Origin of the sequence: uncultured Methanobrevibacter sp. (assembly GCF_946184425.1) — an archaeon.
GTDB lineage: Archaea > Methanobacteriota > Methanobacteria > Methanobacteriales > Methanobacteriaceae > Methanocatella.
Genome location: NZ_CAMHFP010000008.1, coordinates 1 through 57671 on the forward strand (window position 1 = coordinate 1; position 57671 = coordinate 57671).

A 57671-nucleotide genomic window follows, 5' to 3' on the forward strand; every position below is an offset into this window, starting at 1 on the left:
TGAAATTATAGAATGCACCCATAGCATTACTTCCGCCACCAACACATGCAATGACCGCATTTGGAAGTCTACCTTCCTTTTCAAGGAATTGTTCACGAGCTTCCGCACTAATTACAGATTGAAAATCTCTTACAATCATTGGAAATGGATGCGGCCCCATAGTAGAACCGATAACATAATTTGTATTGTGAACATTGGCAATCCAATCTCTAAACGCATCATTTACTGCATCCTTTAAAGTTTTTGTTCCGGATTTTACTGAATGAACCTTTGCCCCCAATAATTCCATACGATAAACGTTCAATGCCTGTCTTTGAGTATCTACTTCACCCATAAACACTTCACATTCCATGTCTAAAAGTGCAGCCGCTGTTGCAGTAGCTACACCATGCTGTCCCGCGCCAGTTTCTGCAATCACTCTTGTCTTACCCATTTTTTTAGCAAGCAATACCTGACCTAAAACATTATTGATTTTATGCGCCCCAGTGTGATTCAAATCTTCCCGTTTTAAGTAAATTTTTGCGCCACCAAGGTCTTCAGTCATTCTTTCAGCATAATATAACAAGGAAGGTCTCCCTGCATATTCCTTCAATAATGTGTTAAGCTCTTCTACAAACTCAGGATTATTAATATAATAGTTATACTGTTCTTCCAAGTAAAGTAACTCATTCATTAATGTTTCAGATATGTATTGGCCACCATACTCACCATATCTTCCTTTACTCAATGTATTACCTCCATAATTTCTTTTATCTTCAAATCATCCTTAAAACCGTCAGTTTCAACACCCGAACTTAAATCAATTGCAAAAGGATTGAATTCTTCAATAGCTTTAGAAATGTTTGAAATGTTAATTCCTCCAGCTAAAAAGAATTTTTTATTAAAATCTTTTCTTATCAAACTCCAATCAAAAGTTTTGCCACTGCCTTTTCCACTATCCAACAGCAAATAATCAGAAATTGATTTATCAAATTCCAACAAATCTTTTTCATCGGACATTTCAATAGCATTAATAATTTTTAGTTCATAATTAGTTTTTTCTTTTAAATTCCTAATATACTCTTCATTTTCATTACCATGGAGTTGAGCAATTTCAATTACCCCTTTTTCAAACAGTTCAACAATTTCACCAATATCTGCATCAACAAAAACTCCTACAGAAAGTATGTCTGAATTTAAATTGCTTTTCATTTTTAAAGCCAAATCATGAGAAACTTTTCTTTTGGAATCTGCGAACACAAAACCTATGTAATCCGGTTCATACTTATTAACTATTTCAATATCCTCCAATCTTTTAAGTCCACAGATTTTAATTTTAACCATTCTTCAGTTCCTCAATTAAAGATTTTTTATCATCACTTTTCATTAAAGTTTCGCCAATTAAAACTGCATCGACATTATTTTCTTTTAATTTGGTGACATCTTCCTTTGTTTTAATGCCACTTTCTGAAATAAATATGATATTATCACTAACACATCTACGTAAGTTAATACTATTATCAATATCTACAGAAAAATCCTCAAGATTCCTATTGTTGACACCAATAATTTCAGCACCGACATTCATCGCAGTTCTGATTTCATTACCGTCATGAGTTTCAACAATAGCAGAAAGACCCAAATCATGAGCCAAATCCAAAAATTTCTTCAACTGAACAATATCCAATATAGAAACAATTAAAAGAACCGCAGAAGCTCCAAGCAATTTAGCTTCCCAAATCATATACTCATCTATGATGAAATCTTTCCTTAAAATAGGAATTGAAACATTTTCAGAAATTTCTTTTAGATAATCATTTGATCCCTGAAAAAAATACGGCTCTGTTAAAACTGAAATTGCAGAAGCCCCCGCATCTTCATATTCCTTTGCAATCCCAACATGATCAAAATCTTCACAAATTACACCTTTTGATGGAGAAGCTTTCTTAACTTCAGATATTATCGCTATTTGAGGGTCGTTTAAAGCCTCTTTGAACGGAAAATCATTACTGATTTCCATTTGAGAAACTTCGCGTTTGATTTCTTCTAGAGATTTGATTTCCTTAGCTTGTTTTAATCTTTCCTGAGTTTTTCCAACAATTTTTTCCAACATAATAATCAGCAATTTGTACATTCAATAAATCTTTCAAGCTGTTTTAAAGCTTTACCCGAATCAATAATTTCAGCTGCAAGTTCAACTCCCTCCCTTAGAGATTGAACTTTGCCTGCAACATACAGTCCTGCTGCTGAATTAAGTAAAACAGCATTTCTTCTAGGTCCTTTTTCACCATTCAAAACTGCAAGAGTAATCCTTGCATTTTCTTTGGCATCTCCTCCTACAATGTCTTCTTTTGAAGAAAATTCCATATCAAAGTATTCTGGAGATATTTCATAAGACATTGTTTTACCATCTTTAAGTTCACATACAAAAGTTTTATCACTAACAGATATTTCATCCATCACATCCAAACCATAAACAACAACCGCAGACTTTACACCAAGATTTTTTATAACTTCAGTAATAGGTTCCACCAATTCTTTTTCATATACTCCCAGCACTTGCATTGTAGCACCTGCAGGGTTTGTTAAAGGTCCCAGTATATTGAATATTGTTCGAATAGACAATTCTTTGCGAACACCTGCAACATATTTCATAGACAAATGATAATTCTGAGCAAATAAAAAACATAAATTAATTTCTTTTAAGCACTTTAAACTTTTTTCTGGAGGAACATGAATATTAACACCCAACTCTTCCAGCACATCTGCAGCACCACATTTACTGGACGCAGACCTGTTTCCATGCTTTGCAACAGGGACACCCGCCGCAGAAATAACAATTGAAGAAGTTGTTGAAATATTAAATGTATTAGAACCATCACCACCAGTTCCAACAATTTCTAAAACTTCCCTATCATTCAATAATCTTACACAATGCGCCCTCATCGCCTCAGCAGATGCAGTGATTTCATCGATTGTTTCTCCTTTCATTGACATGGCTGTTAAGTAAGCACTCATTTGAACTTCACTTGCTTCTCCACTCATGATTTCATCCATAGTTTGGTATGCTTCATCATAAGTTAGGTTTTGATGTTGATATACTTTTAAAATTGCTTCTTTAATCACTTAAATCACCCCTATTTTTTCTGCAAAATTTTTAAGAATAGCTGATCCATCAGGAGTTAAAATAGATTCGGGATGGAACTGCAAACCATATACATCATACTTTTTATGTTTAATTGCCATGACCTCACCGTCATCATTTGATATTGAAATAATATTTAAATCATCCGGAATGCTCTCTACAACCAAACTTAACGAATGGTATCTTCCAACTGTAATCTGTGAGCCTAAATTTTTAAAAATTTCATCATTATTGATTGAAATTTCAGAGGATTTTCCATGCATTAATCTTCCGGCATATGAAACTTTGCCTCCAAATGCGGTGCAGATGGACTGATGGCCCAAACAAACTCCCAAAATTGGAATTTTATCATAAAATTCCTTAACTAAATCAATACATATTCCAGCATTTTCCGGTTTTCCAGGTCCTGGAGATAAAATTATTGCATCAGGATTTAGATTTTTAATTTCATTCAATGTAATTTTATCATTTCTGTAAACTAAAATGTCAGAATTAATTTCACCAATCAACTGGAACAGATTATAAGAAAAACTGTCGTAATTATCAATTAAAAGAATCATTCTAAACCACCATCTGCGATTTTTAAAGCATTAATAACAGCTGCCGCTTTGTTCAAACATTCATCAAATTCATTATTCGGTACACTATCTGCAACAATTCCCGCACCGGAACGGATGAATACTTTATTATTGCGTGAAAAAGCAATTCTAATTGAAATACATGTATCAATATTACCGCTTAAATCCAAATATCCAATAGCTCCACCATAGATTCCTCTTTTATTATTTTCCAACTCGTTAATAATTTCACATGCCCTTATTTTTGGAGCGCCCGATAAAGTTCCTGCCGGCAAAATTGAGTCAATAGCTGCTAAAGAATCCAGATTTTGCCTTAATGTCCCAATTACAGTAGAGCCAATGTGCATAACATGGGAAAATCTTTCAACTGACATGTATTTATCAACCTTTACAGAACCTATCTCAGATATTCTGCCGATATCATTACGTCCCAAATCAACCAACATATTATGTTCAGCCAATTCCTTTTCATCAGCAAGCAGTTCTTCTTCAAGTTTTAAATCCTCCTCAGGTGTTTTTCCACGAGGCCGGGTTCCGGCTAGAGGAAATGTATATAATTTTCCATTATCCAATTTAACCAATGTTTCAGGAGACGCACCAACTATTTCTATATCGTTACTTGAGAAATAAAACATGTAAGGGGAAGGATTGGTTGTTCTTAAAACCCTATATGTATCAAATAAACTTCCCGAAATTTCTGCCTCTATCCTATTTGATAAAACGACTTGAAATATATCGCCTTCACGAATATAATCTTTAGCCTTATTCACCATATTGCAATATTTTTCACGTGAAAATGATGGCTTGAATTCAGATTTTAATTTTAAAGGTTCTATTTCTGTTTTTATGCCATTTTTTATTAAATTTGCAATGTCTTTTAAATCTTCACAAGCTTTCTTATAATTGTTTTCCAAATCGTCAGTTTTGATATTGGAAATAATAATTATTTTTTGCTTGAAATTATCAAAAGCGATTACCTTATCGAATAACATTATATCAATGTCCTTAAACTGGTCCTGATTTTCAGCATCCAGATTAAGAGAGGGTTCAGAATATTTAATATAGTCATATGCAAAATATCCGACAAAACCTCCAGTAAATGGAGGCAGATAATCTAATTTTGGAGATTTGTTTTTTAAAATCAAATCCCTTATTATTTCACCGGGATCATCAGTGTCAACAATGATTAAATTATCATTAAATTCATTAAAATCTGCATCACCCTTAATTTGAACGACACTGTTTTGACATGTGAATTCCAAAAGAGGATCAAATCCTAAAAAACTGTATCTTCCCCAATTTTCTACATCCTCAATACTTTCCAACATATAACAGTGGTTACTAATTCCTTTTAAAATTCGTAAAACTTCTATAGGAGTAGCAATATCTGAAAAAAGTTCATAAGATATTGGAATACGTTTATACTCCTTATTTTCTGCTAATTTTTTAACTTCATCAATATTTGGGGAAAACATTTTATCACTAATATAAAATTGTATAATGTACTATTTAAAACCTTGTTGTAACTTTTTGTACATTGTAAAATATTGGCAAAAAAATTTAATTCATCTTATCTTGTTCCTTGCTGAACTCAATAACAATCTTTTTTATTTCCCGACTTTCCAAATAAGGTAAATTTTCAGTTATTTCCCTTTCTAAATTCTTATTCAGTTCCAATCTTTTTTGAACATATTCATCGCCATCAAATTCACTGCGATACTGTTTATTCAAATTTGAATATTTGGTAATTAACGGTTGGAGAATCTTGCCAATATCTTCATCAAGCCTGTCATTAATAATTTTTCTTTTTCTAATTTCAGTTACAAAACCAACAACAGTTATGAAAAATCCTAAAACAGTAACAGTTAATGCAGGGACAAAAATTTTATCATTTCCTAAAAATGCAATAGCTGCTATAATTCCAATGAAAATTAGAATAACACCAATTTTTCTTAAATCCATGTGAACACCTTTAAAAATATTCTTTATTTTTGAATATTTAAATATTATTCCAATTTGAATTAATGAACTTTAAAAGCAAAATAAAAGAGATTATTGCAAATAAAGACATTACTCCAACAACAAATGGATTAGTGAACAGTATCTGTGAACTGTCAAGATGATAAACACTTTCACCAATCAGATTATTTAAAAAATGTCCAAAAATAGGAACTAAAATATTTTCACTTTTCAAATATAAAATTGCCACACATATTGCAAAAATAAAAGCTGAAAACATGCTTCCAAAACTATGAAGCGAAGCAAACAGCAATGAAGATATTAAAATTGCAAAAGTGGTAGGGACAATTAACTTTAGTTTATTTAAAAAAATACCTCTGAATATTAATTCCTCAACAATCGGAGAAAGTAAAACAACAGATAAAAATCCTAAGACTCCAAACAATCCTACATTCAAACTCATTGCAGGAAAAAATCTAAAATTATTAATGTTAATAATGTCCAGAAGAAAATTTGAAAAATACAGCATCCCATAAGAAAAGAAAATATTTAACACAACAATAGCAGCAATACTCTTAAATGAAATCTTGGAAAATATATTGGAAACTTCAATTTTAAATTGATCTGATGAATTCCTTAATTTGAATATGAAATAAACCAGAATAATCAGATATAAGTAAGATGAATGAATAGCAATGTTTAAAAAATTAAAACTAAACAATACCACCAATAAAATAATGAACAATATCAAAAATTCTACAAGCGGAATATTTTTAAGTTTTTCATTTAACACAGACATATTATCAAAAAAAAAATAATAAATGGAAACAATCCACAAATTTTAAATTTGAATAATTTATAATGTTGCTTTTAAAAATAAAAACAAATATCCTTTAAATAATCAAATACCTATTCACTTATTTTTACATCATCATAAATCGACATACGCATAGCTAATATCTAATGTAACTTATCACCTATGCATAATAACATTTTCCTCATTTTTTAGTATTACTGTATTTGAAAAAGTAATATTTGTTTTAATCGTCATCGAAGATAAAAACATCTTCTATATATTTTTTTCCCAACATTTTAGTAATATTATAGGCTAATAATAAGGAAGGGTTATAGCGAGCATTCTCTAAAGCGTTTACTGTTTGACGAGTTACACCAACTGAATCTGCGAGCTCTTGTTGAGTCATTCCTAATTTTTGGCGAAACTGTCTGATTTTAGTTTCCATATAATCCACCTATTTATATTTAAATATAAATGGTGATATTATTTCTTTTATTAAATTATATATAAATGTGTTGTATTAAACCAAAATATAATAACATCATTGAACAAAATATATAATATAATATTTTATGAGATGATATAAAATGGCTATACACCCTATTGAATTTAGATATGGTACTCCTGAAATGAAAAAAATTTGGGAGGAAGAAAATAAGTTACAAAGAATGTTGGATGTCGAATCCGCATTGGCACAGGCGGAAGGCAAACTTGGAATTATTCCCCAAGAAGTTGCAGATGAAATTGCCGCAAAAGCTACTACTGAATTTGTAAAACTAGACCGTGTAAAAGCAATTGAAGCTGAAACCAATCACGACATTGCTGCACTTTCAAAAGGAATTACAGAAGTTTGTGAAAATGGTGCTGGAGAATACGTGCACTTCGGTGCTACATCAAATGATATTGTAGACAGTTCAAATTCATTACTCATTAGAGACTCAATTGATGTTTTAAAAGAAAAATTAGAAAGATTAACTAAAATAATGCTTAAATTAGCTGAAGAAAATAAAATGAAAGTGTGTATAGGACGTACACACGGTCAACATGCACTTCCAACCACATATGGAATGAAATTCGGTATTTGGGCTGATGAACTTCACAGACAATATGTGAGATTAGAAAATGCAGAATCAAATGTTTGTATTGCAATGATGGATGGTGCTGTCGGAACTACTGCAGCATTAGGAGAACAAGGTTGGGAAATCCATAAAACCGTTGCTGAAATATTAGGTCTTCCAGCAGCTACAATAACAAACCAAGTTGTTCAAAGGGACAACCATGTTGAATTCATTAGTGTTTTAGCAAATATTGCAAGTACATTAGATAAAATAGGATTGGAAATTAGAAGTTTGCAAAGAACTGAACTTATGGAAGTTGGCGAATACTTCGATCCTGAAAAACAAGTTGGAAGCAGTACCATGCCACATAAAATGAATCCTATTACTGCTGAAAGAATCTGTGGTGTTGCAAGAATAATTAAATCATATGTAAATGCTGCTTTAGACAACAACCCTCTTTGGCATGAAAGAGACTTGACAAACTCTTCCTGTGAAAGAATAATGTTTCCGGAAAGTTGTATTTTGACTGATTACATCTTAAATCTAACCATAAAATTAATGACCAATTTAGTATTCTATGATGAAAATATAGAAAGAAACTTGAATCTAACCAATGGATTGATTATGGCAGAAAGATTGATGGCTGAACTTACCCGTGCAGGAATGGGAAAACAAACTGCATACGGAATTGTAAGAAAAAATGCAATTAAAGCAAATAAAGAAAAATTATTGCTTGGCGAATTAATCTTGGAAGATGAAGATGTTCAAAAGTACCTGACTGAAGCAGATGTTGAAAAAATTATGGATCCACACACATACATCGGGTCTGTGCCAATAATCATTGATGAATTACTTGAAAAATCTAAAGAATGGTTTTAGGTGAAACCATGATTAGTGTAAAACAATTAAAATCAATTGACCTGAGTTCCTTCACAACCATATTAACTGGTATTAATGTATTAATCGGAATATTCATTGCAATAGTAGCAACAATAGCAATCGGTGTGACTTCTCCAGGAAACCTTGGAATTGCAATTTATGTCATACCAACCATCATTGTCATTTCATTTATTTCAGGAATTTATCAAAATTTTTCAAACGGATTATTCTACAATTTCCTTTCAACAAAATTAAGAAATATTAATTTGGCATTTGATGAAAACAAACTTATTAAAATATCCACTACCGGAACTGCAACAATAATTGCAGTCATTACATTAATTCAAGTTCTATTGCTTTATTTAGTTTCTGTTTTGATACTTCCATTAGTTATTAATGCAACCATTCAAACTTTATTGTTTGGAGGCCAGCAAGTATTAGCTTATAATCTATATCAAATATTAATGCTTTTAAGCCAACCGATGACAATTATAATGATAATTTTCGGATCTTTTATAATTACATTCGTATTTGTTTTGATTGGAACTTACATATACAATTTTATTGCATCCAAAGGCAGAGCTGTGAATTTAGAATTATCTGAAGAAAATAATTTAACTGCAATTGAATCAATAGACATATTATCCTTTTCAATAGCTATCGCAATCATTTATGCAATATTAAATTTAATTATTGGAGCAATAATGTTAATTAGTGGTGGAAGTTTTATTAGTCTCATTACTAATGTATTAAGTGGATTGATTCTTGGATTTATTATTGCAGCAATATTTGCAGCAGGATATAATTTATTAGCTCCAAAAATTGGAAAATTAAAAATAGAATTAATTGATTTAAAAATCAATTAATTTTTACTTCTTTTTATTTCTGGCACATATCTCTTGAGCATTAATGAGAGAGATATGACAGTTACTGAACTTAATGCCATTGCAAGACCTGCCAGTGCAGGTTCAAATGTAATGCCAAATGCAGGATATAAAACACCAGCCGCAATTGGAATTAATATTGTATTATACGCAAATGCCCAGAAAATATTTTCTTTAATTCTTCTCATGACCTTTTTGGAAAATTGTACTGCAGCAACAACATTTTCCAAATCGCCTTCCATAACAACAATGTCTCCGCTTTCCATTGCAATATCCGTACCATTACCCATAGCAACACCAATATCTGCCTGAGTTAAAGCAGGGGCATCGTTAATACCGTCCCCAACAAATAAAACCTTTTTAGTATTATTAGCTTGAGTTTCTTTTACGATATCCAATTTATTTTCAGGAAGAATTCCCGCACGGACATTATCGATACCAACTTCACGGGCAACGGTGAGTGCTGTAGACTCGTTGTCACCAGTAAGCATATAAGTTTCAACACCCATCTTGTGCAATTCTTCAATAGTTCGTTTAGAATTAGCTTTAATTTTATCAGATAAACTTAAAAGACCTTTTACAGTTTTATCCTGAGCCAAAAAGATTATTGTTTTGCTTAATTTCTCAAGATTGTGATATTTTTCTATCAGCTGTGAAGATACTTCAACATTTTCTGCCTCCATCAAAGCCAGGTTTCCGGCTAAAATTTCAACATCGTTAATCTTAGCCTTTAAACCTTTTCCAGTTACATTTTCAAAATCAGTTGTTGAATCTAAACCTATATTAAGTTCCTTAGATTTATTTACAATAGCTTTAGCAATAGGATGTGTTGAATTTTGTTCCACACTAGCCGCCAATTTTATCAAATCCTCATCACTAATGCCATATCCGATTACATCATCGACTTCAGGTTTTCCTTCGGTTATTGTACCTGTCTTATCAAAAGCCGCAACATCGATCTGGCCAGCATTTTCTAAAGTATCCCCATTCTTAATTAGAATACCGAATTCAGCTGCTCTTCCAACACCAACAGTAACTGCAGTTGGAGTGGCCAAACCCAATGCACATGGACATGCAACGACCAATATTGAAATCAAGCATGTGAGTGAGAACAGTAACGGAGCCCCCAGGACAAAATACCATATTAAAAATACGATAATGGCTATGGACAAAATAACTGGAATGAAGTAAGTAACGATAGTGTTTGCAAATTTTTGAACAGGAGGTCTTGAACTTTGAGCCTTTTCGACTAATCGAATTATATTGGACAATACAGTTTCCTTTCCTATTTTTTGAGCTTTAATGTATAACACACCATCCTGATTAATGGTTCCAGCAAAGACCTCTTCATCATCTTTTTTAACTTTTGGAATAGGTTCTCCATTAATCATGGACTCATCAACATAAGACTCCCCACCAACAACATCACCATCAACAGGAATTTTTTCACCAGGTTTTACAAGCAGCAAATCATCTATGACAATATCAGCTATGGAAACTTCTTTTTGAGAGACAATTTCCCCATTTTCATCAAGTTCAATTGCAGTTGCAACAGTTGGCTGCAAACCAATTAATTCACGAATTGAATCAGAAGTTCTTTTTTTAGCTCTCGCTTCAAGATATCTTCCAATCATCAAAAATGAAGGAAGCATTACTGCTGAATCATAAAACATGAATGAATGATCAAGGACTATATGGAATGTTCCTAAAATACTTGAAACATAAGCGACTAGAATACCCATTGAGTACATTACATCCATATTGAGGTTTTTATGCATTAATCCGTTGATTCCAGCTTTTAAAATTGGTAAAGACACATATAAAAACGGTGCAATACTTACAATTAAAGAAAGCAATCCCATTGAAGATATATTGATGCCAGCGAAGTGTTTAATAGATTCTGTGATGCCCATTAAGGGATCCCATCCACTGAACATTAAAATCATTAAAATTGCTGAAAAAATTAAACCTACAATAATCCTGTTACGTTTTTCTTTTAAATCCTGTTGATATATCTCTTCCTCATCGATTTCAGTTTGTCCTTCAATACCTAAAAGCTCGAAACCTAATGATTCTATGACTTTTTCAATCTCTGCTATATCGACCTTTGATGAATCATACCTTATTTTTGCTGATTGAGAAGTCAAATCCGCTTTTACATCAAAAATACCGTCAAGCCTTATCAAAAAATTTTCAACATTCATTGTACATGAGGCACAATGCATGCCCTGAATTCTTAAAGTCATTTCATCGGAATGCAGCTCAAAACCTAAGTTTTTAACTAACCTTTCCATTTCCTCATAAGATATCTTTTTAGTGTTAACAGTCAAATGTAGTTTATTGGCTGCCAAATCCGCATCAACCTCTTCCACACCCTCAATTTTTTCAAAAGTTTTATTAACACTTAATACGCAAGAAGCACAGTGCATGCCTTCAATCGGTAAATCCATATGTTTATGCTTTACCACACTATCACAACCTTCACTATTATGAAAATAAATATTTATTTTACATATTATAAAAGTTTAGGTAACACTAAAATTACCAAAAAATAAAAAAAGAAGTTAATAATAATTAACTTTAATGTCTTTGTGAGGTATTGTTCTTCTAAATCTCTTTTTAGGATATCCTATAATAAACGTAGAATACATATGTTTATTGTTATCGATTTCTGGGAAAAATTTCATTAGTTTATCGTGATCAATTTCATCAGCTTTCAGTATAAACAGTGAATAGAAACCTCCAAGACCTAATGAATAAGCTAACAATTCCAAACGAGTATTGGCTATAACTGCACTGGTTTTATCTGTGGAAAATGTTAAAATAAGCTGATTACCTTCCCAAAGAAGCGGATGGAAATTTTTTGTGGAATTATCCCTTAAATAATCGCCGAATTCCTTAATTCTAAAGAATTCATTTTCTTCAACTTTAATAATATCATAAACAAGTTCCATGAATTCATCCAATTTTTCATCAATGACAACAAATTCAACATCCTGTTCGTTTTGAGCAGACGGAGAGTAATAAGCTCCTTCAAATAATTTAGAAAAAATTTCTTTATCAATTTTTTTGTTTTTAAACCATCGAATTGATCTTCTCTGTTTTAAAAATTGCAGCAAATCGTCGTATCCAATTGGAATTTCACGAGGATTATAATCAACTATTCTGTCTTCATGACCAGCGTAAGATTTAAGAGTAATGGCATTTTGTCTGCAGATTGCCATGCAATGACCGCATTCAAAGCAATTACTTCCGGTTTCAACAGCAAAATCTTCTACAACAATATTGTCCCGAATACAAACTTGCATACACTGTTTACATGCAGTACATAACCCCACATCAATAATTAATTTCATTTTATTAAAACACCATCCTGAAATACATTTAAAATATTATCAGTATCACCTAAAACAGAAACATCATCCAAAGGATTGGAATTGACTAAAATCAAGTCTGCAACATAGTTTTCTTTTACAAGACCTAAATTATCCTGACCTAAAAATTCAGCTGCCTTAACAGTGCCACTAGCTATTGCTTCATCACTGGACATTCCGATTTCAACCAAATTAATCAGTTCCTCCAAGTTATGCCCATGAGGAATAACACCGCTGTCAGTCCCCATTAAAATATTTACTCCCTCTTCATATGCAGTGGAAATATTCTCCTTGTGAACCTTAACAATTTCTTTTAATTTTTCTGTTTTTTCCTCAGCATAATTATCCCATGCAGGAAAACCATTTTCATATAAAAATTGATGGACCAGCATGGTCGGAACCAAACTAACATCCTTTTCAACCATTCTCTTAGATGTTTTTTTATCAATGAAAGTTCCGTGCTCAATAGATGAAAAACCTGCACTAATACAGTTATTCATTCCTTTTAAACTATGACAGTGTGCTGAAACTTTCATATCATTCACTTTAGCCTCATTAACAATAGTTTTAAGTTCTTTTTTATTAAATTGGGGAAATTCGGGTGAAGAATTAGTTGTTAAAACACCACCACTGCACATTACCTTAATAAAATCAGCGCCGGCACGTTTTACTTCCCGAGTCTTTTTTAGAACCTCCTCAACACCATCGCATCTTCCCTTCGGAAGACCAGGATACATTATCTCCAAATCAAATCCTGAAGGCAACAACAGATCAAAATGACCACCAGTCATAACCAATGGAACAACAGACAAATAAATTTTAGGCGCAGGGAATAATTTTCTTTGTTGGGCCAATTTAAAACTCAAATCAGCAGACCCGCAATCTCTAATTGAAGTAACGCCTGCATTAATTGTCTGACTTGCATGAGGAACTGCATTATAAAAATGAATCCCTAACGGATTTGCCATATTTTCCTCTTTGTGAAATCCTTTTGCAAAAATGTGAGTATGACAATCAATAAATCCACTAAGCAGATAGTTATCCTCACCATCTATTAGTTGAACATTATTTTTAACAGATATTTTACCTGAAAAAATCTCCCTAATAAGACCATCTTCAATCAAAACATTCTGATTAGATTTCACTTCATCAAATGGATTGACAACATTAATATTTTCAATTAGAGTTTGCATAACAATCCCCTATAAAATTTCTATGGTTCCATTATCCCCATCAACTTCCACCAAAGTTCCATTTACCAAATCCTTAGTTTCAGCCGGTGAGTCGACCATTGGAATGTCTGACATTATAGCACCTGTGGCTATAATCGGTTCCGCATTAAGGCAAATGATTGCTTTTGGAGCAGTATTATTTTTCATCATCTGAAAAATAACATATGAACCAACAGTAGAACCTTTCCCACCAGGAATAAACAATACTTTATCTTTAATTATTTCTCCTTTCAATTCATGATTTGGATCTATAATTTGACCATTTTCAGGATTTACTCCTCCAAGAAAACTAATAGGTTCTGTGGAAACAATCAATTCCCCTTTTGCTTTTCCTTTTGCTATATTTCTACATTCAATCATAAAAATCACTTATTTTAGAATAATTTATCTTCAACATATTCTCCATCGTTGAGTGCATTAGTTGATTGGATTGTGTCAACCAATGCCCAAATCCACACTACTAAAACTAATAAAAATCCAATCAATAACAAAATCAAAACAGCTGAGATTATATATGCTATTAAGAATAATACTCCCTTGTGGTTAAGCCCTAAATAAAATTGGCCTAAACCTGGGAAAATAACACTTAAAAGAATAGCTAGAACAATATTTTTTTCACTTTGAACAACTGGAACAGTAGTTTTTGCAGTATTTACTTTTTTAGACAAATCAAAACCACATTCAGGGCAGAATTTAAACTCACCATTAAGTTCATAACCGCAATTAGTACAGAATTTAAATTTTTTTGATTCCACCGGAATGACATCAATAGTCTCCTGTTCAATACTTTCAGAAGATTCATCCAAGGTAGAATCAATTTCTTCAACATCTGGAATAGGCTCAGCTTCACTTTTAGTAAGTAAAGCTCCACAGTTAGAACAAAATTTAGCATCTTTTACATCTTTTCCACAATCAGGACAAATTACCATAATTTCACCTAAATAACATCTTTTTTCATAACTTCTCTTAAAACTGCAGTTGCATAAGATCCCTTATCTATCGAAAATTCGCATAAAACACCATCATCAGTCGCAATAGCTGATGCATCCCACACCTTGAATCTCATAGAACGTCTTAAACCGTGACTTCCTAAGCGAGGCATTTTTGGAACTTCGAAGTCCTGTTTTGTAATATTGTAATTTTTTAGAATATTCTCTTCCATTTCCCCAACTTTTCCACCAGCGAATGGAACTTTTGTACCATATAGTGGACAAGTAGGACTTGCCTGAAATGTTTCAATTAATTCCTGGAATTCTTCAGGAGTTTTATCATGAACTATATGCTCTTCATTATCAATGACAATATCTCCTTCAACATATGTATTGATTCCCATTTCTACCCTATTACTTACTGCTTCATTAAATAGATAAGACTGATAAGCATGAACAAACATTCTTTGAAGAGGTTTAGGAAGAGCATGCAATGCATTCATATATGATTTATCAGTCAACTCCCCTCTTTTAGAATCTCTTATCAATTCCTTAATCATCATCTTTTCATATCTCATTCCTTTACCCATTAAATTAAGAGATTCTTCGAGATTTCCATCATCAAATGCCTGTCTTGCTTTTTGATTTTCCTCAGATTCATCATCCTGAGGATTTCCAATATATCTTGCAACGGCTTTTTCAAGGTCATTTTCAACTAATGCTTCGCCGACAAGATGAGTAATTGTTCTTGGTTTACCGAATCTTTGCCAGCCAAAATAATTCGGAACACCTGTAGACTCCAATTCTTTTAAAACCTCATTAGCTATATCAGCACTATTATCAATATCATCCAAATCTTTAATGAGTATTTTAAACTTGTTTCCTTTAAGCTGACCCATTCTGAGTTTTTTACGGCCACGAACAATCTTTAAAAAATCAGTTTTGTAAATATTTCCATCCAATGCCTTTACCTGATTGAGTTGCTCTTCTGAATCCATATTTGCAATGCAAATCCATTGTTTAGTAATAGCTTTTTTATCTTTCATTCCGGCAAAGCCCATTCTTTTTCTGGAAATATGTAAATCACGAGCAATATCCAAAACAACGTCCAAAGTAGTTCTTCCCAATTTTTCAATCCAAATATAAACATTTGGCCCCTCACCTTCAGGAATTATCTCCGGAATTTCTTCAACATAAAAGTCTTCATATTGGTTTCTGATTGTTCCACCAATACCTTCTTGAGCTGTAACATAAGTATTAGCATTTAACATAGTAATCACGGAAAATAATAATGCCCTGGCCGGGATTTGAACCCGGGGAATGGGATCCGCAGTCCCATGTGTTATCCAAACTACACCACCAGGGCAAACAAAATAAGATAACAATTAATTATATAATTCTTATAGTATTTAAATTATTACCATACCGATAATGTATAAGAATACTCATAACATGTTCTTATAGCCACTGAAACATTATTTGCATTTGAATAATCTCCAGAACTAGACAATACCTTATTATTTAATACATTAGTTTCACTGAATTGATAATTTTTAATATTTAAACTCGAAAATTTATTTTTACACATCTGTGAAACCTCTTCAATAGACTCTTTTGAATTTTTACCATTCTTCATAATTAACGTAATGTCTTCCACAAAAGTTCCATCTGTGAAATTAATTTTTCCACTTAAAATCTCCATTATATCCTGAGCATTATTAGAATCTTTTATTACAGTCGAATAATCAGAATTTTCAGTGAAAATAACATGATTAAAAATTACAAATACAAATAAAAGTAAACTAATTGCTAAAATAGCTTCAATAATAAAAAAATTTCCTTTTTCATCCAACATGAATGATAATAGGATTTTAAAATTAATAAAAAAAGTTGAAGTGTGAAAAAATTAATTTTCACGAATGTGTTTTATCACTTTATCTTTTTTAGCAATTGCAGCATCGGAAGCTTCCTGAACTTTTCTTTTCATTTCCTCAAAGTCTTCAGGAGTTGTTTCACCAACTAACTTTTTGATTTTAGTATATGCCGCTTCCCTAAATAGTGGAACCAATTTCTCATCAGAACCATCTTCTTTCATTAGAATTGGTTCTCCGGAATTGTTTACCTCACCAATCTCTGAAATTGCAACATCATATTTAGCAACTGCCTTTTTAATGTCTCCAACTATCTCCGGAGGTGCAATCAACATCAATGAATCGGTTGAAACACCTAACGGATCTATGTTTAAAGTTTCAAGCATTTTTAAAACATTTGGAGCAACCATTTGTCGGATTTCCTTTTCATAGAATTCCAAACCGACACCAGTGGTGTTTGAAATTTCATGAGCATCACCTCTAAGTCCCCCATTTGTCACATCAGTCATTGCATGAATATCTTTAACAAGACCAGCTTCAAATAATGCATGTGATGCCTGAACAAAATTAACATTCATTGTATCCCATACAACATCGAAAAATCCGTTGTATAATGCAGTTGTGGTTATTGTTCCTCCACCAGAGCCTTCAGTTAAAAGAATAATGTCTCCTTCAGTTGCTCCTTTTCTTGCAGTTGGCGGATAATTAGATACACCAACACTTCCCACAGCTGAAACAAATCGGTCGCCTAAAACCATGTCCCCTCCGACACGCAGTGTGCTTCCTGCAACTATCGGGACATCTACAAGTTCTGAGACTGCAGCAACACCGGCAGTAAAGTCAAATATTTTTGCAACATCCCCATCATCTGCAAGATGAACATCACTTAATATTGCAACAGGGTCCGCCCCCATTACACAAACATCCCTGAGTGTTGCTCTTGTTACATGAAAACCACCCAGGAAAGGATATTCACTTAAACGAGAATGTATCCCATCTACAGCGGTGGTTATATAAACTTCATCATTATTAGCCGGAGCTTTGACAACTCCCCCATCATCCTGTTCTGACGGATTTACCAATGAGGCAGTGTTAGTGGATGAAACTATTTCCGCTATTTTTCTGTGAACAAAGAAGTCACCCGCTCCACGGGAACCAACTCCCATTTCGCCCATTAAAACATCTGCCTTATTAACATTAGCGATTTCTTTTAAAAATTCATCATCACTTTCCTGTAGTTTTAAAGTTGTAGAAACCTCATCAATTACCGCTTTCGCCATTTCTTTTGAATTATCTTCTGAAATATTTTTATATTCCCTTATTCTTACTGCTAAAATATCTGCTAAATCTTCGTATGAGTAATCATCTATTCTAGCTCTTACAAATCCCTCAATATCCATAGTTATATCTCCAAATTAGTGAAATTTTTTAAAATTTTAAGTCCTGCAATACCGCTTTTTTCTGGATGGAATTGTGTTGAAAACAGATTATTTCGGTTTAGTGATGCAACAACATCCCCTCCATAATCACAAGTTCCTGCAATGATATTTTCATCATCCGGAACAACATGATAAGAATGAACAAAATAGAAAAATTCTTTATCAATTCCCTCTAAAATAGGTGAATCATTACATACCTTCAATTGATTCCAACCCATATGGGGAATTTTTACACCTTCCCACAATAACTCAACATGTCCCTTAAATAAATCCAAACCTTTAACGCCAGGTGATTCTTCACTTGAACTCATCAATACCTGCTGGCCCAGACAAATTCCCAAAAAGGGTTTATCATCGTTAACATGTTCATGAATAATATCTTCAAATGGTTTTAAATTTTCCATGGCACTTCCAAATGCACCAACACCCGGCAAAACCAAATAATCACTATCAGCAATTAAATCTTTATCATCTGTGATTTGAAAATCGGCGCCAATTTTTTTAAATCCGTTTGAAATGCTTTTTAAGTTTCCGCTTTTATAATCAATAATTGTTATCATTCGTCCAACCACCCAATAGCTGACCTAATCATTCCACCAAAGTCTGAAAATACAATTTTATCAGTTCCAAGAGTTTTAGAATGTGCATCAAGTTCTGCAACAACATGAGTATATCCCAAGTCTTTTAAAGGTTCCACCAAACGAGGCCCGTCTGTAATTGCAACAGATTCAACATCGAAATTTTCTATTGGAAATGCATGAGGAACTCCAAATACAATAATTAAATCTAAATCTTTATCATTTAAGTAATCCGCAGCAGCATCAGCAGTTATTGGATATTCATCAAGTCCACCAGTAATATAATCAATACCCATCGGCAATTCTTCACGTATATTTTTTGCATGATTCCTGATTCTTTCAAGCCCAATATTTTCATCCAAATTTGCAACAATAATAGGCTTATTGTCTTTGTTAATGTCTTCATAGTTGAAGTTAATAATATCTGCAAACAAGTAAGCAGTCTCTTTTTTAGCATTATGAACAAACGCTACTTTTTTTCCATCTTTAATAGCTTGAACAACGACTTTTGCAACAGATTCCTTTGAATCTCCGAAATTAGGTTTAATATATTTACCCTGCGCCATTCCGCGAGTTTTTTCAACTTGTGTTGCTTTTTCAAGCATTTCAATTTGTCTGTCTGCTTCTTGGCGAGGAATTACACCACATTCAACTGCAGCATCAAGAACCATTATGGCACCAACCGTATTATCGCCTTCACCAGATCCCCCATGTGATTCAACCGGAATTACAGTACATGGCAAATCAGCATTAGCCACAGCTTCCTTTAAATCTTCACCTATAATCATACTTGCACATGTTCCTACAACCCCCATCAGATTGGGTTCAAACATCTCATAAGCTTTAATTAAAGTCTCCTCCAGTTTTTCACCGGCGCCTAAAATAAAATCATTTTCAGCCATCGCAGTTGTTAAGACTCTTACTCCGTCACTTTCTAAAAGCCTGCCTGTTCTAAAACAACAACCGTTTGGCCCATGCATAATAATAACATCAACATTCATGTCCCTTAATGTATAAAGAGACGCAGCAATTGGACTTGGTCTTGGATGCATATTTTTTTCACCTATTAAAATTTTTTATAATAAATAAATATTTTAAATTCGTAGTTAATATAATTATATAATTGAACGAATGGAGAGACTGGCATGAAACTTGATAAAAAAATTTTAGAAGAAAAAATTAGAGAGTACAGGACTTTTAAAAGTTGCTCCGAATCAACATTAATGGGACTTTGTGAAACCGCTGACTACCCTATAAGCCAAGCAGAAATGTGCAAATTAGCTTGCGGATTTGCAGGAGGTATGGGAGGAACATTCGATGAAGGAACATGTGGTGCCGTAACCGGAGCGCTAATAGCAAATGGTTTACTTAATGACGACACATCCATAATCAAAGCTAATGCCAAAGAGATTTTCAACTCATTTAAAGAAGAATATGGAACCGTCCGTTGCGATAAAATCAGTAAAAACGGTGAAGACAAATCTCCATGCGTGGACTGTTGTGTTTTTATTGCAAATAAAGTAGCTGACATAATGAAAGAATAATTTATTAATAACAAAAAATAAAACATTCAACATCTATGAAGGAAACAGAGATTTTTTTAAAGGATAAAGAGAATTGTAATGAAAATTTTACACATATTGAGGATGGAATAACTGACCCAATACTAAAAGAAATTGATGAATTATATGGGGCTGCTGATGTTTTGAGCATGGAACATGCAAAAACACACCACTGGAACCTTTGGTTTTTGTCAGTTTTTGGAGCTGCAACAGCATTTTTATTCCTTCTTTATGATGAAGCTGAATTACACTTACTTGTTTTCGGATGTATAGTCTGCATTATTCTCATATACATCAGTTTAGAATACACTGAAAGGAAAGAATCTCACAGAAAATATACACAATACAGATTACTTGCGGAATGTCTTCGGGTCCAGTATTTTCTTTCGATAGCCGGCATTAAGAAGAACGTAAGCGATATTTTACCATGGTTTGTGAAGGCAGGTGTGCCATGGATCAATGAAGTATTATCTGAATTGCCCCAAACAAATACAAATGAAAAAAAACCAATTATAAATTGTTGGATTAGAAATCAGCGCGATTACCATTACAAAGCTCGCGTAAGATTAACCAGACAACACGAAAAGGAAAGCAGAACCGGACGAAGAGTAATTTATATTACAATTGCTACTTACCTTATTGCCGCATTATTCGAAATCTACATGATGATATCCCCAACAGGAGAAATAAACATCGATATTCTCAATGGAATTTTAACAGCACTTCAACAGTGGAACATAATGGTCGGATATGACCAGGTTGATATGATTCGTGCAGTTTTAAAAATAGTGCTTGGAACAATGTCTGTAATAACATTATTTGTTGGAAGTTATTACGGAAAGATGGCATTATCAAATACAATCGATGATCACAGAAGAATGGAAATGTTGTACGAACAGTGCATAAATAAAATATTGCAAAACAATGAAGAAGAAAGTGAAGAGCTAATCTTAAAATTAGCACAAGAATTCCTGATTGAAAACAGTACATGGTACGCTTATCAAAAAAACAACCAACCAGACCTCACCTTTGAATAATTAATATCAGGAATTTAATGTATTTTTTAGTTTTCTAATTGTATATCTTGCATAAGTAAAGTTCAGAACAGATGCAATTATCCTACCTACAGCCAGACCTACCCAAATACCTGTTAATCCCCAACCAAATACAATACCAAATAAATAAGTAAAGCTAACGGTTAAAATCAACTCACGTATAATTGTCCAGCAAAGACTTGTAGTTCCTCTTCCGATTCCCTGATAGAAAAAGCTTGAAGGCATACCAATACCAACCAAAAGCAATCCGAATGACGCAATCCTTAAGAAATTTGTAATTTCAGGAATTAACGGAGCTGTTTCGGGAGTATATGCAAAAATTAATGACAATTGCGGTGCAAATATTACAAGAGCAAGCATTATTGCAACTGAAAACATCATTGCAAATTTAGTTCCATAAATATGAGTTCTTGAAAGATAATCCCAGTTACGGGCACCGAAAGCAGACCCGCTGACTGCAGCAACAGCACTAGCAATAGCTGTTAATGGCATTATTCCAAATAAATACAATCTTTGACCGGATGTAAATGCAGCTATACCATATTCACCGCCAATTGATGCAACAAACATCAAATAAAAACTCATTGCAAGTGACATCATGAACATGTCCAGAGAGGCAGGAATACCAACTTTTAAAATATCCTTTACAACGCCAAAATCGAATTCAAATCCTTTAAAGGTGACATCAACATAAGTATCTTTTTTAATTAAAATCCAGTACATTATTACGATAGCTGAACCTAAAGAACTGATAATTGTTGCAAGGGAAGCTCCTGCAGATCCTAAGCCCAAAACATAAATGAAAAGAGGATCCAACACAAAATTTAAAACTACTGATACTATCATTGCATACATGGCCCTTTTCATATCACCTTCACCACGAAGAATCCCACTTCCACCATTTGCAAACATGAATGCAAATAAACCGGCAAACAAGGGAGTACCATATTTAATTCCTTCAATTAATGATTGGCCACTTGCACCAAAAGATTTAAGCAGAGGTTCCTGAATAAAAAGCAAAACTAAAGTCAGTAAAACTGATGCCATTAAAAATATTAAAATTGAATGAATAGCCGATTTGCTGGCACCGTCATGATTTTTTGCACCCACTGCACGACTGATACTGCTTGTTGCACCATTTCCAAGCCCTACACTAACTCCATTTAAAATCATGAAAATCGGTGTTACAAAACCAATTCCTGCAATAGCCGCCTGACCCAGTCCTGCAACCCAAATACCGTCAACAATATTATATGAAGCTGTTAAAAGCATGGATATCATGATTGGAATAGCTAACTTTTTAACAGCAATTTCCGGTTCTCCCCTCATTAATTCAACATTTTTATTGGCCATATTATCAGTCACAATTTAAATTAATCCCAAAATTTAATAGAATATGGATTTAATTTTAGAATTACTATTATATATTTGTTTTAAAAATTGATTATTTTACCCTATATTAAAAATCCAATTGTTCTGCAATGCACATTTTACAAACTGCATTAGGAGATTCAAGATTTGCATCCTTTACAGGGCAATAATAAATACCATCTTTTTCTTCAACATATAAAGATCCCGGAAAAGGAGTGCCTACAGGATGAATCGGTTCTTCCAAAATAAAAGTAGTATAAATTGAAATAATTCCGTAAATTAACGGAAATTTGGTTTTTGAGGTTACAGATTCATTAATGTGATATGATTTTAAAGTTGCGACAGCATCAATAAACTCTTCCTTGTCAATATCATGGTCATAACTATTATTATCGCTATGAACATCTTTAATGCGCCCTAAAAAATATTTTGCATATACGGCATGACTTTTATGTTTGTAACTATCCTGCACATATTTACTTTCTTCAATCATTTCTGCATTAACAGCCATCAAATCGAAAACGGAAATAGTGGCGGAATATTCCTTTAAAATATCTAAAACAGATTCTGTAGAAATACTCTCTTCATTTGAAACAACATTTGAAAAATCATCATACATCTTTAACGAATCATTCATGGCAAAAATCTCCTAAATAGATATTACATTTTTTGCAATATAACCTTTAAGTAAGAAAATGAACACCCAATAAAATTACCAACAATACAATATTCAGTGCCGTAAATTCTAACAAATATCTAACTTTAAATTCATCACGTTCACGAATGAGAATTTTAAATGAGATTAAATTAGCCATAGATGCTATGAGACTTCCAAAACCGCCAATATTTATTCCAACAATTATTGCCTCATAATTACTACTAAAACCGCTTAACAACATTGCAGCCGGAACATTTGAAATTATCTGCGATGAAACAACACCACAAATTACCTCATTTCCAACAACCCACTCCCTAAAAAACAATGCGAAAGATTCAATATTTTGAAGATTGCCAATTAAAATAAATAATGCTATGAAAGTTAAAAGCAAATAATAATCCACACCTGAAAAAACTCTTTTAAAGAAATCTTTTTTAACAAACTCCACTTTATTCATTTTTGGCAAAATGATTGGATTATTTGGAATTAAAAATGACATTATAACTAAAAATATTAAAGAAATAATAATATAAGGTAAAAGAAGCATGAAAAATGACTCAAACGGAATTTTAGATATGGTGTACATGACAATATTGTGAGGAGCACCAATCGGAAGAACCATACATCCAACATTAGCAGCAATAGTCTGCATGGAAACTGTAAAAATTAACAAATCAGTTCTACCGACTTTTTTTAAAGCCAATATAGAAAATGGAACGAATATGATTAAAGAAACATCATTAGTTATGAATATTGAACTAAAAAAACAAGTGAAAACCAAAAGGAAAACCAGTTCACGGGCAGTACCTATTTTTAACAATAACTTACTAACAATAATTTCAAAAATGGACAGGTTTTTAAGAACTTCAACAAGAGTCATGATTAAAAAAAGCAATATAATTGTATCCCAATTTATATAATTCAAATAGTTAACATTAGGTTTTACAAAAAAACAGGAAAGTATGGCTAAAATTAATGAAATAGAAAAAACCGTTTCATTTTTGAAAAAATTAATTATAAAAGCCATGATAATAATTTATTAAAAGTTTTATAATAAACTATTTAAAAATAATTAAATTTTAATCTGCATCTTCATCCAGAGTTTCCAAAAGAAAACTTACCGGCCTAAAACCGTCATTACAGGATATCATAGCAGATTTTTTATTTTTCATCCATCCATCATAAAAATCGCTAGCACCATTAGCCAAACCCATTACAAACGGAGAAAGACTTTCCCATGCACTATCACAGAAATTATCCGGTTTAGCCCAACCATTTGCAATAAAGACCTGACCTTCCTCAACATCACATTCATGCTCCAGCGGATTCTCATATTTGTCAATCAAATCATCGTGCCTGACTTTTCTCATGACGGTAATCTTAACTTTTTTCATTCCAATATCTCCAGATCATTTTCTTCATATCTGTTATGGCCCTTAATACTTTTTTTATATTTCCAGCATTTTATTGCATCATCCAATGATTTGTCATTATTATTTTTAAAGAAATCTCTTATATATTGATTATACTGAAATTGTTTATCAATCTTTGTTTTTTCTTTTGAATATTGAATTAGATGATAAGCATCTATTGCATCCCTATAAGTTTTTTCAGGATTAGATTTTAGCCATTTTTGAAATTTTACTTTGAATTTGAAACCTTTGCCTATTTCTTTTTCAAAAAATTCCCTTTTGTCTTCACTGCATTTAAAATTTTCACCCAGCTGAGAGTCCAATGAAATTTCAGAAGGTTGCTGAAAGGAAAATTGCCTTGAAGAATGTTCAACCAATTCTTCACCCGTTTTCAGATAATGGATTATTCTGTTTTCCAAATCAATTTTACTTCCACTGACTTTCAATCCTTCAGACCTGCAAAAATCCTTTAATTCATCTTTTAAAAAATAATATTGCTTAAATTCTTCAGGTTTTAAATTTTTTGATAACTTTGACATGAAAATCTTAAAATAAAAAAAGTAGAGGATTTATCCTCTTGTTATAATACTGATAATGTCGCCGTCTTTTAGCTCATAATCACTGGCAATGCGCATTTTGGACCTTGCATCAACTGCATGCATAAAGTTATCTCCAATATCTGTGTGAACCTGATATGCAAGTTCACGTGGATTTGAGCCTCTTTTAAGTAAAATACCGTCCGGCAGGACATTGCCCTTTTGGTCAGTATATTTATTTTCATCCTGAACCGGATAAACTACAATATTATCCAACAAGTCAAAAATACCATAATTTAAGGCATCCTGAACTCCAGTACTTCCATACTTATCCAGAATATTAGTCTGAATATATTCAAGAGCTTTCTTTTGATTGTCATTTAATTCGTCAGGTTTTAATATTTCAAAGTGATCTTCACCTGAAACATAACTAATCAAACCGGCTTCAGCTGCCCTTACAAGCGCTATTTCAGATTCGGCAGATGTTGGAATTACATTTGGATATTTTTCTTTAATTCTTTCAATATTATCTGCAGAAGTAGGCAAATCAGCCTTATTAGCAATAATCATCATAGGTTTTGCAATGTGCAAGATATTTCTTGTAAGTTCAATCAAGTCCTCTTCTTCCCATTTGTTGTAGTCAGGTTCTATATTCCTTTTAGCTTCAATAATATCTTCAATAGCTATTCCAGTACCTGACAATTGATCGAATAATACTTTTGAAATGTCCAAGTGTTCGGCACCGACTTTTCTTATGAGCCTAACCCAATTTTTTGATAAAATCCCATACATCCACATTACAATTTCATTTTCCAAAAATTCCAAATCATCTAATGGATCATGACTTCCAGCATCAACAGGATTTCCTTCAAGATCTGTTGAACCTGAAGCATCAATAACATTAATAAATACTTTAGCCTGCATTAAATCGTCTAAAAATTTATTACCTAATCCTTTTCCTTCATGTGCTCCAGGAACTAATCCTGCAACATCAATTAATTCGATTGGAAGTAATCTTTTTCCATCAATACATATTGAATTGTGAGGATTGCATGTAACACCCAATTCTGTACATGGACAATCTTTAATTACATGTGCTACAGCTTTGTTAGCATCAATGGTTGTAAATGGGTAATTTGCCATTTCAACCGTAGACGCAGTTGCTGAATTGAAAAAAGATGATTTTCCAACATTCGGTTTTCCACAAACTGCAATTTGAAGCATAATAATCACTTAATAATTTATAACATCTTAATTTATGTTTTTAAAATTATAAATAGTTTCATAAAACATATATTATAACAATGAAAAATGATGATATCAAAAAACCTCAAGCAATGAAAATTCGCCAAGGAATTCAGGATGCAATGAACTATTCCCTACCCGACAAGACCTTCAGCGAAAAGAAAATTGATCTAGTTGAGATTGACATTGAATTAAATAATTTAGGTTGGAATTTTCATAATTTTAGGATTTTAAATTTAACAGATATTCATTTGGGACAATGGATTAATCCGGAATACTTAGATGATTTAATCGATTATGTAAACACTTTAAATATTGATTTAATTACATTGACTGGAGATTATTTCTCCTATGTGATAGATGAATATGAAAAATCATTGGAAAATTCATTTAAAAAGTTAAATGCAAAATATGGAAAATTTGGTGTTTTAGGAAATCATGACCATTGGATGGGTGCAGATAAAATCAGAAAAATCTTTAAAAATGCAAATATTGTTGATTTAAGCAATGATGTATACAACATTGAAAAAGGAGATGAAATCTTAAGCTTATGTGGTGTTGATAGCTACACCGTCTGTGCAGACAATTTGGATAGAGTATTGGAAAGACTTCCAGAAAAAACCACAAGCATTTTACTTGCACACGAACCGGATTTTGCAAAGGAATCCTCCCAAACAAACAAATTTGATTTGCAAATTTCAGGTCATTCTCATGGAGGACAATTCATTATTCCGAAATTTGAAACAACACCTTTCAGAGGTCCGAATTCAACAAAATATCCAGTTGGACTTTATAAAATTGGAAATATGATACAATACACCAGTAAAGGACTTGGAACAAATTCATTTAGAATAAGAATCAATTGTAAACCTGAAATTACAATTATAACCCTAAAAACTAAAAACAAACAAAAAATAGAGATAGAATGATTAAAAATAAAGTTATCAGTTCCCTAAAAACAATGATAACAACAATATTGCTAATTTTGTCCAACATTGTTGCAATAATAATCGTTGATTACATTTCAGGTGATTTTAGTTACGGACCTTGGTATAATTTATTTATTATTGTAATAGGAGTTTTCATAGCCAATTCTCTCCTATGGCCTTTTTTTAGAAGATTTTTAATGAAATACATAATATTGACATTTGGAATTGGTGCACTGATTATCAACTCCTTAATTTTTTATATTGCCACATATTTCATTCCAGGAGTTTATGTAGGGATTTACGGATTTTTTGAAGCTCCGATTTTCATGGCAATCGCTACAACATTTGTTACAAATATTACAAACACAAACTACTTTGACAGATATATTAAAATTATACTAAATTATGCGCTTAAACGGAAATCTTCCATTAAAAAACAATATCCCGGAGTCATAATGGTTGAAATTGATGGCCTTTCAATCAATACCTTAAAAAAAGCACTTGACAAAAATATGATGCCCACACTTAAAAATTGGCTTGATGAGAAAACCCACACTTTGAAAAAATGGGAAACCGATCTTTCTTCACAGACAGGAGCTAGTCAAGCGGGAATATTGCATGGTAACAATGAAAATATTGTGGCTTATAGATGGGTTGAAAAGGCAAACAACAATAAAATTATCGTTTCAGGAAAATTAAGCCATGCCCCAATAATTGAAAAAAGAATAAGTGACGGCAATGGGTTGTTAGTTAATGGAATTAGTGTGGCAAACATGTTTTCAGGTGACAGTGAGATATCCGCCCTAACTTCCTCAAAATTAGAAAAAATAAACAAAATATATAATAAAACACTTCATTCAGTATTTCTTGACTCACAAAATTTCCCTAGAATTTTTGTATTATTCCTATGGGATATTTTGGTTGAATTAAAATCACAGTTAATGCATGATTTGAAAAATATACAGCCAAGATTAAGAAGAACAATTGTTTATGCAGCAATAAGGGCAGGAGCTAATGTTGTTTTAAGAGAAGCAACAACAGATGTATTGACCAATGAGATATTAACTGGAGATATTGACACCGCTTATGCGACATTTATGGGATATGACGAAGTGGCACATCACTCAGGAGTTCAGGATGATGACGTGTGGGGAGTTTTAAAACAGATTGATGTTCAGATTTCCAGATTAATCTCCGCAATTGAAATGAGTGACAGAGATTACCAGTTAGTAATATTGTCCGACCATGGACAAAGTAACGGTGCAACTTTCAAACAAAGATACGGAATAACATTGAGAAATTACGTTAGAAGATTACTTCCAGACGATTTAAAAGTTTTTGAAAATAAATACAATATCGACCACTTCAGAGACGCACTTATGCCAGAAAATAAGCAATTAAAAACTATTAAAGAAAAAGTTAAAACAATACGTGACGATTTGTTTGAAGAAGATGGATTATTGCATAATTTAAAAGATGAAATTGAAAATAGAAAACCTGCAATAATCTTTGAAAATGAACAATATAAAAACCTGCAAAAAAGATATTCAAACAGCCTGGATTATATTAAGGGATATGAAGCAAACGAACATAGTACCAAAAAGGTAAAAGATTCTGAATTGATTGTTTTAGGTTCAGGAAATATGGGTTTAATTTATCTGACCCAATGGAAACAGCGTTTGAATTATGAGGAAATCGTTATGCTATTTCCTGATTTGATTCCAGGACTTGTAAAACATTCCGGAATCGGATTCATACTAGTCAATTCCATGCAAAATGGCGGAATGATTATAGGCAAAGACGGAATCTATTACCTTGACAGTGATGAAGTCGTTGGTAAAAATCCTCTTGAAAAATTCGGCAAAAATGCTACAAGACATCTTAAAAGACATAATGATTTCGAGAATATGCCCGACATCCTAGTCAATAGTTTTTATGATGAAAAAAATAATGAAGTATGTGCATTTGAAGAATTAATAGGAAGCCATGGAGGGCTTGGAGGAGACCAAAGCAAACCATTTATTTTATATCCTTCAGAATGGGAAAATCCAGGAGAACTGATTGGTGCAGAATCCATTTATAAATTCTTGAAAAAAGAAATTAATGAACTAAATTCTTGAAAGCCAATAGTCCAAAATTTCCCCAACATTTTCATCAAAACTAATTGTATTATTCTTATTTTCAGGTATTGCATCAGGAAAATCTTTATTTAATCTTATTAATGTTGCATCAGAATTATTGTAAGTCATCTGTTCAAACGGGTATCGTATGATTCCTGGAGTGTTATAGCCGACTCCAATTTCCAAAAATACAATTTTGCCATCAGCATTATTCAAGAAATTGGAATAATTGTTATTCATCTGATGCCATTTTACATCTTCGACAAAAGTGTTGTCCACTCTTAAGTTCAATTCCATTTCCTCTCCGCAAACTGGACATTTAGGAACCAAATCAGAAGGTATTTTAAAATCTTCAGTTTTATCCAACCATTCAAATACCTTGTCTTCATTAGAGTACAGTTTATCATGACATGGTTTACTGCATTGCAATAGTCCATAATCGCCCTGAGTTGCAAAAATTCTTTCATCATCAAAACCATTTATCCAAAATTGTGACTCAACGTTAGTTGTCAAAACAAAATAATCCTTTTTTTCAACTAATTTCAACAGTTTTTGATAAACATCTGTTTTTCCAACATCATACCTATTTGCAAATATATGTCTTGCCCAGTAGGCCCATTTTTCTTCGGATGTTTTAAATGGGTAAAATCCGGATGAATACATATCTGTAAAATTATATCGTTCAATAAAATCTTTAAAATATTTTTCAAAACGTTTTCCAGTATATTCAATTCCTGCTGCAGTAGAAAGTCCCGCACCTGCACCTATAAGAATATGATCAGCATCATCAATAGCTTTTTTAGCTTTATCCAGTCTTAAAACAAACTTATCCATTAACCATCACCAAATAATAATTTTTTATAAATCGAATAATCCTCATCAGTAAAGACATTGAAAATTACATGTTTCAAAGTGGTCTCAGTATTGTTTAAAAATTCATTTACTGTTTTAATTGCAATTTCCGCAGCCAAATCCTGAGGGAAATTAAAAACACCTGTGGAAATACAACAAAATGCAATTGATTCCAGATTATTGTAACTTGCAATATCCAAACATGACCTATAACAGCTTGCCAAATCATTTTTGTCTTTTACAGATGGTTTTGAACCCGGATTAATTGCAGGGCCAACTGTATGGATTACATACTTTGAAGGTAAGTTATAAGCGCCCGTAATTCTTGCACTTCCAACTTCCTCATCCCCATCATGAACTTTCATGATTCTGTTACACTCCTCCCTCAATTGCAAACCTGCTGCAGAGTGAATCACATTATCAATGCAGCTGTGCATAGGAATAAAACAACCCAGTAATTTGGAATTGGCAGCATTGACAATGGCATCAACATTTAAAGTTGTAATATCACCCTGCCACAACATTATTCTATCTTTTACCTCATCAATATCTTCAACGGAAGTTAAATCTTTATCTAATGTTTCCTTTGTTAAAAATTCATCCTGAACTTTTAAAAACTCACAGGAAAGTTCACCAGGCATTCTTATATTCATCAGTGCCCTCAACAAATTTCTTTTTGACTGATAATCATCGGGAATGTTAATATCATCATCATGTTCATCAGCCAGATATCTAATTAAAAAATCCAACTGTTCAGCAGTGTTTATTTTAATCCCTCCCACAATAGTTACTAAATAATTTAATTTAAGGTATTTAAATGATTTTTGTAACTTTTAAGAAACCAGGTGAGAAAAAAGTAACCATTTAAATAATAATTAAATCAATTTTTAATTATGAATAATGAAAAAATAGTTTGTCCCGTCGATAAAACACTGAATTTAATCAGTAAAAAATGGAGTATTCAAATTATTCGTGACATGTTTTTTGGAAAAAAACATTTTAAGGAATTTAAGGAAGATAAACCTAAATTAAGCAATAAAGTATTGTCAAATTGTTTAAAAGATTTGGAAGAAAATGGATTAATTGAAAAAAGAGTTTTGAATACCACTCCTATCACTACAGAGTATTACTTAACAAAATATGGACAGTCTATGAATAAAATCGTTTATGAACTCGCCATGTTTACATTAAATGATGAATTGGATGACAGCTATCCTGAAGATAAAAGGAATGAATTAAAAAATAATTTCAAACAAACTTTAAGAATTGATGATTAAAATGACTGGTAAAATATATATTGTTGGAATTGGTCCCGGTTCAAGTGAATATCTAACAAAAAAAGCAATAGACACTGTTAAAACATCAGATTACACAGTTGGAAGTACAAGAGCCATTGAATTATTTGATGACATCAACAATAAGATTGCATTCAATGTCAAAGACCTATTAGACAAACTCGAAGAAGGTGTCGAATTAGCTTGCAGTGGAAATACTGTTTCAATATTATCAACAGGAGATCCCGGTTTTTCAGGAGTCTTAAATACTGTTTTAAGAATTTCAAAAGAAAAAGGATTTGATAAAGAACAAATCGAAGTGATTCCGGGAATTAGTTCACTTCAGCTTGCCGCCGCAAGAAACCATATCCAATGGGATAATGCAAACGTAATGACCTTTCATGGAAGAGAAAATATTGAAGATATTTTGCCTGTCATAAACAACGGAAAAACCACAATTGCACTTCCTTCAAGAAAAGTTAAGGATATGGCTCAGTTTTTACTGGATAATGGTGTTGATGAAACCCGAAAAGTTGTAGTTTGCGAAAGATTAAGTTATCCAAATGAAAGAATTGTTGAGTCCACTTTGAAAGATATTGCTCAAAGTGAATTTACATATATGTGCATTATGATAATCAAATAGAATTATTTATCCTTAAAATTCATTTTAAAAGTCATTTACTATTTATTTTAAATATTAAATCATTTATATTCAATAAATCATACTTTGATTGTTGATTTTGAAAGAATTAACATCAAGGTAGATACTATGAATAAAAAGATAAACACTATTTTTTTCATTTTCTTATTTATTTTCTTGATATCTGCGGTAAGTGCGGCCACTGCCGAAAATGAAACAGTTGCAAGTGTCCAGCAACCATATTCCAAGTTATCTAAAATAAGTGTTGAAAATGAAAATACAGAAAAACTGGAAATAACGAATAATAAAGAAATATTAGATGCAAGCCAATCGACAAATATTGCTAAAAAAAAGACAACATTAACAGCCCCAAATGTAAAAATGCATTATAAAGACGGCAGCAAATTTACAGCAACTTTAACATATGGCAAAAAAGCAATACAAAATGCAAAAATCCAAATTAAAATCAATGGACAGACTTTTACAAAGACAACAGACAATAAGGGAAAAGTATCATTAAATCTATTATATAATAGTGGAACTTATGTTGTTTTAACTACATGCAATGGAAATAATGAATTTCAGCCAAGCAGCGCAAAAAGCACAGTAACAATAATAAGCACAATAAAATGCAGTGATTTTGCTAAATATTACAAGAATAGTGCCGCTTATTATTCGACATTATATGACAAGAAAGGAAAGCTATTAAAGGAAACTGCAGTTAAATTCAAACTGAACAGCAAAACATATTCCGTTAAAACAAACACCAAAGGCGTTGCCAAATTAAATATTGATTTAAAACCCGGAAAATATAGCATTAGCTCAATTAATTCAAAAACTTCTGAAACCATCAGAAAAACCATTACAGTCAAATCTTTGATACAAACATCGGATTTGACTATGAACTGTGATGACGGAAGTAAATTTAACGTTAAAATACTAAATATCTATGGAAAGGCATCCCCAAACAAAAAAGTAACATTAAAGGTCAACGGAAAAAGCTATACAAAAACCACGGATAAAAATGGAATTGCAAGCCTTCCTATCAGTTTAGATGTTGGAAAGTATACAATAACAACCGAATATGACGGATTAAAAAATACAAACCGAATAACTGTCAACAAAATTATAAAACATAGTGAATTCACACATTCTTTCAAAATTCCGAACTATGTTAATGTGACAGTGCCCTACGTGTTTCATAATTCAGTATATTCTCTCAAAACTGGGACTGACGGCATAATAAAACTGCCAAAAAATCAATATATTACAATACAAATTGGTTCAAACATTTATAAATTCACTACAACACAAATTAGCGGTTATGATGCAACAAATATTGGGTACAAAACTTATTTTATTCCTTTTGACAATAGCGGAATCAAAAGTGATTTGAATAAAAATAACCTGAAAGGAAATGGAATTTTAATTTATAACATCGGTACATATACTCAAATTGACTACAGAGATACAAGCACAGACAATGTAGAACTATTCGGAATGTATGCTGACAAAGGACTTGACGGATTTGAAACAATAACCTACACCAAAAATGACAAAGTTACAGCAAAAGTCAACTTTAAAACTCTTTCATTCGATGAATTAGGTTTAAAATACAGTTTATCAAAATTTTACGGAAAAACAATTTATGATATAAATTACAACAACATTGATGAAAATAGCGTGAAATTTGCAAATACAAAACAGCCAGTAATATTTAGCATGTTTGGAAGTTATATTGTAGGATACATTTCAAAAGAAGACATAATCACGACATTTACCATCAATGGTAAAGAAGAACTTGAAAAGCATGAAACCATAAGTTATGGACTTGGTGAAAAATATCGCCAGAATTTCGGATTTGAAGTTTTACAAACATTCACAATAATCAATGAAAAAGTAACACTAAAAATACTTGAAGACTGGATTAATAAAAACCCAAATTACATCACTAAATTTGGATTGATGAACCTATATGGCATGCATTTAGCTTCACTTGAAACAGCATGGCTTGCAGATGAAATAGCTGAAAGATATTCGAAAGATTTTAATATTAATTGGAAACGTGGACACACATTAACAATATTGGGAGGAATAAACCTTGAAGACACATATCTACATATTTTAAATGCCGATATGGGAATGGATATTAAAGGAACGGATGCATCAAATATAAAATTATTTAGATTAATGAATTCCATCATTTTACCCAAAATAGAAGATTATTCTATGAAAAAAATAGGCTCTAGATACTTATATAACACTACAAATTCCCTAGACAATATCATGAATGCAATCAAATCAAATTTATTTAGTGTTGTAGAACTTGGTGAGATGTTTTATATAATTTGTGAAGATGGAAAAAATTCGGTAATTGTATTAAACTCAACAAATGGCGTTGCAAACGTATTGATGAGTAACGATAATTTTGCATATAAAGGATCATCCATTAAAACAGCACATGACTGTTGTTCAGTTTTGACAAGTCCTAAAGACATTATTGCAGGAATTAAAGATGCATTTAATCAATTTACAAAAAATGCAAATAATTTCTTAAATAATATATTTAAAAATATACAACCTATTATTTCAGTAGGAACAAGCATTGCTTCTACAACTCTTAGTCTTGCAAGTAAAGTGGCAACAGGCCCTATGATAACATTATCATTACTTGTTTCCCCTATGATAAGCATTCAAAGTATTGGAAACAAAATTAAAAATGATATGATTGCAAAAAATGACTGGCATTATGCTTATGATTACTTTACATTCACACGAGGAGGATATTTGCAAGGCAAAAAAATTTACAACATTCCCAATATGCAGGGAGGATATGATTATGTGGAAGTTACCGTCAATAAAGACAATTCCTTAAATAGAGAGGATGCATTATATATTAGTAATGGAAAAACCAGAAAATTAACTAAAAAAGAAACTTATTCATACTTTGAAGATGAATATTGGAGTCCCATCAACATTCCTACAAAATACTGGGATGAAAGCTGGAAAGGTGTAATCAAATGAAAAATAATACAATTCTAGAAGTATTGGGAGTTATATTTTTTATCTTGTTATTTTTAATAGCATGCACTAGAAATGAAATATTAATCCTAATATGGGCACTAGTAACAGCAATTCTTTCAATATTTATATTAAAAGTATTGATTACCGATAAAAACAGAATTATTGATATATTCAAAAATCAACACATAATTATTCGAATATTAACCATTATATTTGTGCTTTCTGCAATATTTGAATTAATAACAATCCAAAATTTCAATATTACTTGGACAATATTTTTAATATTAATTATTGCTGAGTTTTGTCAATGGTTTTTTAAAAAAGAAGAATAATAAAGTTAAAATTTAAATTTTAACTTTTTTTAATTTTTTTACAACACAATAGCTTCCTGTGCAACTTCATCATTGTCCTCATCATCATATAAGATGTGAGCTAATTTTAATAATTTGTCCTGACCTTTAACTTCATCTTTGAATAAAGGAATTTCAGCTATATGCTGATTTGGGAATTTCTGATCAATTAAAGCCAAACGTTTTTGCTGCAATTTATGTCTTGAATGACAGAAATCACAGTCACAAATATCCGGCATTACTTGATTTACAATAACACTGTCAACAGTGATGTCATGTTTTCCAAGTGCTTCAAGTGCTCTTTCAGATTCATAAATTGACATTTCTTCAGGAATAACAACCATTTTAAATGTTGTTCTGTCAGGATCTGATAAAATCTCTTTTGCCTTGTCAATTTCTTCTTTAGTTCTTTTTAAATCTTCAGAAGTTTGAGGATCATCAACTGCCTCCATGAATGGCATGATTTTTTTAAGAGCATTGGTAGCACTACCCAATTTTGCTTTAGCCATCATCAATTTACCAACCCAAGAGTCCATTACTTCAGGGAAGGACAATAACCTTAAAGTGTGTCCGGTTGGTGCGGTATCAAATACCACAACATCATATTCATCGGAATTCATTACAGCCATGAACATTTCAAATGCAGCCGCCTCATCAGCACCAGGAGAAGAGGATGCCATATCCAGTTGATCAGTTAAAAAGTCCATATTCAATAATCCTCCTTCATCGGATGGATTAGCAGCTTTTTGAGCTTCAAGTGCAGCTTGCTTTTGAGCCATTGCTTCATCAGGGTCAATTTCAACTGCAAACAGATTAGTTTTAATTTCACGAGGATAACTTCCAATTGGAACTTCTAAAGAATCTGCTAAAGAGTGTGCCGGGTCAGTTGATACAATTAAAGTTTTTTTACCCTGTTCAGCTAACCATAATGCAGTAGCAGAAGAAACAGAAGTTTTTCCAACTCCTCCTTTTCCACCTACAAAAATAAATGTTGTTTTATCCTTATTAAATTTGAAATAATCTCTAAATGCCAAATAAATGACCTCCTTATATAAGATAGATTTTAGTTACTAAATGTAATTTTAATTAATCAAGTATATAAATTATTTGATAGGTTAACCGACATCAAGAATATAATTGGGAAGAGATTTAATCTAATTAAAAAATTAATTGTCCCATTTTCCAAAATACCATACACCATCAATTTTTATAAACGTAGCAACAGTATTTAAAGTCCATTTGCCACGAGCCCCGTATACCTTAGCTGTTAATGTTACATCAGCAATCAGAGAAGCAGCATTATTATCACCCCAAAGTATTGTAGGCTCCCCAATTTCTGATTTGTAATAATTGAGTGTTCCATCCATCACTTCGCCAATGAATTCACTTTTAGATTGAGTTTTACCGGACATATGAACTAACTGGTAACTCTCATCAATGATTTCATTTAATTTATCTTCATCCTTATCTATTAACGCCTGTTGAAATTCAATAAATCTATTAAGAATCTCTTCATCGGCATTTGAAAAAGATTTTTCACAAATTAATTCTACATCTGACATAATATACTATATAAATTAATAAATACATAATAATTTATGTATGAATGATTAAAGGTTGGTGAAACTATTAGTGAAATTCCAAAAATTAACGTAGAAAAAACAAAAGAAGACATTGTTAATTTCATTAAATCTAAAGTAAACGAAGCTAAAACTGATGGAATAGTTGTTGGTTTAAGTGGAGGAATCGATTCCACATTAGCTGCATATTTAGCATGTGAAGCTGTTGGAAAAGAAAATGTATTTGGAATTATAATGCCATCTACCACAACACCAACAGAAGATAAACTTCACGGAATCTCAATAGCTCAAGGATTAGGAATTGAATATAAAGAAATAGCTATTGACAGCATATTAAATGAATTTTTATTAATGACCCAACTTGAAGAAAATAATTTAGCTATCGGAAACCTCAAAGCTAGAATTAGAATGTCAATCATATATTACTATGCAAATGCTAAAAATTACCTCGTCAGCGGAACAGGTAACAAAAGTGAAATTCTAATTGGTTATTTTACAAAACATGGGGACGGCGCATGTGATATTGAACCAATTGGAGATTTATACAAAACTGATGTTTACAGGTTAAGTGAATATTTAGGGGTTCCACAGGAGATTATTGACAAACCGCCTCGTGCAGGATTATGGAATAATCAGACTGATGAAGCAGAAATTGGAATGTCTTATGACTTAATCGATCAAATTCTTTATCAATACATTGATAATGACAAAAAAGACAGTGAAATTTCTGAAATTTTAGAAATATCACAAGATGATGTTGATATGATTATTAATAAAATAAACCGGAACAGACACAAAAGCAAAGTTCCTGAAAGTCCTCAAAAAACAATCTTATAATGGTGATTTGGTGAGCGAAAATATAGAAAAGAAATGGCAGAAAAAATGGGCAGATGCAAAGCTATTTGAATCCAACCCAGACGAGCGAGAAAAATTATTCCTTACTGTAGCTTTTCCATACCCTAGTGGAGCAATGCACATAGGTCACGGACGTACATATACTGTGCCTGATGTTTATGCAAGATTCAAAAGAATGGAAGGTTACAATGTTTTATTCCCAATGGCCTGGCACGTTACCGGTGCACCAGTTATTGGAATTGCAGACAGGATTAAAAGAAAAGACCCATGGACACTTGATTTATATGAAAGAGTTCACGGAGTTCCAAAAGAAACTTTACCACAATTGGAAGACCCCGAATTCATCGTAAAATACTTCTCTACAGAATACCATGAAGTGATGGAAGAAATGGGTTATTCAATTGACTGGAGAAGAGAATTCAGAACAATCGACCCGACATATAAAAAATTTATAGAATGGCAGATTACCACCCTATACGAAAAGGGATTAATTGCAAAAGGGGAACACCCTGTCAAATACTGTCCGAACTGTGACAACCCAGTCGGAGATCACGATTTACTTGAAGGAGAAGGAGTTGGAGTAAACGAATTAACTCTTTTAAAATTCCCAATTGGAAATAAAATTTTAGTTACTGCAACTTTAAGGCCAGAAACCATCGTTGGAGCTACCAACATTTGGTTAAACCCAGATGTAGAATATGTTTTAGTTAATGCAAACGGAGAAAACTGGGTAATTACAAAAGAAGCTCACTACAACTTATCCAATCAAATTAAAGATTTAGACATTATTGAAGAAATTAATCCAAATGATTTAATTGGTAAAATGGCTACAAATCCATTTACTGGAGATGAATTGCCTATTTTCCCAGCCAGCTTTGTAAGTGCATCTTACGGAAGCGGTGTAGTATTTTCAGAACCTGCCGATGCACCTGCAGATTATATTGCACTCCAAGATTTAAAAAATAATGACGAATTAATAAGCAAATATAACTTAAAAGGCATTATTGAAAATGTAGAACCGATACCAGTATGTACTCTAAAAGGATATGGAGAAATTCCTGCTAAAGATATTATTGAAAGACTTGGAATTACAGACCAAAATGATGAAAAATTGCATGAAGCCACTAACGAGTTATACAAACAGCAACACAGTAAGGGTAAAATCATAGATTCCATCCCAGGTTTCGGAGGAATGAAAGTTCGTTTTGCTCGTGAAGAGTTAAAAGAAAAATTAATTTCCGACAATATGGCTACAATCATGTATGACTTTGCTGAAAGGCCTGTGGTCTGCAGATGCGGTAACAACTGTGTAGTTAAAATCATGGACGACCAGTGGTTCATGAAATATGGAAATGAGGAATGGACTGAAAAAACATTGAAAGTTCTTGAAGGCGAAACAATCATTCCAAAAGAACTCAAAAGCAATTTTGAATATTATATCAATTGGCTGGATGATTGGGCATGCTCAAGAAAAGTAGGTCTTGGAACAAGACTTCCTTGGGACAATCAATGGTTAATTGAACCTTTAACCGACTCAACCATCTACATGTCCTATTATTCCATAGCAAAATACTTAAAAGACATGAATCCGGATGATTTAAATATTGCATTTTTCGATAAAGTTCTTTTAAACAAAGATTCAGGAGACATCACTGTACCTGCAGAAAAAGTTAAAGAAATTCAGGATGAATTCAACTATTGGTACCCTCTTGATTGGAGATTATCCGCAAAAGATTTAGTAGGTAACCACTTAAGCTTCTTAATGTTTACCCACAGTGCAATATATCCTGAAGCAAAATGGCCAAAAGGAACTGTAGTGTTTGGAATGGGTCTTTTAGAAGGAAATAAAATGTCTTCATCAAAAGGTAATGTGATTCTCCTAAAAGATGCGATTCGCGATTACACAGCAGATGTTGTAAGGCTTTTCCTGATGGCTTCCGCTGAACCATGGCAAGACTTCGACTGGAGGGAAAAAGAAGTACTTGGAACCAAAAGAAGACTTGAATGGTTTAGAGAATTCGCAGCCAAAGTTGAAGAAATCAAAGGTTCTGATTTAGACTTAAGCAATATTGAAGAGGTTGAACTTACAAGAACAATCGATTTGTGGATGATAAGTCAACTCAACCAACACATTAAAAAATCAACTGAAGCACTGGAAGTATTCCAGACAAGACAAGCACTTCAAGATTCATTATTCTTACTTAAAAAAGATGTTGATCACTACCTATACAGAGTTAACCACCTTCTTGACTCACAAGATCCTGCAATTGTATATGTCTTATCAACCGTGCTGGAAAATTGGATTAGACTTTTAGCACCGTTTACACCGCATACATCGGAGGAATTATGGAGCACCTATGGAGGAAAAGGATTTGTCAGCGAAGCCAGCTGGCCGGAAGCTGATGAGACAAAAGTAAGTTCCGAAATTGAAAAATCAGAAGAACTGGTGGAAAACATTATTAAAGATATTGACCATATTAAACAAATGGTTGGAGACGATATTGAAAAAGTCCACATATATCTTGCTCCTGATTGGAAATGGGAATTATATAAAATAGCTGATGAAGTTGGAAAACCTGACATTGGCCAAATTATGGGAAGAGCCATTGGAGCCAACATCTATGATGATAAAAAAGAAATAGCTATGGTAGCCAAAAAAATCGGTAAAGAAATTACTAAAACCAGATACATTGGTAAAATCAACGAAGAAGAAATTTTAACCGATGCACTTGACTACATCAAACAGGAATGTGGAAATGATGTAATTATCCACACTGATGATTCCTATGACCCACAAAATAAGGCTAAAAATGCAATGCCTTATAAACCTGCAATATTTATGGAATAATCCTATTATTCCTCTTTTTTTCTTTTTTGGCGAAACAGTGAACTTTTAAATTTGAACAATAACTATGATTTTTTTTAATAAACTCCAAGATTTTAAAAGCAACCCAGAGTACTGATTGTTAAAGTAAAATAATATTAGTAGGATTAATAACATGAGTCAAAATAAATCATTTATCTCAAAAATAGCTGAAAATATTTTAAAAAGAACTAAACCAGATTATATGGACAGTCATGAAAAAATTAATGAATTTTTAGCAGAAAAATCTAAAAAAGAAAGTAAACCTGCAAAAAGTATTTTCAAAAGTACCGAGTTTAGTGGAATGGAAGTTTTCACTTTTGGAGATGAAAATTCTAAAAATACAATCGTATACGTACATGGCGGAGCATATGTTAATGAAATCAATTGGCAACATTATTTATTTTGCTTCTTGCTATCACGAAAATTAGATGCATATGTTATTGCGCCTGTTTATTCACTCGCTCCTTTGCATAAATCAAAAGAAACATTTGACCAGATTACCGAATTATACAAAAACGTTCTTGCAAAAAATGACAACATCACATTAATGGGAGACTCAGCAGGAGGAGGATTTGTTTTATCATTCTGCCAATATCTAAAAACAATTAATTTATCTCAACCAGACCACATCATTACTTTTTCACCATGGGTCGATATTTCAATGAGCAATCCCCCTTATGACAATGAAAATGATCCTATTTTGGGAGAAATCGGTTTAAGAGAAATTGGCAAATCATGGGCAGGAGAATTTGATACCAAGGATTACCGAGTAAGTCCCCTTTTTGGAGACAATTCAGGACTTGCTAAAACATTAATCTTTGCGGGAGACGGTGAAATTTTTTACAGAGACATAAAGAAATACTATGAAGACCTTAAAAATAAAGGTGTTGATGCAAGATTAATTACCGGAAAAGGAATGTTTCACATCTATCCGTTATTCCCCATTCCAGAGGCAAAAAAAGCTTTTAAAGAAATTAAAAAAGAGATAATGGAATAGATTATCTCATATACAATATAAATTTTCCAAACCAAGGGATTCTATAAATGATAGCTGCTGCAGCATAACTGCACACTACTAATAAAATCCAAAGGATTATCACTTTAACAGGTTCTGCGAAGGGCAATAAAACAACGAAAGGTAATAATGGTAATCTGAACAAGTTATGTATTAAAAATACAGCAAATGAATACTTAGACAATACTTGAACACTACTATAAAATTTAACTGTTTTTACTCTTGAACATAATTCAAACAATGTGAATGAACCTATTAAAATGAATGGGAATTCATACCATAAGAAGAAATCATATCCGCGCAAAAATGTGTAATACTGGAATGCTACACATATTATAAATGAAATAATAGCTAAAATACCTAATTTGGAACTTGAATACTTTTTAAAGTATCCTTTTTTAACTAAGTATCCTAAAATAATATAAATTCCATAAACGCCACCACTGAAACCTAATGAATATTGGACATTAACATCCTTAACTCCAAACATATCAAATAAAAGTGAAACAAATGGAACAACAAATGCTAAAATAGCAAAAATAAGTGTTGCATTATTAATTGTTTTGACATCAAAGTGTTTTAATGCAGCGGTAACAAATGGTATTGAAAGATACATTCCAATAATCATCGGCATATACCACATATGGGAGAAAAACAATGTTCCAGCTTCCGAATAGTTAACAGAATCATAAAATACTGTTACAAACTGTAAACTGACCACATAAAGTACAGTCCAAATTACTGTAACGATAATTAAATTTTTTACATTATTCGCCCAAAAGTTACGAGTTTTGTCATCGTCATAAGTTCTATCCAGTAACAGATAACCTGTAATCATTAAAAAGAATGGAACACCAATACGTCCAATAAACAATGCAACAAAGTTAAAAATTCTTGAAGACAATGTATAGTTCATTATCATGTCAGAAGAAATTATAAAAATCCCATCGGCAGCATGAACATACAATACTGTCAATATTGCTATTGCACGTACAAGATCAATCCATTGAATTCTAGTTTTGGTCATAACTTTTCACCGAAAAATTGACATAACTAATTATGTTTTTATTCAAATAAATAGTTTAGTTTACGATTGATTGTTTGAAAAATTATGAACAAATAAAAAAAGTTAATAGAAAATATTATAATTTCCTTGCAAAAATCAGATATCCACTATGACCAACCATACGTGTCTTTGGCCTTACACCTTGAGTTCTGACTTCAAGACCCCTTTCTAAAGTTTCAATGATTTCAATATCATAAAATCCTAATTTTTTAGCAACACGGTAGGAAATTTCAGCCTGGTCAATATAAGGAGCATAAACAGTAAGCCAACCACCAACATTTAAAGATTCCATAACATCTTCAAATATTTCAAACGGTTTCGGCAAGTCCAAAAAGACCAGGTCAATGTTATCCTCATCAATCCCCTCCTTAATATTCTGGTTTTTGACTTCGATATTTGTGATTCCAAACTTGTTAATGTTGTTTTTTGCAACTTCAGCAAAGTCTTCACGAATTTCATATGTGAATACCTGCCCATCCGGACCCACAACATTTCCGAAATTAAGTGCAATGGCCCCTGCACCAGTTCCCGCATCAACCACTCTTGAACCTGCACCTAAACCTGTGTGCGCTAAAACTTGCCCAATATCTTTTTGTATAAGAATTGAACAACGCCTATCCATCAAATCTATGAAATCATTGATGTTAGGTTTTACGATTTTAAATGTGTGGTCAAGGTGACTTTTAACTTCATCCCCTATCTCAGCATTATCTAAAACATCCGCTTTAATTATTCCTAAATCACTTTGAAATTCTTCGCCAGGTTTTAAAATATACTTTTTGCCACGCTCATCTAAAATCATTTTCATATAAATACACCTAATTTTCAAGTTCCGCCAATCTTTTTACTCTTTTTAAGGAATCCGGGTGAGTGGACAGCAATTCCATTATGCCACTAGTTTTAGAAATTTTAATGTCGGAATTAGCAAGTCTTCTTAACTCTTCGTCGGAAATTTTTCCATCACCGTCAAAATCTATTTGCTGGAAATCAGTTACATCATGCTTAGCATTATTTACATCTGTAGCAAAGAAAGCTCTGTTAGCATTAACTTCATCAATAGTTTCTTTACTGCATCTTGCAGCACCATAAGAAAGTTTATAGAGTGCAGAAACCAAAGCTGCAGGACGATTTCCAAATTCAACACTTGCCTCATCAGCATAGTATTCCCTTGTTCTTGAAATGAACAATACCAGCAATTGTCCAATCAAATAGAAAAGATAACCTAAAATTCCAATGATGAATCCACTACCATTTTCACCATCACCGGAAAACATGAATGATAATGCTATATAATAACAAATCATAGGAATTACGCTTACAGCTGCAGTTACGGCCATGTCATTATGTTTAATATGACCCATTTCATGACCCAATACTGCTTTTAGCTCATCACGGTCAAGTAATCCTAAAATCGGACGAGTAATGGCAATATGTCCACTTCTACTGGTTCTTCCATAAGCAAATGCATTAGGTATGTTAATTTCAGACAAACCAATTTCAGGCTTTGGAACACCAGCTGCATCAGCCAATTCCTGAACCATTTGATGAATATGAGGTGCTTCCTGTTCAGATAGAGGTCTTACATTCATAGAGCGTTTGACAAGACTTGGTCCAAACCAATATTGTAAAAATACAATTACTAAACTCACACCAGCATATATTCTCCAGCTACTTATTCCCAAATACCATCCGACAACCATGATAAGGAAATAAATAACTGTAAACATTAATACTGATGTTAAAATCATTCTTAATTTGAGTTTCCATGTACCTTTCATTTTAACACCATAATAATTTTTTTGAGAATACTTTTCATACACTCTCTCAATTGAATTATATATAATTTTTAATATATAAAAACATTAAGCACAACATTAATTATTAACAAAAAACATAAATTTCTTCATAAAAAAATGGTGATTTAATGACTGGACCATGGGTAGAAAAATATAGACCGCAAAAATTAGAAGACATTGTAGGACAAAAACAAATAATTACAAGACTTGAAAAATATGTAGGCGAAGGAAGCATGCCTAACCTAATGTTTACAGGTCCGGCAGGTGTCGGAAAAACAACTACTGCACTTGCATTAGCAAAATCAATTTTAGGAGAATACTGGAGAAACAATTTCTTAGAATTAAATGCATCTGATGCAAGAGGAATTGATACCGTAAGAGACCGCATTAAAAGTTTCTGTAGATTAAAACCTGTTGGAGCTCCGTTTAGAATAATCTTTCTAGATGAAGTAGACAACATGACAAAAGATGCACAACATGCTCTTAGACGTGAAATGGAAATGTATACAAAAACTGCATCATTCATTCTTTCATGTAACTATTCCTCAAAAATCATTGATCCAATCCAGTCAAGATGTGCTATTTTCAGATTCGCACCAATAAAAGGTGAAGAAATAGCTGAAAGATTAAAATTCATCTGTGAAACTGAAGGCTTTGAATATGATGAAAAAGGTCTTGAAACAATAGTTTATTTTGCTGAAGGAGACATGCGTAAAGCTGTTAATGTCCTACAAGCAGCTACAAGCGAAGGAGAAACCGTCAGCGAAGAGTCCGTTTATGAAGTAGTTTCTAAAGCAAAACCTCAAGACATTGGAAATATGATTAACAAAGCATTAATGGGCGATTTTTTAGGTGCAAGAACCATTTTAAGAGAAACAATGGTTTTACAAGGAACCAGTGGAGAAGACATGGTCAGTCAAATTTATTCCGACGTTTCCAAAAGAGTAACTGAAGGAAAAATGGAAGCCGACTTTTACATTGATTTAATTGAAGCAATAGCGGATTGTGACTTTAGAATAAGAGAAGGAGCAAATCCAAGAATACAGCTTGAAGCACTATTAACCAAATTTATCTAAGGTATAGAAATGTTATGGACTGACAAATACCGACCACAAACCTTGGATGAAGTGGTTGGAAACAATAAAGAGAAAAAAATAATTACCGATTGGGTCAGCAATTGGAAAAATGGCAACCCACAAACACCGCTACTATTGGTTGGACCTCCAGGAATTGGAAAAACAACACTTGCACTAGTGATAGCAAAAGAATTTTCAGAACATATTGAACTTAACGCAAGTGATAAGCGTTCGCAAGATGTTATTAAAGCTACAATTGGAGAATCCTCATCATCAAGGTCATTATTTGGAGATGAATATAAATTAATCATAATGGATGAAGTGGATGGTATTCACGGAACAAATGACCGTGGAGGAGTTAAAGCAATTGGAGAAATCATCAAAAATTCCAAACATCCTATGATTTTAATAGCCAATGATTTTTATTCAAAACGCCTGCAATCCATTAAACCAAAATGTACTGTAATAAAAATGGCTAAGGTGAGAAGCCCTAGTATCAGAAAAGCTTTAAGGGAAATATCTCAAAAAGAAGAAATTAAAGCAAATCCAAAAGCATTGGAACTGATTGCTAAAAAATCAAATGGGGATATGCGTTCGGCTATAAATACACTGCAGGCTTTAGCGGATACAGACAATATTTTGGAACCGAGCGATGTTGAAAATTTAAGAACAAAAGATGACAGATCAGATATTTTCAATGCAATAACAGGAGTCCTGAAAAGTAAAAACCCACAACATGTAAGGGAAGCCCTAAGAGTCGATGAAGATCCTACACTCGTAATGGAGTATATTGCTGAAAATATTCCTAGAGAGTACACAGATAAAAACGAAATTAAAAAGGCTTACGAAAACATCGCAAAGGCAGATTTATACTTTGGAAGAGCGCAAAGCAGCAGAAATTACGGTTATTGGAAATATGCCAGCGACTTTATGGGAATTGGTGTGAGCTCATCTAAAAAAGAGACTTATAAAAAATTCTCAAAAATTCAAACTCCAACAATATTTACATTAATGGGACGAAATAGAGGAAAAAGAAACCTTAGAGATGGGATTGCTGAAAAAATGTCTGACAAGATGCATATTTCACATGCTATTGCCATTTCCATGTTTCCATACTTGGAAATCATGTTTCAAAATGATGAACTTGCATGGGAAATTTCTGACTTTTTAGAATTAGAAGACAATGAAATAAAAAGGTTTAGAAAAAAGAAAATCCCTAAAAAAGTCGTTACCAAAATGGAAAAGCAAAAAGCTCAAATGAGAGTTGAGGAACGTGACAGAAGGTTTGAAGAACTTCAAAATCAGATGATGAATGCTCCCGAAGAAATTGAAATTGAAGCAGAACAAGCAGAGATTCCATTTGAAGTGACTATTGACAATCCTTCAGAAGTTGAAATTGATGAAACTGAAGAAATAGTTGAAGAAACCTCAGAAGTAAAAATTGATAAAACTGAAGAAAAAAAAGAGAATAAAGAAAAGACTGAAGAGAAAAAACCTAAAAAGAAAACAGATAAACAAGTTTCACTTTTCAGTTTCTAATTTTTTTTCAATGTATTCGGAAGCCTTTAAAACATTTTCCCTATATTGAGGAGCTACATCTTCCAAAAATTCCATAAAAGCAGTTGCTAGCTCATCATTATTTTCATTTTTAACTGTACATTTACCATCCATTTCTAAAAATGAGTTAATCCAATCTAAAGGTACATTAATTAATGGATAGATTTCATTTTCTTTTTTATTAAATTTTAAACCTTCACCACTGAAGATTGTTGAAAAAATATTATTTACTTCATCATCCAGAATTGTGGGATTAACCACATAATCATAATCACCTTCAAAAACTAATTTTACCCCATATTTACGTGTATATGGCTCCATTAGCACATTAACCATGAAATTATCTTGAGGCATTAATATAACCGAGTTTGGCTCTATTTCTAATGATAAAACTTTTGATGATTTTGAGCATATTTTTTGAAATAAACTGTTTCTTATAACTTCAATTTCAGGATACTGCTTGTTGAAGGTTTCTTGCCTTTTTCTTGAAAATTTTGAAAACCTTAAATTGTTAATATAAATCTTCTGAGGAGTATAAGAAATAAAACGACTGTCGACACCAATTATTTTCAAGTATTTTAGAACATCCTTTTTAGAAGTGGTAAATTCTTCATTATCCTCTGCTAATTTAGAAATATCAAACATCAAATCCATATTATCATTCTATATTAAGTGTATCTTTTAATGCATTTTCCATAACATCTACCGGAGCGTCGACTCCAGTCCAGATTTTAAAGCTTTCCGCACCCTGATATAACAGCATTTTAATTCCGTAAACCGGTTTTGCATTAGCTTTAATTGCTTCTTTCAGAAGTGCTGTTTCATTGGGATTGTATACTGCATCAAATACAACCAAATCCTCATCCATAACACCTGCATCAACTATCGGATCATCATTACTATGAGGATGCATTCCCACAGGAGTCGTATCGATTAAGATATCAGCATTTCTTACATAACCGTCAATAGCACTTATAGAACCAGATTTAACTTCATCAATCAAAGCGGAATCTGAAATATCACCGGCTAAATTTTGAGCTTTGGCCTCATTTCTATTTAAAATAGTTAAAGATTCAGCGCCATATTTGGCAATATAAAATGATATTGCTCTTGAAGCTCCTCCTGCACCTGCAACTACAACATTCTTATTTTTAATGGAAGTTACCTCTTCTATAGCTTTAACAGCACCAATTCCATCAGTATTATATCCTTTTAAATTTTTAAAATCAATTGTATTGACCGCACCAATTAACTCAGCAACCTCATCCAACTCATCCAAATACTGCATAACTTCAACCTTGTGAGGAATGGTTACATTAAATCCTTTAACATTTAATGCCTGAGCACCCGCAATAGCTTCATTCAAGTTATTCGGATTTACATCAAAGGCGACATAAGCATAATTCATATCCAAAAGTTTGAAAGCAGCATTATGCATAGGTGGTGAGAAACTATGTTCAACCGGATGCCCTATCAAACCTACAATATTCGTACTACCTTTAATTTTCATATAATATTTTATTAATAAACAAACATTATATAAATTTGTATTAACAAATTTTAATTATAATAAATTTATTCATAGGAGAGCTAAAATGGAATTTACAAGACCAAGAGGTACAAGAGATTTCTTATTTGAAGAAATGAGAGAACGTAAACAAGCAGAAAGTACCTTAAGAAATATTTTTGAAAATTATGGTTATCAAGAAATCAAAACACCTTTATTTGAAGAATTAAAGTTGTTTACAACAAAATCTGGAGAAGAAATTGTTGACCAATTATACAACTTTAAAGACAAATCAGACAGAGAACTAACATTAAGACCAGAAATTACAGCACCTGTTGCAAGATTATACTTAAATGAACTTGAAAAAATATCTTCAAAACCTATTAAACTCTATTATTATGGAAGCTGCTTTAGATATGAAAGACCTCAAAAAGGAAGATTCCGACAATTTTGGCAATTCGGATGTGAATTGATTGGAGCAAAAACACCTCAGGGAGAAGCTGAAGTAATTGCACTTTGTACCGATTCAATCAATGCTTTAGGAATTACAACCGCTGATGTGAATATTAACCACCTCGGAATAATCAGAGGATTATTCAAACACTTTGAAATATCAACTGAAACACAAAGGGAAATCATGGTTGTTATTGACAAGGGTGATAAAGATCTGTTAATAGAGTCTTTAAGCGGTGAGAATCCGGTTATTGACAATGATGAACTGAATCAAATTTTACTGAAACTAATTGATCTTGTTGGAGACAAATCAATCATAAGTGATGTTGAAGAATTAATTGCACCATATGATGAACCAAAAGAAGCATTAGAAGAGCTAAAAGAGTTAATTGCACTTCTTGAAAACTTCCATGTTGAAAACTATACATTAAATCTTGGTGTTGCAAGAGGACTTGATTATTATACAGGAATCGTTTTTGAAATTTATGTTCCCGAACTTGGTGCTCAAAAACAGATTTGTGGCGGAGGATCATACAGCCTTGTAAAAGTATTTGGCGGTCAAGAAGTCGAATCAACAGGATTCGCATTAGGTTTTGACAGATTAATGAATGCAGTTGAAGAATTGACTGACAAAAAAGAACTACCCCCATATTTAGACATTTATGTAGCTCCAATTTCCGGTGATGTGCGTGACAAAGCCTATGAAATAACCCAGCTTTTAAGAAGAAACAATATAAAGGCAGATGTTGACTTGAACGGCAAAAAGTTCAAAAAACTAATGAACTATGCGGATAAAATTGGCGTTGAAAAAATAGCGATTGTCGGAGCAAAAGATTTGGAAGAAGGTAAAATAACAGTTAAAGACATGATTAGTGGAAATCAGGAATTAGTTGACCTAGACCATATTGTAGAATACCTCAAAGGTGAATAAAATGGAAATAAACTTCAGACATGAAATCAATGGCCAAAAAGTTATCACCGCTGTTGCCCAGGATGCCGACACAAACCAAATATTAATGCTGGCAAATATGAATAAGGAAGCACTTCAAAAAACAATTGAAACAGGAAAAGCTCATTATTGGAGTACCTCAAGAAATAAAATCTGGTTAAAGGGAGAAAGTTCAGGGCATTTCCAGGAAGTTAAGGAAATTCTTGTTGACTGCGACATGGATGCGATCGTTTTAAAAATAAAACAGATCGGAGCAGCATGCCATGAAGGTTATCTTTCATGCTTTTTTAGAAAATTGAATACAGAAAATGTTGATATTGAAGACCTGAAAGAAGATGATTTGGAAGTTATATTGGAAAGACTTGTAAACCCGGATGATGTGTATTAAAATGAAACGTATAATACCCGACACAAGCGCTGTAATCATAGGTGCAATTAGCGATATCTTAGAAAAGGAAAATCTGGACTATCATGAAATCATTGTACCTGAAGCAGTTGTTTGTGAGCTTGAACATCAAGCGAATGCAAATAGAAGTGAAGGCAGAAAAGGTTTAAAAGAACTTCAAAAATTACAACGCCTCCAATATGAAGGAGAATTGGCAATTGATTTTAAAGGCAAACGTCCCACCAATTATGATATCAAATACGCAAAAAGCGGTGAAATCGACAGCATTATTCGAGATATTGCCCGGTCCGAAATGGGAACATTGCTTACAAATGACAAAGTGCAGGCCGAAACAGCCAAAGCTCAAGGAATTCCAGTTTACTACTATGAACAAAAATATGTTGAAAAAGCTCTCTCAATTGAAAAATTCTTTGATGAAACCACAATGTCAATTCACCTAAAGGAAAATGTCTGCCCGATGGCTAAAAAAGGAACACCCGGACATATTGATTTTGTAAAACTTGAAAATAAACCTTATTCATACTCACAACTTCACGAAATTGTAGATGAAATTCTTGACAAGGCAAATAGCGATTCAAAAACATATTTAGAATCTGCAAAAGAAGGTTCATTCGTTGTTCAATCAAGAGAATATAGAATTTCAATTGCTTATCCCCCATTTTCAGAAGGTCTGGAAATCACTGTTGTAAAACCTGTTGCAAACATTAATTTAGATGAATATCGATTGTCAGATAAATTACTTGAAAGAATCAGGACAAATGCTGAAGGAATACTGATTTCAGGTTCACCGGGAGCAGGTAAATCAACATTTGTACAAGCAATAGCAAAATATTATTCATCAAAATTAAATAAAATTGTAAAAACAATGGAATCTCCAAGAGACTTGCAATTGCCTGATGACATTACACAATACAGCCCTCTGGAAGGCAGTATGGAAAATACAGCCGACGTATTGCTTTTGGTAAGACCAGATTATACAATTTATGACGAACTTAGAAAAAACACCGACTTCAACATATTTGCAGACATGAGATTGGCAGGTGTTGGAATGATTGGTGTCGTGCATGCAACAAGACCAATAGATGCAATCCAAAGGATAGCTTCAAGAGTGGAGCTTGGAGTAATACCGTCAATTGTCGATACAAGCATTTATATTGAAGATGGAAAAGTCACAAGCGTCTATGAAACAAAAATGACCGTAAAAGTTCCGACTGGAATGAAGGAAGCGGACCTTGCAAGACCAGTGATTGAAGTTCGTGATTTTGAAACCGGAGAACTTAAAAACGAAATTTATACTTACGGTGAGCAAACAATTGTAATGGATATGGATTTAGTTAACGGAACATCACAAGATGAAAGTTATAAATCCTCAGTTGATAAGATTGCTGAAAAAGAGATTTTAAGGAAAATTAAAAAGATTCTTCCGAAAAAAGCTAAAGTGGATGTTGAGGTAATTTCACCTGAACGAGCCAATATTTACATTCCAGATGAGTTTATTCCAAAAATAATTGGTAAAAACGGCAAAAGAATTGCAGAAATAGAAGAAAGTATAGGAATAAGTTTGGGAGTTGAAGTGATTGACGAAAAACCTGTCAATAAATCCCCATTCGAAATTGATATTATCCATACAAGAAAACAATTAATCCTCGATTTAGGAAGAGACAACGGAAGACAAAACTTTGATATCTGTATTAACGGAGATTATTTGCTTACAGCTACCACATCCAAGAAAGGAGAAATTAAAATTAAAAAAGGAATAGAATTATCCGATTTCATCATAGAAGCTATTGAAATGGGATTGGAGATAACTGCAGTTAGAAAATAAGGGGATTTATATGAAAATCGGAGCATCAACTCTCGCAGGAATAGAATATGACTTAAAAAAATCTTTAGAATTTATAGAAGATTTAGGAATTGAATATGCCGAACTAGTACATCAATATCCTACAGAATTAATTGATAAAGAGACATTGGAAAGTTACAAGCTGAAATATTCAATTCATGCCCCATTTATGGATGTTAATATTGCAAGTCTTCAAGAACAGAGCAGATTAAATTCAATAGCCCAAATAAAAAACTCCATTGATTTAGCAAATGAAATAAATGCCGAAGCGGTTGTAGTGCATCCAGGAACAATTTCATTTTTAGCGAATAAATTCTTTAAAAAGGAAGTATATGAAACTGCAAACAATTCTATAAAAGAAATTGGAGATTATGCTAAAGATTTAGGTGTAATGGCGACTATTGAAAATATGCCAAACTTTGAATCAATGATTTACCAGAATATGGAGGATTTGAATAACCTTCTTGAAGAAAATGAAATGTACATGACATTGGACATTGGTCATGCGAATCATGTCGGATACTCAGCAGACGGAATGATTTTTGATTCAATTAAACACATACATGTGCATGATAATTTTGGTGATGATGACTCACACCTACCATTAGATGAAGGCTCTATTGATTTAAAACATATCATAGATAATCTAGAGTCAAAAAATTATGATGGCATCTACATACTTGAGGTAAATGACTTCGATTCCATCAAAAAAAGTTTTGAGTATATGAAGAAAAACTTCTAAAGAAGCTTTTTCTCTTTAATTTCTTTTTTAAAATATAGATATTTTGAATCCACTACTTTTCTGATATTTTCTGCTGTTTTTTTACCTATTCCTTCAACTTCCTGAAGTTCCTTTTCAGAAGCATTGATAATATTGCCCACAGTGCCAAAATGTTCAAGCAATGCCTTAGCATTGACAGGTCCAATGTTCGGTAGTGATTCTACAATAAACAGTTGCTGTTCAAGTAAACTGACCGGTTTTTTATCAGTTCTGATTTGAACAGGAGTTCTTTCACCATTTTGTTCTCTTACAGCAATTCTTTTAATCATCGCTGCAGTATCTTGAGCATTACGGGTAGGGATTATACTGATTCCAAAGTCAATTGCAATTGAAGCCAGAGACCCTCTTATCGCATTAGCATTTACCATGCCCGCATACAAATCATCCCCTTCGAGAATCAACAACGGCTTTTTAAACTCTTCAGACAACTCACGGGCCTGCTTAAATAATCTTTTATCAATGATTGAATCAACAAAATCCTTTGCTGTTTTTCTTTCAATAGCTACTTCATCACTTACCTGATAATCGGCAACTGCCATTGATTGAACTTTAACATCAATTTCCATTTCGGTTAAATACCTTATCACTTTAGAATTTCCTTCTCTTGAATCAGCATAAACAACAGGGAAATTATTTTCTTTTTTAGGCTTTTCAAGGACACGTACTTTCTTCTCGTTTTCCATTCTCCAAACAGCAGAAGCATTCAATTCCTCTAAAACATCAGGATCAATCAATTGATTTTTCATACGACTTTCTTTATTAACAGATGACCAATAATAAGCTTCATCTCTTGTTCCATTAGTTATCAGAACTTTTACACGGCCTGTTCTCTTACGCCCAGTTCTTCCTCTTCTTTGAATCATCCTTACTTCAGACGGAACAGGCTCATATAAAATAACCAAATCCACTGCAGGAATGTCTATACCTTCTTCTGCCACACTGGTGGATAAAAGAACATCATACTCCCCCATTCTAAAAGATTTGATAATGGCTTTTTGCTGTTTTTGAGTAAGACCCTTTTCACCATCTTTTGCTGCCTGACCAAAAAACTTGGCAGATTTTATTCCTTCCTTTTCAAGTTTTTGATGAATCATTTCAAGAGTATCTCTAAATTGAGTGAAAACAATAATTTTAGAGGAAGAATCATCCTCTTTATCAGTGAATCTTGTGGACTGAAGTTTAGTTTGACCATCACTGGAACCAAATTCTTTTTTAAGAATTTTTGATAGTTCCCTTAATTTAGGATGTTCCCAGCCATGTTTTTCAGCTTCTTTTGCAAGCCTAACAGCACGTGAAAAATTATCATCCCACATCAATGATTTTGCAGCTTTGGTCTTTTTCTTACGCAATCTTGCCACATATTTATTGAAAGTGGATACCCCCTGAGTTTCAATTAACTCTTGAGCATGCTGCAAATTAATAACTGCACTTAATATGGAAATAGCCTGAAATAAATCCTTATTGGGATTGGTAGTTCTTGCAATTTCACCCTGTATCCTTCCCCTTGCCTTTAAAATATCAACTTTACCAACTGAAACAGTTCTAATAACACCCATATTCTTTAAGGCTTTTAATCTGATTTTTAAGGCTTTATCTACATTTTCCTTAATTTTTTGAAGTTCATCACTCATTTTAACCCTGACCCAATCAATTTCAACAGGATTGAAATAAGGTTTAACATCAGTATCCTCTTCAGTTTTAACTACAATGTTTTGAATATAGAGATTTTGACAAACTTCTTTAATTTTTGCTTTATCCGAACCAGGAGAGGCAGTTAATCCTAAAATTAAATTAAATTTAGATTCCTGAACATATCTTGAAGCCAGATATACATAAGAATAAGATCCAACTCCATGATGGCATTCATCGAAAACCATCAAGGAAACATTGCTTAAATCATAACGGCCATTCAACAAGTCTGATTCGACAGTTTGAGGTGTTGCACAAATAATTCGAGATTCCTCCCATCTTTTAACACGTTCATCTGTTTTAACAGCACCAGTTATAGAAGTGCAAGGAAGGGTTAAGAATTCCTTAAAACTTTCCTCATGCTGAATAGCTAAAGGTTTTGAAGGAGCGAGAATTAAAACTTTAGAATTTTTAACCTTATGCAATCTATCGGCTGCAACTAAAATCGCTACAATAGTTTTACCTAATGCAGTAGGAGCTACAACCATAGTATTTCCTTTTTTTAGCACATCCCCTGCCAGAATCTGCTGATATAATCTTGATTCAATTGCATCTTTTTTAAGCAAAGGATGATTAATATAACTAGTCATAATTAATCCTTCAGAATTTAATATGAGATTTTAAATTAAAATCTACCAATACCCTTATTATCATATTATTTTTAGTACTTATAAAACATTTAGTGAGAGCATTTGAAAAGTAATTACACTTAGAAAAGGGTTACTCTGTTACCTAATTATTATAAAAAACAATTAATAAGTTTTAGTTACTAAATGTAATTTTAATTCTTTATAGTATATAAATTTAGTTATCATCACATTATTGCATACATTAAATTGATGTATAAAACTCTATTTTCAACTAATCATGAACTAATTGATTAATTTTATTAATGATTATTTTTAAAGCGTAGAAATTTAACTATACTCTGTAATAAACCTTTAACGAGATGAGATAATTTTATTAATCAGAAGATTTGTTTTAAAAAATGATAATTGAATGATTTTCCAATAGGTACAGGTAAGCTTATGAATCAATGGTGATTTTTAGATATTGTTTAAATTATCATATTAAAAACCAGCAATATACTCATTAAACAAAATGAAATTAGAATAAATTTCCTAATACCTTCAATTCCTTTTAATTCAAATGGCAATATTTTATTCGCAACATCAGAGGAGAGAACAAAGCATTCTAAAAGTAATGCTAACATGACTAAAATTAAATCCATATTCAAAAATGAACCTTTAACAAACATATTTTTTAAAAAACTTGTTAAAGATATCCCCAAAGGCCCGGAAGCTACAGTAATACCCATAACCCAATGAAAAATTGGATGAAATCCCATATTATCATCATAAACAGAATTGTTGTTTTTATTAGAGTATAAATTTATTCTTAAAAGCATGAATATTCCAGGAAAGCACACTGCTAAAGAAAATGCAATAGCATTATATAACCCATATTTTAAAGCTGCACAGAAATAAGCCCAAGATACTAAAAATGACGATATAAATAAAAATAGAATCATTCCCTGATTAGTACCTTGCATTAAATCATCAGAAAATAATTGAAATTTTTCATCAAAAAAGTCACGTTTATATATTAAAATTGTAAACATGATACTGACAATTGTAAAACCAACCATAGACAGCATGAAATCAGATTTGAACAGCAATTTTAATAGTATTGAAATAATGACACTCAAACAGATGCATTCTATAAAAATGCCTAATGAATAATATGTAAGTTCCTCACCGTTCAAATACATCCATTTTGTCCTCATGATTTCTTTTAAACTTTTGTCCATAGTTATTCCTCAGGATATTATCAGCCATTGTAATATATTATTTACATGTTCTAATATAAACTATTTTAATTGAAATTCTGAGTGATTTTTAACCTGTGTTATTTCATAAAGTTACACTTCAAAAATATTTATTATTAAAATAACTATAGATTATAGATGAAATGAAGTAGTAAAAAAAACATTAAAAAACTGACACACGAATTTTTGAAGTAATCAGAATTTATGAAAAAGCAATCATTGCTGAGTTATCAGACAATCAGTCAAAAACTTACGTTTATGATTTTAAATCATCAACAACAGATTTGAATTTAGTAGCTGCTTCACCAATAGCCACTATCATTTCACAATCTAAATTCAAAGCTTTTTTTATTCCATTATAGACATCTGTCCTATCAGCTCCAAGGGTTCCGTCTTTCTTGAATTCAGTGATATTGTTTAAAAATATCCTATCATTCAATCTCGGATTCTCATTTAGCTTTTCAATCGCTATTTTTTGAGAAACATAAGATGCAGGAACCACAAATTTTGAAAATTTAAGTACACTATTAAATATATCCAAATCACTGGAGTAACCTGATTCAGAAGAAACAGTAATGACAGTAGTGAAATCACCGAATAATTTTTGGAATTCCTTTAAAACAGTCTGAACCCCTGCAGGATTGTGAGCATAATCAACAAAAATAGTTTTATCAT

General features: G+C 32.4%; 56 protein-coding genes and 1 tRNA gene (1 of these 57 running past the window's edge). 19 read left to right on the plus strand and 38 right to left on the minus strand.

The features are described from left to right. The 9 genes from trpB to Q0P94_RS02610 form a co-directional block, all read right to left on the minus strand. On the minus strand, positions 1-727 hold a 727-nt coding region (gene trpB / locus Q0P94_RS02570), incomplete at its 3' end, for a tryptophan synthase subunit beta (RefSeq protein WP_295113511.1). Then, the gene (locus tag Q0P94_RS02575) at positions 724-1323 is read right to left on the minus strand and encodes a phosphoribosylanthranilate isomerase (protein WP_295113512.1); all 600 of its coding nucleotides are present in this window, start codon (positions 1321-1323) and stop codon (positions 724-726) included. The genes trpB and Q0P94_RS02575, both read right to left, overlap by 4 nt. Then, a complete protein-coding gene (gene trpC, locus Q0P94_RS02580; RefSeq protein WP_295113514.1) occupies positions 1316-2092 on the minus strand; it encodes an indole-3-glycerol phosphate synthase TrpC in 777 nt (258 codons plus the stop codon). Before trpC ends, Q0P94_RS02575 begins: the two co-directional genes overlap by 8 nt. 5 nt (positions 2093-2097) lie before the next feature. Further along, a complete protein-coding gene (gene trpD / locus Q0P94_RS02585) occupies positions 2098-3105 on the minus strand; it encodes an anthranilate phosphoribosyltransferase (protein ID WP_295113516.1) in 1008 nt (335 codons plus the stop codon). Then, positions 3106-3684 (minus strand): aminodeoxychorismate/anthranilate synthase component II, encoded by a 579-nt coding sequence (locus tag Q0P94_RS02590; RefSeq protein WP_295113518.1) that lies wholly within the window; start codon positions 3682-3684, stop codon positions 3106-3108. Next, positions 3681-5177, minus strand: a complete 1497-nt coding sequence (trpE, locus tag Q0P94_RS02595; protein WP_295113520.1) for an anthranilate synthase component I — start codon at positions 5175-5177, stop codon at positions 3681-3683. The genes Q0P94_RS02590 and trpE overlap by 4 nt, the downstream gene beginning before the upstream one ends. Before the next feature lie 85 nt (positions 5178-5262). Continuing rightward, on the minus strand, positions 5263-5664 hold the full coding sequence (locus Q0P94_RS02600; RefSeq protein ID WP_295113522.1) for a hypothetical protein: 402 nt from the start codon (positions 5662-5664) through the stop codon (positions 5263-5265). Positions 5665-5701: 37 nt separating this feature from the next. Then, a complete protein-coding gene (locus Q0P94_RS02605; RefSeq protein WP_295113524.1) occupies positions 5702-6460 on the minus strand; it encodes a CPBP family intramembrane glutamic endopeptidase in 759 nt (252 codons plus the stop codon). 241 nt (positions 6461-6701) lie between these two features. Then, on the minus strand, positions 6702-6902 hold the full coding sequence (locus Q0P94_RS02610) for a helix-turn-helix transcriptional regulator (protein ID WP_295113525.1): 201 nt from the start codon (positions 6900-6902) through the stop codon (positions 6702-6704). A 142-nt stretch (positions 6903-7044) separates the two neighbouring features. Here Q0P94_RS02610 and purB point away from each other — a divergent pair, with 142 nt between their 5' ends. After that, positions 7045-8394, plus strand: a complete 1350-nt coding sequence (purB, locus tag Q0P94_RS02615) for an adenylosuccinate lyase (RefSeq protein ID WP_295113527.1) — start codon at positions 7045-7047, stop codon at positions 8392-8394. A gap of 8 nt (positions 8395-8402) precedes the next feature. Beyond that, positions 8403-9260 carry a hypothetical protein gene (locus tag Q0P94_RS02620; RefSeq protein ID WP_295113529.1) on the plus strand — a complete coding sequence of 286 codons (858 nt, stop codon included), beginning with the start codon at positions 8403-8405 and terminating at the stop codon, positions 9258-9260. On the opposite strand, the gene Q0P94_RS02625 is transcribed toward Q0P94_RS02620, so the two are convergent. The 11 genes from Q0P94_RS02625 to cfbD all read right to left on the minus strand — a co-directional run bounded on the left by Q0P94_RS02625 (position 9257) and on the right by cfbD (position 19753). After that, positions 9257-11746, minus strand: a complete 2490-nt coding sequence (locus tag Q0P94_RS02625; RefSeq protein ID WP_295113531.1) for a heavy metal translocating P-type ATPase — start codon at positions 11744-11746, stop codon at positions 9257-9259. The genes Q0P94_RS02620 and Q0P94_RS02625 overlap by 4 nt on opposite strands. A gap of 96 nt (positions 11747-11842) precedes the next feature. After that, the gene (locus tag Q0P94_RS02630; protein ID WP_295113533.1) at positions 11843-12634 is read right to left on the minus strand and encodes a nitroreductase family protein; all 792 of its coding nucleotides are present in this window, start codon (positions 12632-12634) and stop codon (positions 11843-11845) included. After that, entirely contained in the window at positions 12631-13845 is a 1215-nt protein-coding gene (locus Q0P94_RS02635; RefSeq protein ID WP_295113535.1) for an amidohydrolase family protein, read from the minus strand. Before Q0P94_RS02635 ends, Q0P94_RS02630 begins: the two co-directional genes overlap by 4 nt. A gap of 9 nt (positions 13846-13854) precedes the next feature. Further along, positions 13855-14244 (minus strand): DUF126 domain-containing protein, encoded by a 390-nt coding sequence (locus Q0P94_RS02640; RefSeq protein ID WP_295113537.1) that lies wholly within the window; start codon positions 14242-14244, stop codon positions 13855-13857. A gap of 14 nt (positions 14245-14258) precedes the next feature. Further along, positions 14259-14813: a zinc ribbon domain-containing protein gene (locus tag Q0P94_RS02645; RefSeq protein ID WP_295113539.1), complete on the minus strand. Its 555-nt coding sequence runs from the start codon at positions 14811-14813 to the stop codon at positions 14259-14261. 8 nt (positions 14814-14821) lie between these two features. Next, positions 14822-16084, minus strand: coding sequence for a tRNA pseudouridine(13) synthase TruD (gene truD, locus Q0P94_RS02650; protein ID WP_295113541.1), 1263 nt, complete (start codon positions 16082-16084; stop codon positions 14822-14824). A gap of 21 nt (positions 16085-16105) precedes the next feature. Then, positions 16106-16179, minus strand: a tRNA-Arg gene (locus tag Q0P94_RS02655). Positions 16180-16230: 51 nt separating this feature from the next. Continuing rightward, complete coding sequence (locus Q0P94_RS02660; protein WP_295113543.1) at positions 16231-16668, minus strand: hypothetical protein; 438 nt, start codon at positions 16666-16668, stop codon at positions 16231-16233. 51 nt (positions 16669-16719) lie between these two features. Continuing rightward, on the minus strand, positions 16720-18084 hold the full coding sequence (locus Q0P94_RS02665) for an AIR synthase-related protein (protein WP_295113545.1): 1365 nt from the start codon (positions 18082-18084) through the stop codon (positions 16720-16722). Between the two features lie 2 nt (positions 18085-18086). Beyond that, positions 18087-18683 (minus strand): imidazole glycerol phosphate synthase subunit HisH, encoded by a 597-nt coding sequence (gene hisH, locus Q0P94_RS02670; protein WP_295113547.1) that lies wholly within the window; start codon positions 18681-18683, stop codon positions 18087-18089. Then, the gene (gene cfbD / locus Q0P94_RS02675; RefSeq protein ID WP_295113549.1) at positions 18680-19753 is read right to left on the minus strand and encodes a Ni-sirohydrochlorin a,c-diamide reductive cyclase catalytic subunit; all 1074 of its coding nucleotides are present in this window, start codon (positions 19751-19753) and stop codon (positions 18680-18682) included. Before cfbD ends, hisH begins: the two co-directional genes overlap by 4 nt. A 93-nt stretch (positions 19754-19846) precedes the next feature. Here cfbD and Q0P94_RS02680 point away from each other — a divergent pair, with 93 nt between their 5' ends. Both Q0P94_RS02680 and Q0P94_RS02685 read left to right on the plus strand, forming a co-directional pair. After that, entirely contained in the window at positions 19847-20245 is a 399-nt protein-coding gene (locus Q0P94_RS02680; RefSeq protein WP_295113551.1) for a C-GCAxxG-C-C family protein, read from the plus strand. A gap of 35 nt (positions 20246-20280) precedes the next feature. Continuing rightward, a complete protein-coding gene (locus Q0P94_RS02685; RefSeq protein WP_295113553.1) occupies positions 20281-21300 on the plus strand; it encodes a hypothetical protein in 1020 nt (339 codons plus the stop codon). Between the two features lie 6 nt (positions 21301-21306). Here the strand turns inward: Q0P94_RS02685 and Q0P94_RS02690 are convergent, their stop codons facing one another. The 6 genes from Q0P94_RS02690 to Q0P94_RS02715 form a co-directional block, all read right to left on the minus strand. Further along, on the minus strand, positions 21307-22671 hold the full coding sequence (locus Q0P94_RS02690) for an MATE family efflux transporter (RefSeq protein WP_295113555.1): 1365 nt from the start codon (positions 22669-22671) through the stop codon (positions 21307-21309). Positions 22672-22777: 106 nt separating this feature from the next. Next, entirely contained in the window at positions 22778-23326 is a 549-nt protein-coding gene (locus tag Q0P94_RS02695; protein ID WP_295113557.1) for a DUF2115 domain-containing protein, read from the minus strand. A gap of 46 nt (positions 23327-23372) precedes the next feature. After that, positions 23373-24374: an SLC13 family permease gene (locus Q0P94_RS02700; RefSeq protein WP_295113559.1), complete on the minus strand. Its 1002-nt coding sequence runs from the start codon at positions 24372-24374 to the stop codon at positions 23373-23375. A 52-nt stretch (positions 24375-24426) separates the two neighbouring features. Further along, a complete protein-coding gene (locus Q0P94_RS02705; RefSeq protein ID WP_295113561.1) occupies positions 24427-24741 on the minus strand; it encodes a TIGR04076 family protein in 315 nt (104 codons plus the stop codon). Then, entirely contained in the window at positions 24738-25298 is a 561-nt protein-coding gene (locus Q0P94_RS02710; RefSeq protein ID WP_295113562.1) for a DUF6434 domain-containing protein, read from the minus strand. Before Q0P94_RS02710 ends, Q0P94_RS02705 begins: the two co-directional genes overlap by 4 nt. A gap of 30 nt (positions 25299-25328) precedes the next feature. Continuing rightward, on the minus strand, positions 25329-26519 hold the full coding sequence (locus tag Q0P94_RS02715; RefSeq protein ID WP_295113563.1) for a redox-regulated ATPase YchF: 1191 nt from the start codon (positions 26517-26519) through the stop codon (positions 25329-25331). Between the two features lie 80 nt (positions 26520-26599). Between Q0P94_RS02715 and Q0P94_RS02720 the strand changes: the two genes are divergently transcribed. Together Q0P94_RS02720 and Q0P94_RS02725 are read left to right on the plus strand one after the other, a co-directional pair. Next, positions 26600-27469 carry a metallophosphoesterase gene (locus tag Q0P94_RS02720; RefSeq protein WP_295113564.1) on the plus strand — a complete coding sequence of 290 codons (870 nt, stop codon included), beginning with the start codon at positions 26600-26602 and terminating at the stop codon, positions 27467-27469. Further along, the gene (locus tag Q0P94_RS02725; RefSeq protein ID WP_295113565.1) at positions 27466-29589 is read left to right on the plus strand and encodes a phage holin family protein; all 2124 of its coding nucleotides are present in this window, start codon (positions 27466-27468) and stop codon (positions 29587-29589) included. The genes Q0P94_RS02720 and Q0P94_RS02725 overlap by 4 nt, the downstream gene beginning before the upstream one ends. Here the strand turns inward: Q0P94_RS02725 and Q0P94_RS02730 are convergent. Both Q0P94_RS02730 and Q0P94_RS02735 read right to left on the minus strand, forming a co-directional pair. Beyond that, the gene (locus tag Q0P94_RS02730; protein ID WP_295113566.1) at positions 29578-30423 is read right to left on the minus strand and encodes a hypothetical protein; all 846 of its coding nucleotides are present in this window, start codon (positions 30421-30423) and stop codon (positions 29578-29580) included. The genes Q0P94_RS02725 and Q0P94_RS02730 overlap by 12 nt on opposite strands. Beyond that, on the minus strand, positions 30423-31223 hold the full coding sequence (locus tag Q0P94_RS02735; RefSeq protein ID WP_295113567.1) for a protein-ADP-ribose hydrolase: 801 nt from the start codon (positions 31221-31223) through the stop codon (positions 30423-30425). Before Q0P94_RS02735 ends, Q0P94_RS02730 begins: the two co-directional genes overlap by 1 nt. 111 nt (positions 31224-31334) lie before the next feature. On the opposite strand from Q0P94_RS02735, the gene Q0P94_RS02740 reads away from it, so the two are divergent. The 4 genes from Q0P94_RS02740 (at position 31335) to Q0P94_RS02755 (ending at position 35711) form a co-directional block, all read left to right on the plus strand. Beyond that, a complete protein-coding gene (locus Q0P94_RS02740; RefSeq protein ID WP_295113568.1) occupies positions 31335-31718 on the plus strand; it encodes a helix-turn-helix domain-containing protein in 384 nt (127 codons plus the stop codon). A 1-nt stretch (position 31719) separates the two neighbouring features. Further along, positions 31720-32358: a cobalt-precorrin-7 (C(5))-methyltransferase gene (locus Q0P94_RS02745; protein ID WP_295113569.1), complete on the plus strand. Its 639-nt coding sequence runs from the start codon at positions 31720-31722 to the stop codon at positions 32356-32358. Between the two features lie 126 nt (positions 32359-32484). Beyond that, on the plus strand, positions 32485-35379 hold the full coding sequence (locus tag Q0P94_RS02750; RefSeq protein ID WP_295113570.1) for an Ig-like domain-containing protein: 2895 nt from the start codon (positions 32485-32487) through the stop codon (positions 35377-35379). Continuing rightward, positions 35376-35711 (plus strand): hypothetical protein, encoded by a 336-nt coding sequence (locus Q0P94_RS02755; RefSeq protein WP_295113571.1) that lies wholly within the window; start codon positions 35376-35378, stop codon positions 35709-35711. Before Q0P94_RS02750 ends, Q0P94_RS02755 begins: the two co-directional genes overlap by 4 nt. A 38-nt stretch (positions 35712-35749) precedes the next feature. Here the strand turns inward: Q0P94_RS02755 and Q0P94_RS02760 are convergent, their stop codons facing one another. After that, positions 35750-36763 carry a TRC40/GET3/ArsA family transport-energizing ATPase gene (locus tag Q0P94_RS02760; protein WP_295113572.1) on the minus strand — a complete coding sequence of 338 codons (1014 nt, stop codon included), beginning with the start codon at positions 36761-36763 and terminating at the stop codon, positions 35750-35752. A gap of 132 nt (positions 36764-36895) precedes the next feature. Beyond that, entirely contained in the window at positions 36896-37291 is a 396-nt protein-coding gene (locus tag Q0P94_RS02765; RefSeq protein WP_295113573.1) for a nuclear transport factor 2 family protein, read from the minus strand. A gap of 84 nt (positions 37292-37375) precedes the next feature. On the opposite strand from Q0P94_RS02765, the gene Q0P94_RS02770 reads away from it, so the two are divergent. The 3 genes from Q0P94_RS02770 (at position 37376) to Q0P94_RS02780 (ending at position 42027) form a co-directional block, all read left to right on the plus strand. Next, entirely contained in the window at positions 37376-38146 is a 771-nt protein-coding gene (locus Q0P94_RS02770; RefSeq protein ID WP_295113615.1) for an NAD+ synthase, read from the plus strand. A gap of 10 nt (positions 38147-38156) precedes the next feature. Continuing rightward, positions 38157-41012, plus strand: a complete 2856-nt coding sequence (leuS, locus tag Q0P94_RS02775) for a leucine--tRNA ligase (protein WP_295113574.1) — start codon at positions 38157-38159, stop codon at positions 41010-41012. A 151-nt stretch (positions 41013-41163) separates the two neighbouring features. Beyond that, positions 41164-42027 (plus strand): alpha/beta hydrolase fold domain-containing protein, encoded by an 864-nt coding sequence (locus Q0P94_RS02780; RefSeq protein WP_295113575.1) that lies wholly within the window; start codon positions 41164-41166, stop codon positions 42025-42027. Position 42028: 1 nt separating this feature from the next. Here the strand turns inward: Q0P94_RS02780 and Q0P94_RS02785 are convergent, their stop codons facing one another. The 3 genes from Q0P94_RS02785 to Q0P94_RS02795 form a co-directional block, all read right to left on the minus strand. Further along, the gene (locus Q0P94_RS02785; protein WP_295113576.1) at positions 42029-43072 is read right to left on the minus strand and encodes an acyltransferase; all 1044 of its coding nucleotides are present in this window, start codon (positions 43070-43072) and stop codon (positions 42029-42031) included. A gap of 115 nt (positions 43073-43187) precedes the next feature. Beyond that, complete coding sequence (locus tag Q0P94_RS02790) at positions 43188-43919, minus strand: tRNA (adenine-N1)-methyltransferase (RefSeq protein ID WP_295113577.1); 732 nt, start codon at positions 43917-43919, stop codon at positions 43188-43190. Positions 43920-43929: 10 nt separating this feature from the next. Continuing rightward, positions 43930-44889 (minus strand): zinc metalloprotease HtpX, encoded by a 960-nt coding sequence (locus Q0P94_RS02795; protein WP_295113578.1) that lies wholly within the window; start codon positions 44887-44889, stop codon positions 43930-43932. Positions 44890-45035: 146 nt separating this feature from the next. Between Q0P94_RS02795 and Q0P94_RS02800 the strand changes: the two genes are divergently transcribed. Continuing rightward, positions 45036-45983, plus strand: coding sequence for a replication factor C small subunit (locus Q0P94_RS02800; protein WP_295113579.1), 948 nt, complete (start codon positions 45036-45038; stop codon positions 45981-45983). Between the two features lie 9 nt (positions 45984-45992). Next, a complete protein-coding gene (locus Q0P94_RS02805) occupies positions 45993-47522 on the plus strand; it encodes a replication factor C large subunit (protein ID WP_295113580.1) in 1530 nt (509 codons plus the stop codon). Here the strand turns inward: Q0P94_RS02805 and Q0P94_RS02810 are convergent. Beyond that, complete coding sequence (locus Q0P94_RS02810) at positions 47505-48194, minus strand: ATPase (protein WP_295113581.1); 690 nt, start codon at positions 48192-48194, stop codon at positions 47505-47507. The genes Q0P94_RS02805 and Q0P94_RS02810 overlap by 18 nt on opposite strands. A 4-nt stretch (positions 48195-48198) precedes the next feature. Next, complete coding sequence (gene aroE, locus Q0P94_RS02815) at positions 48199-49050, minus strand: shikimate dehydrogenase (RefSeq protein WP_295113582.1); 852 nt, start codon at positions 49048-49050, stop codon at positions 48199-48201. A gap of 85 nt (positions 49051-49135) precedes the next feature. On the opposite strand from aroE, the gene hisS reads away from it, so the two are divergent. Genes hisS through Q0P94_RS02835 form a run of 4 tightly spaced genes read left to right on the plus strand, consistent with a single transcriptional unit; the run spans position 49136 to position 53440 of the window. Then, on the plus strand, positions 49136-50431 hold the full coding sequence (gene hisS / locus Q0P94_RS02820; RefSeq protein WP_295113583.1) for a histidine--tRNA ligase: 1296 nt from the start codon (positions 49136-49138) through the stop codon (positions 50429-50431). 1 nt (position 50432) lies between these two features. Beyond that, positions 50433-50837: a phosphoribosyl-AMP cyclohydrolase gene (gene hisI / locus Q0P94_RS02825; protein ID WP_295113584.1), complete on the plus strand. Its 405-nt coding sequence runs from the start codon at positions 50433-50435 to the stop codon at positions 50835-50837. 1 nt (position 50838) lies between these two features. Further along, on the plus strand, positions 50839-52680 hold the full coding sequence (locus Q0P94_RS02830; protein ID WP_295113586.1) for a PINc/VapC family ATPase: 1842 nt from the start codon (positions 50839-50841) through the stop codon (positions 52678-52680). 10 nt (positions 52681-52690) lie between these two features. Further along, positions 52691-53440, plus strand: coding sequence for a sugar phosphate isomerase/epimerase (locus Q0P94_RS02835; protein WP_295113588.1), 750 nt, complete (start codon positions 52691-52693; stop codon positions 53438-53440). Here the strand turns inward: Q0P94_RS02835 and Q0P94_RS02840 are convergent. The 3 genes from Q0P94_RS02840 to Q0P94_RS02850 all read right to left on the minus strand — a co-directional run. Beyond that, on the minus strand, positions 53437-55758 hold the full coding sequence (locus tag Q0P94_RS02840) for a DEAD/DEAH box helicase (RefSeq protein ID WP_295113590.1): 2322 nt from the start codon (positions 55756-55758) through the stop codon (positions 53437-53439). The two genes, Q0P94_RS02835 and Q0P94_RS02840, sit on opposite strands and share 4 nt — an antisense overlap. Before the next feature lie 467 nt (positions 55759-56225). Continuing rightward, positions 56226-56978: a hypothetical protein gene (locus Q0P94_RS02845; RefSeq protein ID WP_295113592.1), complete on the minus strand. Its 753-nt coding sequence runs from the start codon at positions 56976-56978 to the stop codon at positions 56226-56228. A 274-nt stretch (positions 56979-57252) separates the two neighbouring features. Next, on the minus strand, positions 57253-57671 hold the end of the coding sequence (locus Q0P94_RS02850) for a Mur ligase family protein (protein WP_295113593.1). The gene runs 1111 nt beyond the window's last position; 419 of the gene's 1530 nt are visible here — the last part of the coding sequence; the start codon falls outside the window, past its right edge; its stop codon occupies positions 57253-57255.

Coding starts and splice junctions, on each gene's coding strand:
- truD (WP_295113541.1), bottom strand. CDS start 16,084: ATGTTAAATGCTAATACTTATGTTACAGCTCAAGAAGGTATTGGTGGA.
- Q0P94_RS02715 (WP_295113563.1), bottom strand. CDS start 26,519: ATGCTTCAAATTGCAGTTTGTGGAAAACCGAATGTTGGAAAATCATCT.
- Q0P94_RS02645 (WP_295113539.1), bottom strand. CDS start 14,813: ATGGTAATTTGTCCTGATTGTGGAAAAGATGTAAAAGATGCTAAATTT.
- cfbD (WP_295113549.1), bottom strand. CDS start 19,753: ATGCATCCAAGACCAAGTCCAATTGCTGCGTCTCTTTATACATTAAGG.
- trpC (WP_295113514.1), bottom strand. CDS start 2,092: ATGTTGGAAAAAATTGTTGGAAAAACTCAGGAAAGATTAAAACAAGCT.
- trpE (WP_295113520.1), bottom strand. CDS start 5,177: ATGTTTTCCCCAAATATTGATGAAGTTAAAAAATTAGCAGAAAATAAG.
- hisS (WP_295113583.1), top strand. CDS start 49,136: ATGGAATTTACAAGACCAAGAGGTACAAGAGATTTCTTATTTGAAGAA.
- Q0P94_RS02685 (WP_295113553.1), top strand. CDS start 20,281: ATGAAGGAAACAGAGATTTTTTTAAAGGATAAAGAGAATTGTAATGAA.
- Q0P94_RS02605 (WP_295113524.1), bottom strand. CDS start 6,460: ATGTCTGTGTTAAATGAAAAACTTAAAAATATTCCGCTTGTAGAATTT.
- purB (WP_295113527.1), top strand. CDS start 7,045: ATGGCTATACACCCTATTGAATTTAGATATGGTACTCCTGAAATGAAA.
- Q0P94_RS02740 (WP_295113568.1), top strand. CDS start 31,335: ATGAATAATGAAAAAATAGTTTGTCCCGTCGATAAAACACTGAATTTA.
- Q0P94_RS02780 (WP_295113575.1), top strand. CDS start 41,164: ATGAGTCAAAATAAATCATTTATCTCAAAAATAGCTGAAAATATTTTA.
- Q0P94_RS02725 (WP_295113565.1), top strand. CDS start 27,466: ATGATTAAAAATAAAGTTATCAGTTCCCTAAAAACAATGATAACAACA.
- Q0P94_RS02665 (WP_295113545.1), bottom strand. CDS start 18,084: ATGGATATTGAGGGATTTGTAAGAGCTAGAATAGATGATTACTCATAC.
- Q0P94_RS02705 (WP_295113561.1), bottom strand. CDS start 24,741: ATGAAAAAAGTTAAGATTACCGTCATGAGAAAAGTCAGGCACGATGAT.
- Q0P94_RS02680 (WP_295113551.1), top strand. CDS start 19,847: ATGAAACTTGATAAAAAAATTTTAGAAGAAAAAATTAGAGAGTACAGG.
- Q0P94_RS02840 (WP_295113590.1), bottom strand. CDS start 55,758: ATGACTAGTTATATTAATCATCCTTTGCTTAAAAAAGATGCAATTGAA.
- Q0P94_RS02805 (WP_295113580.1), top strand. CDS start 45,993: ATGTTATGGACTGACAAATACCGACCACAAACCTTGGATGAAGTGGTT.
- Q0P94_RS02640 (WP_295113537.1), bottom strand. CDS start 14,244: ATGATTGAATGTAGAAATATAGCAAAAGGAAAAGCAAAAGGGGAATTG.
- aroE (WP_295113582.1), bottom strand. CDS start 49,050: ATGAAAATTAAAGGTAGTACGAATATTGTAGGTTTGATAGGGCATCCG.
- Q0P94_RS02800 (WP_295113579.1), top strand. CDS start 45,036: ATGACTGGACCATGGGTAGAAAAATATAGACCGCAAAAATTAGAAGAC.
- Q0P94_RS02845 (WP_295113592.1), bottom strand. CDS start 56,978: ATGGACAAAAGTTTAAAAGAAATCATGAGGACAAAATGGATGTATTTG.
- Q0P94_RS02590 (WP_295113518.1), bottom strand. CDS start 3,684: ATGATTCTTTTAATTGATAATTACGACAGTTTTTCTTATAATCTGTTC.
- Q0P94_RS02765 (WP_295113573.1), bottom strand. CDS start 37,291: ATGTCAGATGTAGAATTAATTTGTGAAAAATCTTTTTCAAATGCCGAT.
- Q0P94_RS02695 (WP_295113557.1), bottom strand. CDS start 23,326: ATGAATGATTCGTTAAAGATGTATGATGATTTTTCAAATGTTGTTTCA.
- Q0P94_RS02600 (WP_295113522.1), bottom strand. CDS start 5,664: ATGGATTTAAGAAAAATTGGTGTTATTCTAATTTTCATTGGAATTATA.
- Q0P94_RS02755 (WP_295113571.1), top strand. CDS start 35,376: ATGAAAAATAATACAATTCTAGAAGTATTGGGAGTTATATTTTTTATC.
- Q0P94_RS02635 (WP_295113535.1), bottom strand. CDS start 13,845: ATGCAAACTCTAATTGAAAATATTAATGTTGTCAATCCATTTGATGAA.
- Q0P94_RS02745 (WP_295113569.1), top strand. CDS start 31,720: ATGACTGGTAAAATATATATTGTTGGAATTGGTCCCGGTTCAAGTGAA.
- Q0P94_RS02720 (WP_295113564.1), top strand. CDS start 26,600: ATGAAAAATGATGATATCAAAAAACCTCAAGCAATGAAAATTCGCCAA.
- hisH (WP_295113547.1), bottom strand. CDS start 18,683: ATGATAACAATTATTGATTATAAAAGCGGAAACTTAAAAAGCATTTCA.
- Q0P94_RS02690 (WP_295113555.1), bottom strand. CDS start 22,671: ATGGCCAATAAAAATGTTGAATTAATGAGGGGAGAACCGGAAATTGCT.
- Q0P94_RS02795 (WP_295113578.1), bottom strand. CDS start 44,889: ATGAAAGGTACATGGAAACTCAAATTAAGAATGATTTTAACATCAGTA.
- Q0P94_RS02785 (WP_295113576.1), bottom strand. CDS start 43,072: ATGACCAAAACTAGAATTCAATGGATTGATCTTGTACGTGCAATAGCA.
- Q0P94_RS02835 (WP_295113588.1), top strand. CDS start 52,691: ATGAAAATCGGAGCATCAACTCTCGCAGGAATAGAATATGACTTAAAA.
- Q0P94_RS02830 (WP_295113586.1), top strand. CDS start 50,839: ATGAAACGTATAATACCCGACACAAGCGCTGTAATCATAGGTGCAATT.
- Q0P94_RS02575 (WP_295113512.1), bottom strand. CDS start 1,323: ATGGTTAAAATTAAAATCTGTGGACTTAAAAGATTGGAGGATATTGAA.
- Q0P94_RS02810 (WP_295113581.1), bottom strand. CDS start 48,194: ATGGATTTGATGTTTGATATTTCTAAATTAGCAGAGGATAATGAAGAA.
- Q0P94_RS02610 (WP_295113525.1), bottom strand. CDS start 6,902: ATGGAAACTAAAATCAGACAGTTTCGCCAAAAATTAGGAATGACTCAA.
- hisI (WP_295113584.1), top strand. CDS start 50,433: ATGGAAATAAACTTCAGACATGAAATCAATGGCCAAAAAGTTATCACC.
- Q0P94_RS02660 (WP_295113543.1), bottom strand. CDS start 16,668: ATGTTGGATGAAAAAGGAAATTTTTTTATTATTGAAGCTATTTTAGCA.
- Q0P94_RS02620 (WP_295113529.1), top strand. CDS start 8,403: ATGATTAGTGTAAAACAATTAAAATCAATTGACCTGAGTTCCTTCACA.
- Q0P94_RS02790 (WP_295113577.1), bottom strand. CDS start 43,919: ATGAAAATGATTTTAGATGAGCGTGGCAAAAAGTATATTTTAAAACCT.
- Q0P94_RS02630 (WP_295113533.1), bottom strand. CDS start 12,634: ATGAAATTAATTATTGATGTGGGGTTATGTACTGCATGTAAACAGTGT.
- Q0P94_RS02730 (WP_295113566.1), bottom strand. CDS start 30,423: ATGGATAAGTTTGTTTTAAGACTGGATAAAGCTAAAAAAGCTATTGAT.
- Q0P94_RS02700 (WP_295113559.1), bottom strand. CDS start 24,374: ATGGCTTTTATAATTAATTTTTTCAAAAATGAAACGGTTTTTTCTATT.
- Q0P94_RS02750 (WP_295113570.1), top strand. CDS start 32,485: ATGAATAAAAAGATAAACACTATTTTTTTCATTTTCTTATTTATTTTC.
- Q0P94_RS02710 (WP_295113562.1), bottom strand. CDS start 25,298: ATGTCAAAGTTATCAAAAAATTTAAAACCTGAAGAATTTAAGCAATAT.